The sequence below is a fragment of the Escherichia sp. Lx600-2 genome (assembly GCF_036662595.1).
Taxonomy (GTDB): domain Bacteria; phylum Pseudomonadota; class Gammaproteobacteria; order Enterobacterales; family Enterobacteriaceae; genus Escherichia; species Escherichia coli.
In genome coordinates this window covers 1-57671 of the sequence record NZ_JAYQWM010000018.1, presented here as the reverse complement: position 1 = coordinate 57671, position 57671 = coordinate 1, and the positions used below count along the sequence as shown (strand labels likewise).

Here is a 57671-nt window from a genome sequence, read left to right as displayed (position 1 = left end):
AGCGCCTGCCCGGAACACGCATTGATCTTTGGTCGCGAAGATAGCCCAGAAATTCAGGTGTGGTTGCAGGATAATAAATACTATCAATATCAGCTACCTGGTGCCGGGAAACCGCATCTGTATCGCCGGTTCGGTCAACATTTGATTAAAAAGGAAAATGTATGAACCCGTCGCAACATGCTGAACAGTTTCAGAGCCAGTTAGCGAACTATGTGCCACAGTTCACTCCCGAATTTTGGCCGGTGTGGTTGATCATTGCCGGAGTATTGCTGGTTGGGATGTGGTTGGTGCTGGGGCTGCACGCCTTGCTTCGTGCTCGTGGCGTGAAGAAATCAGCCACCGATCATGGTGAGAAGATTTATCTTTACAGCAAAGCGGTCAGATTATGGCACTGGTCGAATGCGTTACTCTTTGTATTGTTGCTGGCAAGTGGGCTGATAAATCACTTTGCGCTGGTGGGCGCAACTGCGGTTAAAAGTCTGGTTGCGGTGCATGAAGTTTGCGGATTTTTGTTACTGGCATGCTGGCACGGCTTTGTTCTGATCAATGCCGTTGGGGGTAATGGCCACCACTATCGCATTCGTCGTCAGGGTTGGCTGGAGCGGGCGGCAAAACAAACGCGATTTTATTTGTTTGGCATTATGCAGGGGGAAGAACATCCTTTCCCGGCAACAACCCAGTCTAAATTTAATCCCTTACAGCAGGTTGCCTATGTTGGTGTCATGTATGGATTGCTGCCGTTGTTACTATTGACGGGGCTGCTGTGTCTCTATCCGCAAGCCGTGGGAGATGTGTTTCCTGGCGTAAGATACTGGTTATTGCAGGCGCATTTTGCTCTGGCATTTATAAGCCTCTTTTTTATCTTCGGTCATCTTTATCTTTGCACCACGGGGCGTACGCCACACGAAACCTTTAAAAGCATGGTCGATGGCTATCACCGGCACTAACGAATGATCATTACACGAGCAGACCTGCGAGAATGGCGTATCGGAGCGGTGATGTATCGCTGGTTCCTGCGCCATTTCCCGCGCGGCGGTAGTTATGCTGATATTCATCATGCACTGATTGAGGAAGGATATACGGACTGGGCGGAGAGTCTTGTTGAGTATGCGTGGAAAAAATGGCTGGCGGATGAAAACTTCGCGCATCAGGAAGTTTCCTCTATGCAAAAACTGGCCACAGATCCCGGAGAGAGAGCATTTTGCAGTCAGTTTGCCCGCAGCGACGATCATGCTCGCATCGGCTGTTGTGAGGATAACGCCAGAATCGCAACCGCTGGGTATGCTGTACAAATTGCCAGTATGGGTTATAGCGTGCGGATTGGAAGTGTCGGCTTTAACAGTCACATTGGCAGCTCCGGTGAGCGCGCACGGGTTGCTGTAACCGGCAATTCTTCGCGGATAAGCAGCGCTGGAGATAGCAGTCGGATTGCGAATACCGGAATGCGAGTACGCGTTTGTACATTGGGTGAACGATGTCATGTCGCCAGTAATGGTGACCTGGTGCAAATCGCCAGCTTTGGCGCAAACGCCAAAATTGTCAACAGCGGCGACAATGTACACATCATTGCCAGCGGTGAAAATTCAACGGTAGTGAGCACGGGCGTGGTCGACTCAATTATTCTCGGGCCAGGAGGAAGCGCCGCACTGGCATATCATGACGGCGAAAGAGTTCGTTTCGCCGTCGCCATTGAAGGTGAAAACAATATTCGAGCCGGAGTCCGCTATCGTCTTAATGAACAGCATCAGTTTGTTGAGTGCTGATAGCTTTACCTTTAATCAAACGAAAGACGCCGACGAGCACGGGATGCAGGTTTTACGACCGCCCGAGCCATCGCCTCACCAATTTCTGCACATGCCGTAAGTCCCTGAACGAAAGGCTGGTCGTGCATTAACCAGGGCAACGCGCCGAACGCTACGCGCCCACGAATATCTTCGGGTTGCTGTAACGTATAATCTTCACCAACATCAGGGATTTCATCCCCTGTTTTCTGTAATTGTTCGCGTAGTCCAGGGAAAGGAATATCTTTCACTTTAAGCGGACGCTGCCCGCGGGCATCAATAAAAACGTCAAACGAGTAGCTGTTGTCTTCCGTTTTCAGGACGGTGCGCGACTCGTTAATTTCCATTTTGTAGTCTTCACCGAGAGCGAGAATATGAATGATTCCCGCTTCACGTAAGGCCAGCAGCCGACGAATAGACTCTGAAGGGATTGCGGCATAATTATCTATGAAAACCCGGGCAAGGCCTTTACTGAACCGTTTATGGTCGTGTTCATTCAGATGTGGAACAATTTCCTGTACTGCTTCATGCAGGCGCAGAATGACATAACGCCAGGGAACAGTATGTTTTTCTCGTTTATTGTGTTCGACTTCTTGGAGATTTTTTTCTGCCCAGTCAAATGGGTCGCGTTGTTTGCGCTCGGCAAACCAGGCTTGAGCAAAGGAATCGACATTCAGGCTCTCTAAGGCTATGCGTTGGCTCCAGTCTGGATCAGCAAACTTGATTTCCTCTACTATCAATCTAAATACCCGATCCAAAAGGCCATATTCGCCTTTTTGAATCTCAGCATTTAATGCCTGATCGGTGACGATGTGTAAGGGCTCGTAGGGAATAGGGCAATAGAAATCGGCTTCGGGTAAAATACCCGTGCGCGACATCAACGTGATATTTAGCTTTTCACTTGCGTTATCGCGGTGAAAAACGACGTGTTGTTTATCATCTTCAATGAACGAACCATGCTGAATAGCCACTGCCATTGCCGCATCCAGTCCGCTCAAGGATGTTCCCATAATACCCACGTTACACGCATCGACCTTTGCTTCCATCAGGCCTGACCACGGGCTGGGAAAATTCGTTCGGGTTGCTTCTTCTTCATCAGGCCAGACGTGACCCGTGGCAATCACCGCTAAATCAAACGTCTCGCTGGGTAAATCCTGATTTGTAGCGAGCATGACGCCAGCATTTGTAATTTGCAGATCGGTAACCTGGCATGATTCATAAACAGCCACTGCAAATTTTTGCTTTCGTGCCTGGTCTACTAATCGTAAAAATTGATCGCGGAAATATTCGCCCAGCAGAATTCGCGGTAAAAACTGACGATCGTGCAAGGTTTCTTTTTTAACGCCATAACGCTGGAGATGGCTGGCTTCTTGCTTTTGTAGCCATTCGAGATACGTACAATAAATCGGTGGTATTTCAATACTGGCAATATTTGCCAGCATCATTTTTGAGTTTTCCTCATCACTGTATGGCATCCCGACACCGGCCTCGCCAGCCTGCTCGAAGATAGAAATAGAAAGTGGAGTTTGTTGCTGTAGAAGCGAGAATAAGGTGTAGATCCCCGTAGGCCCGGCACCCACAATAGCAATTTTTTTCATTGTTACTTACCTGTACGCATTCTTTCGAATTTAGTGTTATCAGATAAGTTTGGTTGAGATTTTTAGAATTTGAGAAATTTCAGACAGGGATGAAAAGGGCGCTAACCGCCCTTGATTAAATTCTGTCAGGCGAGTTTTGCCTGATTGATTTGACTCAGTGGCTCATTGACATCGAAAACTTTGGCGACAACTTCCTCAACGCCGAGATTTTTCAGTCGGGCAGTGTGTTTTTCCAGATAGGCAAGGGCGCTTTTTTCATCAGTGAAAAGGTAGATCCCGCCGGCTTCGTGGTTCTTTTCACTTTCTGTCCATACCTTCCACAGAAAACCAGGTTCCTGATTAATCGACTCAGCAAGTGGTTTAAGCTGCTCAGCCATTGCGTCGCCAAATGGGCCATTAAAAGCAAAATGAAGTTGTAACAAAGTTGCCATAGCGATTCTCCTTCTGATAACGCATACGAAGACAGTGTAAATCTTTTAACGTATTGGATACAGAGAAGAAGCAGAGGGAAAAAGGAGAAGACCAGATTAAGAAAATCTGGTGCGTCCGAGTGGACTCGAACCACCGACCCCCACCATGTCAAGGTGGTGCTCTAACCAACTGAGCTACGGACGCAGGATGGTGCGTTCAATTGGACTCGAACCAACGACCCCCACCATGTCAAGGTGGTGCTCTAACCAACTGAGCTATGAACGCAACGTTGTAGGTGACAACGGGGACGAATATTAGCGGCAGAGTGGGAAGGTGGCAAGAGGCAAAACGTAATTTTCTGCGCTATTTCGACCGTTTGCAGAGCTTTTAAGCAAATTGGCTATATTTTGTTGATTTGCAAGGGCGATTTTTATTCAGGATCGCATTTACATCTGATACAACCCAATAATTCGTGTATCAGAGTTTAAACAGAGTTGTTTGCCACCATCTCAAATCTGTCGTGGATAAATCCTCCGTAGCCTTTACACTTAGGTAGCAATAAAGGCACACAGATGCAGCAAAGGAATAAATCATGGGATCTGATGCGAAAAACTTGATGAGCGACGGGAATGTGCAAATTGTTAAGACCGGCGAGGTCATTGGCGCGACGCAACTTACTGAAGGCGAGTTGATTGTTGAAGCTGGCGGAAGAGCCGAAAATACCGTGGTCACGGGGGCTGGCTGGTTGAAAGTGGCAACCGGTGGGATCGCCAAATGCACACAGTACGGTAACAATGGCACGCTATCGGTCAGCGACGGTGCCATTGCCACAGATATTGTTCAGTCCGAGGGAGGCGCAATTAGTCTCTCTACGCTCGCTACGGTTAATGGCCGCCATCCCGAAGGTGAATTCAGCGTTGATAAAGGTTATGCCTGCGGTTTGTTGCTGGAAAATGGCGGCAACCTGCGTGTACTGGAAGGCCATCGCGCGGAAAAAATTATTCTCGATCAAGAGGGCGGCCTGTTGGTCAATGGGACAACCTCAGCGGTCGTGGTAGATGAAGGTGGTGAATTGTTGGTGTATCCAGGTGGGGAAGCCAGCAATTGTGAGATTAATCAGGGCGGCGTTTTTATGCTGGCGGGGAAAGCCAATGATACGTTGCTTGCTGGTGGCACCATGAATAATCTCGGTGGTGAAGACTCTGACACTATTGTTGAGAATGGAGCCATCTATCGTCTGGGGACGGATGGTCTTCAGCTCTACAGTTCCGGTAAGACGCAAAACCTGTCCGTTAATGTGGGTGGTCGGGCTGAAGTGCATGCCGGTACGCTGGAAAATGCGGTAATACAAGGTGGAACAGTGATCCTGTTGTCACCCACCAGCGCGGACGAAAATTTTGTCGTAGAGGAAGATCGCGCACCGGTTGAACTGACCGGGAGTGTTGCATTACTGGACGGCGCTTCAATGATTATTGGCTATGGCGCAGATCTGCAACAATCAACGATTACTGTACAGCAGGGCGGTGTATTGATTCTCGACGGCAGTACGGTAAAAGGTGACAGTGTCACTTTCAGTATTGGTAACATCAATCTGAATGGCGGAAAACTGTGGCTGATCACTGGTGCGGCAACGCATGTGCAACTGAAAGTGAAACGCCTGCGCGGAGAGGGAGCGATTTGCCTGCAAACCAGTGCGAAAGAAATTTCACCTGACTTCATCAATGTGAAAGGGGAAGTTACCGGGGATATACGCGTTGAGATAACAGATGCCAGTCGGCAAACTCTGTGTAATGCACTGAAACTACAGCCAGACGAAGACGGGATTGGCGCAACGCTCCAGCCTGCGTAAAAATACAGGCGCAACCCGTGAAGGTTGCGCCTTGTCTTTATTAGCGGGACGCTCGTTGCAGAATGATGGCTGACGGCATACGTTGCAGGAACCGCATACGCAGCATCATCATAATGGCTGCCGACGTCAGGCCAATAATAAAGCCTATCCAGAAGCCTGCTGGCCCCATAGGTTCAACGACCAGATCGGTCAGTGCCAGAATATAGCCGCTTGGCAAGCCCAGCACCCAGTAAGCCGTAAAGGTAATATAGAAAATGGAACGCGTATCTTTATAACCACGCAAAATCCCACTGCCAATCACCTGGATTGAGTCAGAAATCTGATATACCGCCGCCAGCAACATCAAATGCGCAGCCAGCGTTACAACCTCGGGATTGTCGTTGTACAACAGGGCGATTTGCTCCCGCAGTGAAACCGTGAATATGGCCGTCAGGGTTGCCATACAGACACCCACCATAAGCCCGGTCCGCGCAGCGGTTTGCGCATCCAGCGTTGAGCCCTGACCCAGACGATAACCTACGCGGATAGTTACCGCTGCCGCCAGCGACATTGGAAGCACGAACATTAGTGAACTAAAGTTCAGGGCAATCTGGTGTCCTGCGACATCAACAATACCGAGCGGAGACACTAACAGAGCCACGACGGCAAACAGTGTCACTTCAAAGAATAGTGCCAGCGCAATCGGCAAACCGAGTTGAATCAGTCGTTTCATAACCGCAGGATCGGGTTTCGTGGTGCCTTTTTCGTTACGAATATCGCGCATGGAGCGGGCGCGTTTAATGTAAGAAACCATGGCAAGGAACATGACCCAATACACCGCCGCAGTAGCCACGCCACAACCAACGCCACCGAGCTCAGGCATACCGAAATGACCATAAATAAAGATATAGTTCACCGGGATGTTCACCAGCAGGCCGATAAAGCCCATTACCATACCCGGCTTGGTTTTTGCCAGACCTTCACACTGGTTACGGGCAACCTGGAAGAACAGATATCCCGGTGCGCCCCACAACAACGCACGCAGATAACCCACGGCTTTGTCCGCCAGAGCCGGATCGATGTTTTCCATGGAGCGGATAATGTAACCTGCATTCCACAGCACCAGCATAATGAGAACGGAAACAAAACCTGCCAGCCAGAAACCTTGTCGCACCTGATGCGCAATGCGCTCACGTCGACCGGAACCATTTAATTGCGCGATAACCGGCGTTAATGCCAGCAGCAGTCCGTGACCAAAGAGGATCGCCGGAAGCCAGATAGAAGTACCGATAGCGACCGCCGCCATGTCGGTGGCACTATAGCCGCCCGCCATCACGGTATCGACAAAACCCATCGCAGTTTGGGCGATTTGCGCGAGAATCACCGGGATTGCTAATGCTAATAACAGACGCGCTTCACTGATATACTTCTGCACGTGAACACCTTTTATTTGTAGTTATATGAGAGACTAAAAAGCCGCCTGAATGGGCAGCAAAAAGAAGAAGCAGGGGAAATTCAGTCTATTGTAGCGAGGATTTATTAATTCTCCAGTGAAAAAATAGTCATTCTTACCCCTTCACTGGTAAGGGCGTTTGCCACCTGCTATTGTGCTGAACAGAATGTCTTAACTGATTTCAGGAGTTGTAAGTATGTTTACGGGGATTGTACAGGGCACCGCAAAACTGGTGTCGATTGACGAGAAACCAAATTTTCGTACGCATGTGGTGGAGTTACCCGACCACATGCTGGACGGCCTGGAAACCGGTGCGTCCGTGGCGCATAACGGTTGCTGCCTGACCGTGACGGAAATTAACGGCAACCATGTCAGTTTTGACCTGATGAAAGAAACGTTACGCATTACCAATCTTGGCGATTTAAAAGTGGGGGATTGGGTAAACGTTGAGCGTGCGGCGAAATTCAGTGATGAAATTGGCGGACACTTAATGTCAGGTCATATTATGACCACCGCTGAAGTGGCGAAAATATTAACCTCGGAAAATAATCGCCAGATCTGGTTTAAAGTCCAGGATAGTCAGTTGATGAAATATATCCTGTACAAAGGATTTATTGGCATCGACGGTATTAGCCTGACCGTCGGCGAAGTCACGCCAACGCGTTTTTGCGTCCATTTAATTCCGGAAACACTGGAACGCACGACTCTTGGGAAGAAAAAACTTGGCGCACGCGTCAACATTGAAATCGATCCACAAACTCAGGCAGTGGTAGATACGGTAGAACGTGTGCTGGCGGCACGAGAAAATGCCATGAATCAACCAGGTACAGAAGCCTGATCTGAAATCGCCCCCGGAGCGGGGGCGATAGAATAGCCTTTAGCGAGCGACTCGAAGGCCGTTTTCAACACCGCGTGAGAACACCACCTGCCAGAGCTGAATATCACGGGCGCGGAAAGCACCTGCGCAGGCATTCAGATAATAGGTAAACATTCGTTTAAAGCGTTCACTGTAGTTATCCGCAATTTCTGGCCATGCGGCGAGGAATCGTTCATACCACGCCATCAACGTAGTATCGTAATCAGCACCGAAGTTATGCCAGTCTTCCATCACAAAGTGGGGTTCGCTGGATTGAGCAATCTGGCGTACAGAGGGCAGGCAACCGTTCGGAAAAATATATTTGTTAATCCAGGGATCAACATTCAGATCGGTTTTTTTCGAACCGATAGTATGGAGCAGGAATATACCTTCCGGTTTCAAATTACGATCCACCACCGCAAAATAGGTATCGTAATTTTTCGGTCCGACGTGCTCGAACATCCCCACAGAAACAATACGATCAAACTGGTCGTTCAGGTCACGATAATCTTGCAGCAAAATGGTGACATCCAGGCCTTCACAGCGTTCCTGAGCCATTTTTTGCTGTTCGGCAGAAATGGTGACGCCAACCACGCTTACGTCATAATTAGACGCCATGTAGTGCGCCAGTCCGCCCCAGCCGCAGCCAATATCCAGTACGCGCATCCCTGGTTTTAACTGCAATTTTTCACAAATCATTTTGAGCTTCGCCTGCTGGGCAGATTCCAGATTATCGGCATCTTTCCAGTAAGCGCAGGAATATTGCATGAAGGGATCAAGCATGCGGCTGAACAAGTCATTACCCAAATCATAATGCTCTTTGCCGACTATCCAGGCACGTTTTTTACTCTGCAGATTGAAGAGACGAGCGCCGGCAATACGCAGCGTGTCTTTGAAATGATGGGGGAGTTGGTTCTCGAGACCTGCGCGTAAGACTTTGCTAAAAAACATATCCAGTCGGTCACATTCCCACCAGCCATCCATATAACTTTCGCCTAACCCCAAAGAGCCTTCTTGCAGAACGCGTTTAAAAAAATCGGGGTTTTTCACACGAATATCCGCCGGGGCAGAACCGTTAATGGCTATACCGGCACGGCTAAGTAATTCGTTGGCGATACGGTACCAGTTGTCATCCGGTACACTGACTTCTTCTATACACGATGAACTCATAGTTTCTCCATCACTGGTCGGTGATCAGAACCTTAAAACAGCGTAGACGCTTTTTGGGCTTTGTGAGAAATCTCGCAGAAAAAACCGCGAGTCTATAATCCGACGTAGAACAGAGGGAAAGGAGGAACCCTTGCCGAAATGACCATCCATAGTGAGTCGGGAACGATCCTGTCCCCGTAAAAACATAATATTTATCGTAGCTTTAACAACTCGAAATTAGTATAGGCCGCTAATTTCAATCATACAACAAAATTTTGTTAGCAGCCTAAGTATAAGTATATCGATATAGATCAGTGTGATTCGCTATGAGCGACTTCGGCATTGCCATGATTCTGGCAGCCAACTTCTTCACAACGTTGCATCATGTAACCCAGCGCGACCAGCACTACTGTTGATAACATCACGCTGGTGGTGGTGAGCAATGGCGTGCTGATACTGATCAGCCAGGAAACTACCAGACTTGCGAGGAAGCACAGACCCAGTTGTAGAGTGTTCTGCAACGCTGCGGCGCGACCAGTTGCGTGTGGGAAGGGACGCAGCGCCTGGGCGACAACAATAGGGTAGATCGCGCCATTGGCAATCGCCATCACACAGAATGGGATCAGGATTTCGACCAGCGACACATGGCTAATGAAGCCCGCAGCCCAGGTCGCAATGACGCTGACAGCAAACAGCACCAGCAACCACGGTAATAACTGCTTGCCTTGCCATTTCTGCAGCGCGGCGCGACAGCCATAACCACCAATCAGAAACGCGATAGTTTGCGGGACATAACTTAAACCAATAACTGCCGGGCTGTAGCCCATTTCACTAAGGATGAACGGTGAACCGGTCAGCCATGCAAAAAAACTGGCTGAACAGGCCGCGTATATCAGCACGTTGCCGCGATAGGTTTTAGAACGTAGCAGGTCGGTAAAGGTCAGACCATCCTGACTATTGTTACGGGCCTTCGTCGTGGGTTTGAGCCAGAAAATAGGCAGAATCAGCACCACGGTAATGGCAAAAAGGGTGGCGAAAATCGCCTGCCAGGAAAAATGGACCAGCAGCCAGCTTCCTAACAGAGGAGCCAGGGCCGGAGATAGACCCACCAGCGGCATGATGGTCGCAAAAATTCGGTTAACTTTCTGTGAAGGATAATAATCCGTCACTAACGCTTGCCAGATAACCGCCGCGGCGCAGACACCCACAGCTTGTACAAAACGCAATACCAGCAGCATAGCGGCGTTTTCTACCCACAGCATCCCCAGACTACCTAACGCAAAAATTGTCAGGCCGATTAATAATACCGGTTTACGACCATAACGGTCGGAAAGCGGCCCCCACAGAAGCTGGGCTGCGGCAAAACCGGCAAGGAACAGACTAAGGCTGGCACTAACAGCAGACGCAGGCGTTTGCAGATCGGCCTGTATGGCGGCGAAAGCAGGCAGATACATATCGGTTGCCAGAAAACCGAGTACGCTCAAACCCGCCAGCCAGACTAAAAATCTTTTCCCAGGTTGCATGTATATTCTCTAAATCTCTCAATTAAACACCGCCGCAAAGTGTAGGGAGTGAAATTAGTGTTGTGAAACGGTAATATTTGATGACTGGTTTCAAAAATTTTGCAGGCAGACTATGTGGTCAGAATATTCACTCGAAGTTGTTGATGCGGTAGCGCGTAATGGTAGTTTTAGTGCCGCAGCCCAGGAGTTGCATCGCGTTCCTTCTGCGGTCAGCTATACCGTACGTCAGCTGGAAGAGTGGCTGGCGGTGCCGCTGTTTGAACGACGTCACCGTGATGTGGAACTGACCGCTGCCGGGGCGTGGTTTCTCAAAGAAGGTCGCTCTGTTGTCAAAAAAATGCAGATCACCCGCCAGCAATGTCAGCAGATAGCGAACGGCTGGCGTGGTCAGTTAGCTATTGCAGTGGATAATATTGTCAGGCCAGAACGTACACGGCAGATGATCGTTGATTTTTATCGCCATTTTGATGATGTCGAACTTCTTGTCTTTCAGGAAGTGTTCAACGGTGTCTGGGATGCGCTTTCCGACGGGCGCGTGGAACTGGCGATTGGCGCAACACGCGCGATTCCGGTAGGCGGTCGTTATGCCTTCCGGGATATGGGGATGCTAAGCTGGAGTTGCGTTGTTGCCAGCCATCACCCGCTGGCGTTGATGGATGGCCCGTTCAGCGATGATACGTTGCGCAACTGGCCGTCGTTGGTGCGCGAAGACACCTCGCGAACGCTACCTAAGCGTATTACCTGGTTGCTGGATAACCAAAAAAGACTTGTCGTGCCTGACTGGGAATCATCGGCAACCTGTATCTCGGCAGGATTATGCATAGGGATGGTGCCAACACATTTCGCCAAACCGTGGCTTAATGAGGGGAAGTGGGTAGCATTAGAACTGGAAAACCCCTTTCCGGATTCGGCATGTTGTCTGACATGGCAGCAAAATGATATGTCGCCTGCGTTAACCTGGTTGCTTGAGTATCTCGGCGATAGTGAGACGCTGAATAAGGAGTGGCTGCGGGAGCCGGAAGAGACTCCCGCAACGGGTGATTAACGACGATAGTCGCGGAACGGGCCGTCAGCCACGGAGCGGCGTTCAATCAAGCGCGGATGCACTTCAATGGACTGCGGTTCTTCACGTTTGTTGACGATACGATCCAACAGCATGTTGAACGCTGTTTCACCCAGCGAGTCTTTTGGCTGATGGATCGTGGTCAGCGCCGGCGTAAAATAGCGGGCGTTGCGCACGTTATCATAACCGATCAGCGAAACATCCTGCGGGACGCGCAGCCCCATTTCATCAGCAGCACAAAGTGCGCCCATTGCCATGATATCGCCACCACAGAAGACGGCAGTAGGGCGATGCGGCTGCGACAGGATTTGCTGCATGGCGCGATAACCGGATTCAGGTTCAAAATCACCCTGCACAATCCAGCTTTCCGGCACCTTGATCATCGCTTCTTCCATCGCCTTCATAAAACCGGCAAGGCGGCCTGCGCCGGTGTTACGTTCCAGCGGGCCGGGGATAACGCCGATTTCGCGATGGCCGCGTTCTATCAGATAACGCCCGGCCATGTAGCCGCCTTCGAACGCGTTATCAATGACCGCATCGGTGAAGTCAGCTTTTGCTTCACCCCAGTCCATCACCACCATTGGGATATGGCGATACTCTTCCAGCATCGCCAGCAACGGCTCTGGGTACTCAGAACACATTACCAGCAGACCATCGACGCGTTTTTGCGCCATCATCGACAGATAAGCCCGCTGTTTCTCAAGATTATTCCACGCATTGCCCAGAATCAGGGTGTAACCTTTCTGGAAGCAATTTTTTTCAACTGCTTCAATGATCTCGGCAAAATAGGCCGCTTCGCTGCTGGTCGCCAGCAAACCGATAGACTTGGTGTGGTTAACCTTCAGGCTACGCGCCACCGCGCTAGGGGAGTAGTGTAATTCTTTAATCGCTGCCCACACGGCGTTGCGCGTTTCTTCAGCGACGAAACGTGTTTTGTTGATCACGTGTGACACAGTTGTAGTGGAAACGTTTGCTCGTTTCGCTACATCTTTTATTGTTGCCATTCCATTTCACTCCAGACCCTAACTTCAGCTCCTGCAAAATCGCAAGGTAAACGTTTGCCTTTACACACCTTACGCACAACAAAAGTGTTGCGGTACGCCGGAAAAACGACACGGAGCGTCAGGAAGGGGTCAATGGCCAGTACGCAAATAGTGTAAGCGTGGAATTTTGGCCGATCTTGACGAAAAGGGGAAGTGGTAAAAACACTTATCATTATAAATGACGGGAGATTTTTTCATCACAGTGTGTAAAAATGCGTAATATCACTTTTTGTGTGGTAATAAAAAAGGAGAAAACTTGATGAGCACCGACCTTAAATTTTCACTGGTAACAACGATTATCGTCCTCGGTTTGATCGTAGCCGTGGGTTTGACTGCCGCGCTGCACTGATTTCCTCTCGAGGGAGCGCGTTCTCCCTCGCATCTCCTTCCTGTTTGTTAGCAAAATGGCAAAAGTGTTTTCTCTTTTTGTTATTTTCATTTTTTTGTGATTGCTGCATGCTTTCGCCACTTTAATGAATATCGCGTAATGACGCGAAGAGGTGGAGATAAGGCATGAAAATTAACTATCCGTTGCTGGCGCTGGCGATTGGCGCGTTTGGTATCGGGACAACGGAGTTCTCGCCAATGGGCTTGTTGCCCGTCATTGCGCGCGGTGTGGATGTCTCGATTCCCGCTGCCGGAATGTTAATCAGTGCCTATGCAGTTGGCGTAATGGTTGGCGCGCCGCTGATGACGCTTCTACTTTCTCATCGTGCCCGCCGCAGTGCGTTGATTTTCCTGATGGCAATTTTCACGCTCGGCAACGTACTTTCCGCCATCGCGCCGGATTATATGACCCTGATGCTTTCACGCATTTTGACCAGCCTGAATCATGGAGCATTTTTTGGTTTGGGTTCAGTCGTGGCTGCAAGCGTGGTGCCAAAACATAAACAGGCCAGCGCAGTTGCCACTATGTTTATGGGGTTAACCCTGGCAAATATCGGTGGCGTGCCGGCGGCGACCTGGTTGGGTGAAACCATCGGCTGGCGGATGTCATTTCTGGCAACGGCGGGGCTGGGAGTGATTTCAATGGTAAGTCTGTTCTTCTCATTACCTAAAGGTGGTGCAGGGGCACGACCTGAAGTGAAAAAAGAGCTGGCGGTATTAATGCGTCCGCAGGTGCTGTCTGCATTGCTGACGACGGTACTGGGAGCTGGTGCAATGTTTACTCTCTACACCTATATCTCTCCGGTACTGCAAAGTATTACCCACGCAACACCGGTGTTCGTCACGGCAATGCTGGTGCTGATTGGTGTCGGATTCTCTATCGGTAACTATCTCGGCGGCAAACTGGCAGATCGTTCAGTTAACGGCACGTTGAAAGGCTTTTTGTTGCTGCTGATGGTGATTATGCTGGCAATCCCGTTCCTGGCCCGCAATGAGTTCGGCGCAGCTATTAGCATGGTGGTGTGGGGCGCTGCAACCTTTGCGGTCGTACCGCCGTTACAGATGCGCGTGATGCGTGTCGCCAGTGAAGCGCCAGGTCTGTCTTCATCAGTCAATATTGGTGCCTTTAATCTTGGAAATGCGCTGGGAGCAGCCGCTGGTGGTGCGGTAATTTCCGCTGGGCTGGGATACAGCTTTGTGCCGGTGATGGGGGCGATTGTCGCGGGACTGGCATTATTGCTGGTGTTTATGTCAGCCAGAAAACAACCTGAAACAGTTTGCGTTGCTAACAGCTAATTAAACAAAAACGCAGAAGGATAACCTTCTGCGTTACAGTTGCTGACAACGTGCGATTTATCTTGCCGAATGCGCTGTTAACGCCTCATCCGCGTTGGCATGGTAAGCGAAGCGCATCAGGCAATGCTGCATTTGCCATCAGTTATTATGCAGCGAGATTTTTCGCTACGAATTCCCAGTTCACCAGCGCCCAGAAGTGCTCCAGATAGCCAGGACGTGCATTGCGATAATCGATGTAATATGCGTGTTCCCAGACATCAACGGTCAGCAGCGGAGTCGCATCGGTGGTCAGTGGAGTACCCGCGTTAGAGGTTGAAACGATAGCCAGTTTGCCATCGCTGTTTTTCACCAGCCAGGTCCAGCCAGAACCAAAGTTTTTGATCGCTGCATCAGTAAACTGAGCTTTGAAATCGGCAAAGCTGCCAAAAGATGCGGCGATAGCTTCAGCGACTTTTCCAGTCGGTTCGCCACCGGCGTTCGGTGCCAGGCAGTTCCAGTAGAAAGTATGGTTCCAGACCTGAGCTGCGTTGTTGAATACGCCACCTTCAGAGCTGCGAATAATCTCTTCCAGTGATTTACCTTCAAACGCGGTACCTTTAATCAGGTTGTTCAGGTTAGTGACATAAGTCTGATGATGCTTGCCGTAGTGATACTCGATAGTTTCCGCAGAAATGTGCGGTGCCAGAGCATCTTTAGCATATGGTAGTGCAGGTAATTCGAATGACATTGCTACTCTCCTTTATTATTAATTTGCATACGTACAATAGCCTTATTGTGCGTATGGATAGGGTAGCAAATTAAAAGGTGAGACAAAAGATGAACTTACCCTGTTGCCGTAACAACAGGGTAAAGTTTTAGCGAAGTGTTTTTGGGGTCATTACCCGGCGAGCGCCAACATAGTGGCGCTGCCAGTAGTCTTCACTGAGAGAAGTGATTTGAATTTCCTGACCCGTACGCGGTGACTGAATAAACTTGCCGTTGCCGACATATACGCCGACATGATCGGCTGTACCGCGTCCCTGAGTACGGAAAAAGACCAGGTCGCCGTTTTTCAGTTCACTACGTTCGATTGGCGCTGCATCACGCAGGTGATACATTTCATTCGCCGTACGCGGAATACGAATTTTCACCAAATCTTTATAAGCGTAATAAACCAGGCCGCTGCAATCAAAACCGGTACGCGGTGAGCTGCCACCCCAACGATATGGCTTACCAATTTGCTGCATCAGTTTATTCATTGCCACTTTTGTGGCTTTTTGCACCTTCGCTTTGTGTGCGTCGGCAAGGGTTCCTGACGCTGCATTTTTGACTTTCACACAATGCGATTTATAGCCCTTACGTTTGGTACACTTTTCGGTAAAGCTGGCTGAGGCCGTTTTATTGACGGTATGTTTGCTGCGAGTTTTGGCGTTTTTAGAAGCGGTAATGGAAGATTTTTTAACGGAAGAAGCGGTTTTGCTTTTGGTCGTACTTTTACTGGCGGCTTTTTTCGCTGTTTTCTGGCTGGCTTTCTGGGTCTTTTTGGTGGTTGCCGTGCTTTTCTTTTTATCTGCTTTTTTGGTGATATGAGTGGTAGCAGAACTCTCCCTGGCTTGCTTTGAAGCATGGGCCATAGGCGTTAAAGGCAGGGTGGTAAAAAGTAAAGCACAGAGCGTGATCGAAATACGGTTTATCCGCGCCACTGAGCGTCCCTCTGTTAAGGCAGGTCTATCATGCCTGCGTCTGATTTACAAAACTTGATGATTCTAATGCATAGAAGAAGAGAAAGTTAATAGCTTTTATTGTTAAAAAATACGTTTCGTTGGCGAGCGCAAAAAAATGCAGCAGTGAAAGCTAAAAATGGTCATAAATACGCCAGTTTGCCGTGCATCAGGGAAGAAACGAACATTTGAAATGCAACAAATAGAGCAAAGGGATAAAATAGCAAAAGCGTGATGAAAATGTTATTTTCCGATGCCGCACTGACCCGCTACAATGTCAGATTACTGCCGTAAAGAAGTTTGAGGAAGCAAGACAATGAGCACCACTATCGAAAAAATCCAACGCCAGATTGCTGAAAACCCGATCCTGCTGTACATGAAAGGTTCACCGAAACTGCCGAGCTGCGGTTTCTCTGCCCAGGCAGTCCAGGCGCTTGCCGCATGTGGCGAACGTTTTGCCTATGTTGATATTCTGCAGAATCCGGACATTCGTGCGGAACTGCCGAAATATGCTAACTGGCCGACCTTCCCGCAACTGTGGGTTGACGGCGAGCTGGTAGGCGGTTGTGATATCGTGATCGAAATGTATCAGCGTGGTGAACTGCAGCAGCTGATCAAAGAAACTGCCGCTAAATACAAGTCTGAAGAGCCGGACGCGGAATAATCCGTCCTGCAATACTGACGGATGCGAACGGGCATCCGTCAGTCCTTTCTCTATCCCCAATCCAGCCCTTGTGGCGAACTTGAAAATCCCGCCTCACGCAGCAGCGTAAACATCGGCGTTTGCCGGACCGGTAGATCATTCACTTCTGTTAGCGTAAAGCGCAGCCGTGGTTCGCGACGCAGTGCGGTAGTCAGCGCGTGGAAAACCTCTGGGGCGAGTAATTCCTCTTTTTCCTGCCAGACCAGCATTTTTTTGCCACCTTGCGCCAGATAGAGTAACAATTTGCCGCCAGAAACGACCACCAGCGCACCCGCCCGACGCGTTGGTACCAGCGTTGCCGGATGTGCAGGCCAGGGCAGAAGATTTCCCCACACATTAGCCGGATCGTTGGCGGAGAGCGCCACTGGTGTATAGTGGCGCGTTTGCGCGGCTTGTGTCGACAGGTCGCGCAAGCGGTCAATAGTCAGACGTTCAGCGAATTGCGCGCCACCCAGACCTTCTACAAAACGACCTCGCATAATTCGCCCGGAATCTTCCATACTTCGACAAAGCGTTTGCATCGATGGAAACCCGCCAGGGATATTTTCGGCTATCACCGCCTGACGACTGATGATGCCGTAGCGGTCGAGCATATTTTCCGCCAGCGCCAGCATCCTTTCGGTATCGTTTAGTGGCTCCACCTGCAATAACGACCAGCGTCCAGCCAGATTTGGTGTGTTGTAAGATACCCGCGGCGAGACGGGTTGTGCATAGACAGGACGCCCACGACGAGCCCGGTGACTGCGGCGAGTTGAGGTGCGTGCGTTGGAACTGCTGCGGGTGAGGGCGCGTAACGGTGCCCAAATATCGCTGGTGATGACGCCTTGCCAGACCAGCGCCCATAACGCCTCTTGCAGTGCCGAGGGATCAACCGATTCGCCGATTTTGTCGCGTATCCGTTGGCTGATTTGTTGTGCAAACCAGGCTCCTCCGTCAGCCAGAACAGCGACTATCGCTTGCTGCAGCGCCGAACGATTCGCCTGATCCGCTTCGGCGGGAGTGAACGATTCTGCGGCATATTCCTGTAGATGCAGTGCCACCAGGCCGTCATCTTCACCCAGCTTTTTTTGTCCCGACCAGATAACCACTCCGGTTGCCAGTAATTCATCGAGCATTTCTGGCGAATAGTCGCGTACGCGGGCAGGCAGGATCTGGCTTTCCCAGAGTGAGGCGGGTAAACCGACTCCGGCAAGCTGTTCGATCACCCGCATCACGCCATCCACGCCCTCATAAACGCCTGGCGATGTTGAGGCAAAGAGCGCCGGGCTACCATCGGTGGCGGGTAATACGCCCTGACGTTCCAGCAGCAATCGCGCATAGGTCGTGGCTGCAACGGGACGCGTCGCTTCTCTGGCGGCTTGCAGCGAGCGCAAACGCAGACGACGAAATACTTCATCGCTCACCCAGATGTCTTGTTGCAGATTCATCACCAGACCCTGTTCGCGCAGTTGCTGAAGCTGCTCTTCGACAATGGCAATACCGAGACTAAACTCATGAGCCAGTTGTTCAGCCGTGACCAGAGCATGAGCCCGGAGATAGCGCAGAAAGAGGTCGCGAAGCGGGTAACTGACTCTATGCAAATAAATCTCTGGCAGAGACTCTGGTAGTTGTACGCCGAGGGCATCGCGCAGCCTGGCGGCATCATCCATACAGGCAAGACGCTCCTGTCCGCTAATCATCGTCGGGAAGATGCGTTTTACTGTAAGAAGATTTTCCAGATACGACGCAATCTCTTCACTGCTGCCTGTATGCCGTTGCGCCAGGTCTTCGACGGTCATTGGCCCCAGTTCGCGCAGCAGGTCGAACAATCCTTCTTCACCTTTCGCTCTTCTGCCAGGAGCCAGTCGTTGCAACTCTTCTTCCACCTGGCGAATGACCTGCGGGTCGAGTAATTCCCCCGGATCGACCTGTCCGAGTAGATTGCGCAGTAACTCGCTGTCCAGCGACAGTACGGATGCCCGGCGCTCTGCCAGCGGGGCGTCGCTCTGGTACATAAATTCCGCGACATAGCCGAACAATAAACTTGTGGCGAAAGGCGAGGGCGTAGTAGTCGTTACATCGGATATTTGAATTTCGCCACCGTTCAGGCGACGCATCAAACGTTCCAGTGCGGGAAGATCATAAACATCTTGCAGACATTCGCGTAGGGTTTCGAGAATGACCGGAAAATCCGGATATCCCTGAGCGATTTCCAGCAACTGACTGGCGCGCAGCCGTTGTTGCCAGAGCGGGGTGCGATGGCCCGGCGTGCGGCCCGGCATTAATAATGCCCGCGCGGCGCATTCGCGAAAACGGGCGGCGAAAAGTGCCGAACTGCCTACCGCCTCGCGGACAATTTGCAGCAACTTTTCTGGTTCAAACAAAAAAATCGCGGCGTCGGGCAATTTACCATCAGTGTCAGGAATGCGCGCAACAATGCCGTCATCACTGGCGACCACAGATGCATCAGCGCCCCATAGCGCATGTATTCGCCCGGCAATCGCCAGCGCCCAGGGTTCATGCACCCGTCTTCCATAGGGAGAGTGCAAAATAATACGCCAGTCGCCAATTTCATCACGGCACCGTTCGAGGACCAGATGACGACTCCCCGGAACGATGCCCGTCGCGTTGCGCTGCTCGTCAATCAACCCCTGAATATTGGCGATCGTATTTTCTTCAGCCAGCCACGGGGGAATAGTCCCGGAAAAGAACGCTCCATCCGCCAGTAAATGAAGAAAATCGCCGATCATCTCGCCTAATTCAGCCGGACGTCCGTTACCTTCACCACGCCAGAAGGGGAGCCGGGCAGAACGACCCGGAGCAGGAGTCACAATCACCTGATCGCGGGTGATTTGCTGGATCCGCCATGAGGTTGCGCCGAGAGTGATAATATCGTTCACCCGTGACTCATATACCATCTCCTCATCCAGTTCACCCACCCGTCGCGAACCGGCCTGTTCTTCCCCTTCGGGTAATAACACGCTATACATGCCACGATCCGGAATGGTGCCGCCGCTGGTAACCGCCAACAGCTGAGCGCCAGGTCGGGCGGTCAATATCCCGGTCTCCCTGTTCCAGACCAGTTTGGGGCGAAAAGCAGAAAAATCGCCAGAGGGATAGCGCCCGGAAAGCATATCCAGCGTGGCGTCAAAAACACGTCTTGTCAGATCTTTCCACGGTGCGGCACGGCGTACGCGGGAGTACCATTCGTCTACCTGTAATGCATCCATCGCCGCGGCGGCAACGGTTTGCTGCGCAAGGACGTCGAGTGGATTATGCGGTGGTATCAGGTTTTCCAGCCTGCCTGCGAACATACACTCTACAATGACTGCGGAATCGACTAAGTCACGCCTGGTTCGGGGGAAAAAAAGCCCTTTGGAGATACCACCTACCTGGTGTCCGGCACGTCCAATGCGTTGTAACCCACTGGCAACAGAAAGCGGCGTTGCCACCTGAATCACCAGATCCACAGCGCCCATATCAATCCCCAGTTCGAGACTGGAAGTTGCGACCACGCAGCGTAATTCACCCGATTTCAGCGCCTGTTCGGTTATTGCTCGTTGTTCTTTAGAGACGGAGCCGTGGTGTGAGCGGGCAATAAAAATGTCGCTACTTTGTACACGGTTAGAGGTTGCGCCGGAGGTCGACTCGAAATGGGCCGCATCAACGGCGATAGACGGGGAACGCTGTAAGCGTGCGGAGTAAAGCTCATTTAATCGTGCCGTCAGTTTTTCCGCCAGCCCCCGCGAATTAGTAAAGACAATGGTCGAGCGATGGCGCAACACTTCATCAAGGATACCCGTTTCAATATATGGCCAGATGGAGCCTTCCCGGCCGGCATGGCTGTCTTCGCTAGTGCCGCTGGCGACCGATGAGACATCATCCATATTGGCGACCGGTACGACAATCCGTATCTGCGGATGGCGCATTGCGGGCGGGTTGACTACCGTAACCGGGCGATCGCCGCCAAGAAATGCTGCCACATCGCTGGCTGAGCGCACAGTGGCAGAAAGGCCAATTCGCTGTGCTGAGGTGTGGAGCAGCGCATCGAGCCGCTCCAGACTTAACGCCAGATGCGCACCACGTTTACTGCCCGCTACCGCGTGGACTTCATCAATAATTACCGTTTCGACGCCGCGTAGCGTTTCGCGCGCGCGGGAGGTCAGCATCAGATAGAGTGATTCGGGTGTGGTGATCAGAATATCCGGCGGATTACGGGTGAGTTTGCTGCGTTCCTGTGCAGGCGTATCGCCAGTACGGATCCCCACGCGAAGATTGACTTCCGTTTCGCCGCGCCGCCGCCGTTCATCGGCAATACCCTGTAACGGGATCTGCAAGTTGCGCTGAACGTCGGTGCCCAGGGCTTTTATCGGTGAAATATAGAGAATGCGTGAGGTTTTACGCTTATGCGCCTCGCGGGTATCTTCGCCGCCTTCGCGGAAGAGCCGATCGAGGGCGTAGAGAAATGCTGCCAGCGTTTTCCCGGAGCCGGTCGGTGCAATCACCAGCGCATGTTCGCCTCGCGCCGCCACATGCCAGGTTTGCGACTGGACAGCGGTCGGCTGTTTAAAGGCGCGAAGAAACCAGTCGCGGGTCGCCGGTGAAAACACGTCCGGCAGGGGCGATGAAGGGTTTGGATTATCTGCCATTAACGCTATTCCCCGTGAATATCATGCATGATGCGTGGAATAGCCTCACTATAGATGCCTGAATCATTGCATGTCATCAGGCATCGACTCGATTACACCTCTTCGGCGGCAGGTAGCGGCCAGCCTCCCAGACGTTTCCAGCGGTTGACGATTTCACAAAACAGCACCGCAGTGCGTTCGGTGTCGTACAGCGCGGAGTGCGCCTGGGTGCTGTCGAAGTCCATGCCAGCGGTCTGGCAAGCCTTTGACAATACGGTTTGTCCGAGTGCCAGCCCGGCCAGTGCAGCAGTGTCAAAAGTGGCGAAAGGGTGGAACGGGTTACGTTTCAGTGAGGCGCGTTCTGCGGCGGCCATCATAAAGCTGTGATCGAAATTGGCGTTGTGCGCCACCATAATGGCGCGGTTACAGCCGCTCGCTTTAATACCTTTACGTACAACTTTAAAAATTTCGTGCAGCGCCTCGTATTCGCTGACCGCGCCGCGATCGGGATCGTTCGGGTCAATGCCGTTGAAGGCAAGGGCTTCTGGTTGCAAATTTGCGCCGACAAATGGTTCGACGTGGAAATGTAATGTGGTGTCCGGCATCAGCCAGCCTTGTTCATCCATTTTCAGGGTGATGGCGGCAATCTCAAGCAGCGCATCGGTTTTGGCGTTAAATCCGGCTGTTTCAACATCGATCACAACAGGATAAAAACCACGAAAACGGTCGCACAGACCGGTAAGTTGAGCGTTATCGGACATCTGATTCTCTTAATACGGATAAATTGCAGCGCGCATTATGACAAATATTACTTGTCGATGCAGTAAAGATGCGGGCGCGAGGAGTTCACGCCCGGCAGGAGATTAGTTGCCCAGACCGCGACCGGCGTCTTTCTCTTCGATTAACTCAATTTTGTAACCGTCCGGATCTTCCACAAACGCGATAACCGTAGTACCGCCTTTTACCGGACCCGCTTCACGGGTCACGTTACCCCCGTTTTGACGGATTTTTTCGCACGCTTCAGCGGCATTATCTACGCTAAGCGCGATGTGACCATAAGCAGTGCCGAGTTCGTATTTATCCACGCCCCAGTTGTAGGTCAGTTCAATCACCGCTTCTTCGGTTTCCGGGCCGTAGCCAACAAACGCCAGTGAGTATTTGTATTCCGGGTTTTCGCTGGTACGCAGCAGTTTCATGCCCAGAACTTTGGTATAAAAATCGATGGAGCGTTGCAAATCGCCAACGCGCAGCATGGTATGAAGAAGACGCATCTTTTTATCCTCAAAATGGCTAACAGATTCAAAATGTTGTTTTAGTATAGCGGCGGCTTTACGCCGCTCGCAATGTTGGATTACAACGTCGGGTAATCGGTATAGCCTTCCGCGCCGCCACCGTAGAAACTTTCGGCACGTTGTGGGTTAAGCTCAGCTCTGCGCTGCAAGCGGGCGACCAGATCCGGGTTCGCAATCCAGTCACGACCAAATGCCACCGCATCAATTAACCCTTTGCCAATCAGCGTTTCGGCTTTTTCTACCGTGTATGCACCTGCGCCGATAATCGGACCGTGGAAACGGGCGCGTACTTTTTCGCGGAACGCATCAGTATACGGTTCACCCCCCGCCCAATCTGGTTCTGACATATGCAGATAAGCAATGCCGCGTTTACCCAGTTGTTCAATCAGATACAGTGCATCGGCTTCTTCATTCGGGCCGTTATCCGTGTTCTGGAAAGTACCGATTGGCGAAACGCGAATGCCAATGCGATCGGCACCCCATTCTTCAATCCCGGCATCGACCACTTCCAGTACCAAACGTGCGCGATTTTCCACGCTGCCGCCGTACTGATCGGTACGATGGTTTGAAGAAGGGGAAAGGAACTGATGCAGCAAATAACCGTGAGCAGAGTGGAGCTCTACCAGATCAAAACCGGCTTCACGCGCGTTAGCAATGGCCTGACGGAAATCATTGACGATACCTGGAATCTCTTCCAGTTCAAGCGCACGCGGCATGGATGTTTCAACACGGATCGCCTGACCATTTTCATCGCGCAGAGAAGTACGTGTTCCCGCGCTAAGTGCTGAAGGCGCTACCGGTGCCTGACCGCCAGGTTGCAGGCTGGCGTGAGAAATGCGTCCGGTGTGCCACAGCTGTACGGCCATATGCCCATTTTCAGCATGAACGCCAGCGGTAATTTTTTTCCATGCGGCAATTTGTTCCGGACTATGGATGCCAGGTGCACCAGCATACCCTTTTGCCTGGGCAGAAATTTGCGTGGCTTCGCTAATAATCAAACCGGCACTGGCACGTTGGCGATAGTATTCCGCCATCAACGGGGTAGGGATGTCACCCGGTTCAATACTGCGCAGACGCGTCAGCGGTGCCATAAAAATACGGTTTGCCGCAGTTATTGCGCCCACTTTCAGTGGGGAATACAGTTTTTCAGATGACATAAAGGCTCCCGGTCGTCTGGTGATAAAAAATGCCTGCTAAACGGCAGGCGTCGCAATAATGTTTTTTACATGTGCCAGCGCGTTTTCCAGCGGCTCGAAACTGCGCGAAATTTTGGCCTGCAGATTCGCACCCAGCCATAGTGCGTAAAGCACTTGTGCCTGTTGCAGCGGTTCGCCACAAAAGGTTAAACAGTGGTTCTCACGGCCATTTTCCAGAGCCTGCGAGAGCAGGGCGATCACGCCGCGAGCGCCTTTATCCATCGCGCTACGCATATCTTCTGAAAGATCGCACACTTCGGCAGAGAGTTTTACTGTCAGGCAACCACTGATGGTTCCATGTTGGCAAAACTGGTTCAGTGTTTGCTGGTAATAAGCCAGTATGCGGTCGCGGTAGTTACCTTCGCCGGATTGCAGCAACTCAGTCAGTCGCTGGTGATATGCGGCATAATGGCGCTCAAGCATGGCAACGCCAAACGCCTCTTTAGAGCGAAAGTAGTGATAGAAGGACCCTTTCGGCACTTCAGCGGTTTTTAGTAATTCGCTTAGCCCCATCCCGGTGAATCCACGTTGCAGGCAAAGTTGCTCGCCCGTCGCCAGGAGATGTTCGCGAGTATCATGTTCGGTGTGTTTGTTCATGTGTTGGAGTATAGTAGACCAGTCGGTCTAGTGCAAGCAAAGTTGCTACTTTGGACATTAACAGCTTCAATAATGGTAATAATCTTATCTGAGGAGGGCTAAGTGGCGGAGCAATTAGAGTTCTTTCCCGTCCAGAGCCCGTGCCGGGGAATTTGCCAGTCTGACGAACGCGGGTTTTGTCGCGGCTGTTTTCGAAGCCGGGATGAGCGTTTTAACTGGAATAAAATGAGCGATGGCGAAAAACAAGAGGTGCTGCGCCTTTGTCGGCAGCGATTAATGCGCAAATTACGTGCAAATAAGCCAGCGTCATCAGACGAACCGGAGCAACCATCACTCTTTTGAGCCTAATCTTGCGTATACTCCTCTCATATCTGATAAGAGGAAGCGAATATGGTTCAGCGTATTACTATTGCGCCGCAAGGCCCGGAGTTTTCCCGTTTTGTGATGGGCTACTGGCGATTGATGGACTGGAATATGTCCGCCCGCCAGCTGGTCAGTTTTATTGAAGAGCATCTGGATCTCGGCGTGACCACCGTGGACCATGCTGATATTTATGGTGGCTATCAGTGCGAAGCGGCGTTTGGCGAGGCGCTGAAACTGGCACCTCACCTGCGTGAGCGGATGGAAATCGTCAGTAAATGCGGTATCGCGACGACCGCGCGTGAAGAAAACGTCATTGGTCATTACATCACTGACCGCGATCACATCATTAAGAGCGCCGAACAGTCGCTAATTAATCTTGCGACCGATCATCTGGATCTGCTGTTAATCCACCGCCCGGACCCGTTAATGGATGCCGATGAAGTGGCGGACGCGTTCAAACATCTGCATCAGAGCGGCAAAGTGCGTCATTTTGGCGTATCGAACTTTACGCCTGCGCAATTTGCCCTGTTGCAATCACGTCTGCCGTTTACCCTTGCCACTAATCAGGTGGAAATATCCCCGGTACATCAGCCGTTACTGCTGGATGGCACGCTCGACCAACTGCAACAACTGCGTGTTCGTCCGATGGCGTGGTCCTGCCTTGGTGGTGGTCGTCTGTTTAATGATGATTATTTCCAGCCGCTGCGTGATGAACTGGCTGTGGTGGCGGAGGAGTTAAACGCGGGCTCGATTGAACAGGTGGTTTACGCCTGGGTATTACGTTTACCGTCGCAGCCGCTGCCAATTATCGGCTCAGGTAAAATTGAGCGCGTACGGGCAGCTGTCGAAGCAGAAACACTGAAAATGACCCGTCAACAATGGTTTCGTATCCGTAAAGCGGCACTGGGGTACGACGTACCGTAAGCACTTTTAGGAATAGCCGCCGTTCAAAAATGTGTCACTGGTTTACACTTATTCAGGAATGCACAATGAACGGAGGTCCTATGAAACGTTTTAGTCTGGCCATTCTGGCGCTGGTTGTTGCGACCGGCGCACAAGCTGCCAGTGAAAAAGTCGAGATGAACCTCGTCACGTCGCAAGGGGTTGGGCAGTCAATTGGTAGCGTCACCATTACTGAAACCGATAAAGGTCTGGAGTTTTCGCCCGATCTGAAAGCATTACCCCCCGGTGAACATGGCTTCCATATTCATGCCAAAGGAAGCTGCCAGCCAGCCACCAAAGATGGCAAAGCCAGCGCCGCGGAATCCGCAGGCGGGCATCTTGATCCACAAAATACCGGTAAACATGAAGGGCCAGAAGGTGCCGGGCATTTAGGCGATCTGCCTGCACTGGTCGTCAATAATGACGGCAAAGCTACCAATGCCGTCATCGCGCCTCGTCTGAAATCACTGGATGAAATCAAAGACAAAGCGCTGATGGTCCACGTTGGCGGCGATAATATGTCCGATCAACCTAAACCGCTGGGCGGTGGCGGTGAACGCTATGCCTGTGGTGTAATTAAGTAATTAAGAGGCCAGCGTACCTTGCGGTGGTGCTTGCTCAAGTTGCGAAAGCGAGCAGTACAGCCGCCAGACAATTGCCGCCAGCTCACGGGCGGCAGGTTGATGATGACGGGCAAGGCTGTCGCAAATCCGCTGTAATTCTTCAAGTGTGGCCGCCAGTGATTTTTGCTGAACGCCACGCTCACTCATCACTCCCCGCAACAGTGAAATACAGTTATCCCGTACTCGCGATAACGGATCGGAACGCGATTCCCAGTCGCGTAATTGCCAGACAACATGAGAACAGTTCAGCAGCACTACACCCCAGCGTAATAACCAACGGCGAGCCAGCGCATCCTGGCTGTTACTCAACTGACTGACGTGATGATAAGTGAGCGATTCAAATTCGCTTTCACTCAGTGTTGGATGGCGGCTTAGTTGATCGACAAAATCCCGGCGCAGCGCGCGAATATGGCGGCGGCTTTTGCGAGCATCCGATCCTGGACGCAGAATCGCGAACGCTAACCACGCCAACGCGACGCCAACGATTTTTGCCAGATTATCGTTAAGAAAATCAGCAAAATCATACACCGGGGGATTAGTGACAGCGATAAAAGAACCCATAAAAACAATCAGTTGCCCCCACAATGCGGCAAATTTGGGCATCTGCAATTTAAGAAGCTGCATTGTCGCCAGCAGTGGAAAGAGAAACAGTAAAAATTGCCACAGATCGCTAATCTGGACCATCAGACCAAATTTGACCACAAAGCTGAATAGCGAAAGTAACACCAGCGTGCGCATCAGCAGTGACAACGACTTAAACGGTGCTGCGACGGCGGAGTAGAGTACGCAGCTAATTGCTGCCAGCGTTAATGCATTGGCACCGGCATCCCATTGCGAAGCAATACTCCATGCGCCAATCATCATCAACGTACAAAATGTACGCAGCCCGCTCCACATAGCTTCGGCGTTATCGGTATGACGAGCCAGGCCGGATGTCCGTGGGAGTCTGGTATGATCATCTACACCGCTTTGCAGACGATGTAATTCCTGACTACTTTGCAGATAAAGGCGGCAAAAATAACGTAGTCGCTGCCAGAAGGCGACGTGCCGATAGTCGGCGACGTTGGTCGGGCGTAGCGGGGCGATAATACGTGCGACGGTGTAAACATCTGTTTGCGAACTGGCGAGCGCCGTCAGCAACTGTTCGAGAATTTCTCGTGTGGCACCTGGCGGTGAGGGCCAGTTGAGCAACATACGTCGCAGGCTGGAGATGACACTGGTCATACGTAATTGCTGGTGGAGCAGCGCATTAAGGCGCGCGTTTTGCTGGCGAAAACGATAGTGGCTCCAGAAAGCCTGGATACGCAGCAAATTCATGGTCAGTATCTGCCCAATCACCCCTTCATGTGCTGCACGAATGGCATCGGTTGTTTCAGGCTGCCAGAGTAAACTGGCATGTTCAAGTAGTCGGGCGTGCATGTTTTTCAATGCGGTTAAAAGGGCTGTAGCATCGGAACTGCTAGGCAGGATCATCATCATCATGCCGCCGCACAAAATACCGACAATCACCTCGCAAACGCGCGCCTGAGCGATATCCCACAGCTGGCTGGCCTCAGTAATATTAACCATCGGAAAGGCGATGATGGCAGCCGTGTAGCCCGCCAGTTGAAATGCATACGCGACATTATTCGTGAAGTGCGCACAGGCCCAGGTACAAAAGCCAAGCCACGCCGCCATGCTCAATAGAAAAAACCACGGCTCATTAAGTGTATGTCCGGCAAGAAGCAGTGCCGCAATGGCTCCGAGCAAACTGCCAGCGATGCGTCCGAGGCTTTTGCTGATAACACCGCCAACGGTGGGAAAGCTAACCACTGCAGCCGAGGTCATCGCCCAATAGGGTTCATCCAGATTTAAATAATAGGCAACCGTCAGCGCCAGACACATGGCAATGGTATTGCGTAACGCATAACGCCATTGCGCCAGCGTGGCCCTGAACCAGGGCAAATTGCGCAAGGACCATGACGATGCGTTCATTATTGACCTACGGCAATGCTACAGGTGGTGCCCGACACCAGCGTGACATCGCCTGGGACTTTATCCAGCGCAAAGCGGACGGGAACGCGTTGGGCGAGTCGAACCCAGGGGACGTTAGGTTTCACATCCGGAATAAGGCTTGAGTCACTTTCAACGCTCTGATCATAAATCGCCCGACCGATACTGGAAACGTGACCCTGTAACGTTTTGTTATCACTATAGAGGGTAATTTGTGCTGGTGCACCTTCGCGGATATGGCGCAACTTGGTTTCTTCAAAATAACCAATGACGTAAAACGAGTTGCTGTCGACAAGGGCAAACAGCGGTTTCCCGGTATCAGCGTAATCGCCGATGCGGGTAGTAAGGTTAGTCACCCATCCACTCACCGGGGCGCGAATTTCCGTTTGCGCCAGTTGCCATTGTGCCTGTTTCAGCGTCGCCTGTGCGGCATTAACACTGGCCTGCATCGCTTTAACATTGAGGTTAGCGGTATCGAGTTCTTCGGCAGAAATAAAATTTTGTGAGAGATGACGACGACGATTCGCTTCGTTATTGGCTTTTGCGAGGTCAGATTGCGCTTTCGCCAGCTGAGCCTGTGCGTTCAGCTCGGCGATCTGAAAGGGCGTTTTATCGATCGTGAGCATAAGATCCCCCGCATTAACCAGCTGGTTGTCTTTTATATTCAGCTCAACAATACGTCCCGACACCTGTGGGGTGATAGAAACCTGTTCTGCGCGTATTTTCCCGTCGCGTGTCCACGGAGATTGCATGTAATAATTCCACAGCCACCATCCGGCAAGAACCGCAACTACCGCTACAATGATTGTTGAGAAATACTTAATTGTTTTAATTGACATAGTTACCACGCAATCAGTATTGCCAGAGCAAGGCAAACGCAAATCGCAAACAGCGATAAATCCATTAACAAGGGATGCCAGATGTCACCGGCGTAGATCCAGCCACGAAGCAGGCGGTGTACGACAAGCCAGATGACGAATCCAAACGCGAAGGCTTTGAAAAACGGAGGAAAATAGACGGACGCACCGAACACCAGATCTTGTAAGGGCAATCCTGTTGCATTGAGCATAAACTTCACAAAGTAGATTCCTTTACGACCGAATATATTGCGTTAGATTAATAAATATTCTTTAAGTGCGAAAAATTTACGCGCAATTTCTGAAAAATATGTCTGACGGTAACCAAATGCAGCAATACATTTGTTTTAGCAATACAATTGCTGCACACTATTCTAAAAGCCGCATAATATCTTAGCAAGCTAATTATAAGGAGATGAAATTGGAATCGCCACTAGGTTCTGATCTGGCACGGTTGGTGCGCATATGGCGTGCTCTGATAGACCATCGCCTGAAACCGCTGGAGTTAACACAAACCCATTGGGTTACGTTACACAATATCCATCAGTTACCTCCAGACCAGTCGCAAATTCAACTGGCAAAAGCGATTGGCATCGAGCAGCCCTCACTGGTCCGTACTCTGGACCAACTGGAAGAAAAAGGGTTAATTTCGCGTCAAACTTGTGCCAGCGATCGTCGGGCTAAACGTATTAAACTGACGGAAAAGGCAGAGCCACTGATCAGCGAAATGGAAGCTGTTATTAACAAAACCCGCGCGGAAATCTTACATGGCATCTCCGCAGAGGAACTGGAACAACTGATTACGCTCATCGCAAAACTTGAGCATAATATCATTGAGTTACAGGCCAAAGGGTGAAATGAAGGGGGCGTGTGGTCAGTAACCTGACCACACGCAAACTTATTTAGCGCGGAGAAACGGTCACCTGACTGCCATTGCTGGCCAGTACGACACGTTGGCCCGGAGAGAAACGAGTGTTGCCTTGTTTCTGTACCACCATGATGGTATTACCATCGTCTTTACGAATTTCCAGCTCGACACCTTGCGTTTTGTTCATTGCACTCTGTACGCCCTGACCAGCTACGCCACCTGCAACAGCGCCTGCTGCAGTAGCCAGAGAACGCCCGGTTCCGCCACCAACAGTATTTCCCAGGAAACCACCAAGAACAGCACCGCCAATTGCACCGATAACGTTGGAATCATCACCGCCCTGAATCTGTACCGGACGTACGTTAACGATGGTTCCATAGCTGACATTCTGTACTTGTTTCGCTTCAGAAGCGGTATAAACATCCCCTGACAGGGTGTCGTTATTAACACAACCGACAAGAGACAGACCTACCATTGAAACAACCAATACGCGTTTAATCATTGAAAAATCTCCTGTTCACCATGAAACGCCACGCAAGCATCCCTCATGGTCAAAGTATATGGCATATGTGAATCCATGGTTATATGTTCTACCAAATATGAGCAAATCATAATGAAAGTAGGATCAACCAATTATAAACAAAACATTCATGATGATTATTGATTTGAAGATAATGTTTTACTACCAACGGTAAAAATCGGTCATTCCGCATGGTATTCACGAAAAGTTTATGTTTGAGTGGTGCGCAAACGTCAGATTGAAAAAGGATGAACTATGAAATCGGGCCGCTTTATTGGCGTTATGTCAGGCACCAGCCTTGATGGTGTTGATGTTGTGTTGGCGACAATTGATGAACACCGGGTCGCACAGCTGGCAAGTTTGAGCTGGCCGATCCCGGTGTCTCTGAAACAGGCTGTACTGGATATTTGCCAGGGCCAGCAGCTTACACTTTCGCAGTTTGGACAGCTTGATACTCAACTCGGGCGACTTTTTGCTGATGCGGTCAATGCCTTGCTTAAGGAACAAAACCTGCAGGCGAGAGATATAGTTGCGATCGGCTGTCACGGTCAAACCGTCTGGCATGAACCGACGGGCGTGGCACCACACACTTTACAGATTGGCGATAACAATCAAATTGTGGCACGCACCGGAATTACGGTTGTCGGTGATTTTCGCCGTCGCGATATTGCCTTGGGAGGACAAGGCGCACCGCTGGCACCTGCGTTCCATCATGCCTTGCTGGCTCACCCAACCGAGCGACGAATGGTGCTCAATATTGGCGGCATCGCCAATCTGTCACTGCTCATTCCTGGGCAGCCGGTTGGCGGCTACGATACCGGTCCTGGTAACATGCTGATGGATGCCTGGATCTGGCGTCAGGCCGGTAAACCTTACGATAAAGATGCCGAGTGGGCACGGGCGGGTAAAGTTATTCTCCCACTGCTGCAAAATATGCTCAGCGACCCATATTTCTCGCAACCTGCACCGAAAAGCACCGGACGCGAATACTTTAACTACGGCTGGCTGGAGCGCCATTTACGCCATTTTCCGGGTGTTGATCCCCGTGATGTGCAGGCCACACTGGCAGAACTCACCGCCGTGACCATTTCTGAACAAGTTTTGTTGAGCGGTGGCTGCGAACGATTGATGGTATGTGGTGGAGGTAGTCGTAATCCGCTACTCATGGCGCGTCTGGCGGCATTACTGCCAGGCACAGAAGTCACCACCACCGATGCCGTTGGCATTAGTGGCGATGACATGGAAGCATTGGCTTTCGCCTGGCTTGCCTGGCGGACGCTGGCGGGATTACCAGGAAATCTGCCTTCCGTCACTGGCGCAAGCCAGGAGACGGTACTGGGGGCTATTTTCCCCGCTAACCCGTGATATCAGAGTTAACTGAATTTTTCTTACCGCGTCTGCCGTTACACTTGGAACGTTAGGGAGGGCGTATTGCCCTCCAGACCAGGAAAGTCTTCGGGAAATGTCTATGAAAAAACTGTTACTGATCTGTTTGCCGGTGCTTCTCACCGGCTGTAGCGCGTTCAATCAACTGGTTGAGCGCATGCAAACCGATACGCTGGAATACCAGTGTGATGAAAAACCGTTGACGGTCAAACTGAATAATCCGCGCCAGGAAGTCAGTTTTGTTTACGATAATCAACTACTGCATCTCAAACAGGGCATTTCAGCCTCTGGTGCACGTTACACTGACGGAATCTATGTTTTCTGGTCGAAAGGCGAGGAAGCGACTGTCTATAAACGCGACCGCATCGTCTTGAATAACTGTCAGTTACAAAATTCACAGCGTTGAGATTTTTCCAGGGGCGGCGCACAATAGCGTCACCCACTGACAATCCGTAAAGAAAACCATGTCTGATAACGACGAATTGCAGCAAATCGCGCATCTGCGCCGTGAATACACCAAAGGCGGGTTACGCCGCCGCGATCTTCCCGCCGATCCATTAACCCTTTTTGAACGTTGGCTCTCTCAGGCTTGTGAAGCCAAACTGGCGGACCCTACCGCGATGGTGGTCGCTACCGTGGATGAACATGGTCAGCCTTATCAGCGCATCGTTTTACTCAAACATTACGACGAAAAAGGCATGGTGTTTTACACCAACCTCGGCAGCCGTAAAGCACATCAAATCGAAAATAATCCGCGCGTTAGCCTGCTGTTCCCGTGGCATACCCTTGAGCGCCAGGTGATGGTGATCGGTAAAGCGGAACGACTTTCGACTCTCGAAGTGATGAAATATTTTCATAGCCGCCCGCGTGATAGCCAGATTGGTGCATGGGTTTCGAAGCAGTCCAGTCGCATTTCTGCCCGCGGTATCCTTGAAAGTAAATTCCTGGAGCTGAAGCAGAAGTTTCAACAGGGCGAAGTGCCATTGCCGAGCTTTTGGGGCGGTTTTCGCGTCAGCCTTGAACAGATTGAGTTCTGGCAGGGTGGTGAGCATCGCCTGCATGACCGCTTTTTGTACCAGCGTGAAAATGATGCGTGGAAGATTGATCGTCTTGCACCCTGAAAAGATGCAAAAATCTTGCTTTAATCGCTGGTACTCCTGATTCTGGCACTTTATTCTATGTCTCTTTCGCATCTGGCGAAAAGTCGTGTACCGGCAAAGGTGCAGTCGTTATATACATGGAGATTTTGATGGCAAGCAGTAACTTGATTAAACAATTGCAAGAGCGGGGGCTGGTAGCCCAGGTGACGGACGAGGAAGCGTTAGCAGAGCGACTGGCGCAAGGCCCGATCGCGCTCTATTGCGGCTTCGATCCTACCGCTGACAGCTTGCATTTGGGGCATCTTGTTCCATTGTTATGCCTGAAACGCTTCCAGCAGGCGGGCCACAAGCCGGTTGCGCTGGTAGGCGGCGCGACGGGTCTGATTGGCGACCCGAGCTTCAAAGCTGCCGAGCGTAAGCTGAACACCGAAGAAACTGTTCAGGAGTGGGTGGACAAAATCCGCAAGCAGGTTGCCCCGTTCCTCGATTTCGACTGTGGAGAAAACTCTGCTATCGCGGCGAACAACTATGACTGGTTCGGCAATATGAATGTGCTGACCTTCCTGCGCGATATTGGCAAACACTTCTCCGTTAACCAGATGATCAACAAAGAAGCGGTTAAGCAGCGTCTCAACCGTGAAGATCAGGGGATTTCGTTCACTGAGTTTTCCTACAACCTGTTGCAGGGTTATGACTTCGCCTGTCTGAACAAACAGTACGGTGTGGTGCTGCAAATTGGTGGTTCTGACCAGTGGGGTAACATCACTTCTGGTATCGACCTGACCCGTCGTCTGCATCAGAATCAGGTGTTTGGCCTGACCGTTCCGCTGATCACCAAAGCAGACGGCACCAAATTTGGTAAAACTGAAGGCGGCGCAGTCTGGTTGGATCCGAAGAAAACCAGCCCGTACAAATTCTACCAGTTCTGGATCAACACTGCGGATGCCGACGTTTACCGCTTCCTGAAGTTCTTCACCTTTATGAGCATTGAAGAGATCAACGCCCTGGAAGAAGAAGATAAAAATAGCGGTAAAGCACCGCGCGCCCAGTATGTACTGGCGGAGCAGGTGACTCGTCTGGTTCACGGTGAAGAAGGTTTGCAGGCGGCAAAACGTATTACCGAATGCCTGTTCAGCGGTTCCTTGAGTGCGCTGACTGAAGCGGACTTCGAACAGCTGGCGCAGGACGGCGTACCGATGGTTGAGATGGAAAAGGGCGCAGACCTGATGCAGGCGCTGGTCGATTCTGAACTGCAACCTTCCCGTGGTCAGGCGCGTAAAACTATCGCCTCCAATGCCATCACCATTAACGGTGAAAAACAGTCCGATCCTGAATACTTCTTTAAAGAAGAAGATCGTCTGTTTGGTCGTTTTACCTTACTGCGTCGCGGCAAAAAGAATTACTGTCTGATTTGCTGGAAATAATGCATTAAGTGGAAAGGGGGAGTGAGAAATCACTCCCCCTGGTTTTTATACAGGGAACATGATGAAAAATATTCTCGCTATCCAGTCTCACGTTGTTTATGGTCATGCGGGTAACAGTGCGGCAGAGTTTCCGATGCGCCGCCTGGGCGCGAACGTCTGGCCGCTGAACACCGTTCAATTTTCTAATCACACCCAATACGGCAAATGGACTGGCTGCGTGATGCCGCCCAGCCATTTAACCGAAATTGTGCAAGGCATTGCCGCCATTGATAAATTACACACCTGTGATGCCGTATTAAGTGGCTATCTGGGATCGGCGGAGCAGGGTGAACATATCCTCGGTATCGTCCGTCAGGTGAAAGCAGCGAATCCGCAGGCGAAATATTTTTGCGATCCGGTAATGGGTCATCCGGAAAAAGGCTGTATCGTTGCACCGGGTGTCGCAGAGTTTCATGTGCGGCACGGTTTGCCTGCCAGCGATATCATTGCGCCGAATCTTGTTGAGCTGGAAATACTCTGTGAGCATCCGGTAAATAACGTCGAAGAAGCGGTTCTGGCAGCGCGCGAACTCATTGCGCAAGGGCCACAAATTGTATTGGTTAAACACCTGGCGCGAGCTGGCTACAGCCGTGACCGTTTTGAAATGTTGCTGGTCACCGCCGATGAAGCCTGGCATATCAGCCGTCCACTGGTGGATTTTGGTATGCGCCAGCCGGTAGGTGTTGGTGATGTGACGAGCGGTTTACTGCTGGTGAAACTGCTTCAGGGGGCAACGCTGCAGGAGGCCCTGGAACATGTGACCGCTGCAGTCTACGAAATCATGGTGACCACCAAAGCAATGCAGGAATATGAGCTGCAAGTGGTGGCTGCTCAGGATCGTATTGCCAAACCAGAACATTACTTCAGCGCAACAAAGCTCTGAAATATCTCATTTCGGCCCACAACGACCTGTGGGCCGATGGCTATTACTTTAAGCTTTCCGCTGACAGCGCGTCTTGTACTTCCGGACGTTCAGCCATACGTTGCATAAATGCCGCAATGTGCTCTAACCCTTCCAGATTCAGTTTCACCGCGTATGCCCAGCGCAGAACCGTAAACAGATAGGCATCAGCAATTGTAAATCTTTGCCCGCAGATCCAGTGCTCATCCTTCAGTGCCTCGTTCACATATTGCAGCTTCTTCTCCAGTTGCGCGCGAACTGTCGGTTTGTACTCTTCCGGTGTATCAGGGCGAAACAGAGGTGTGAAACCTTTATGCAGCTCGGTGGCGATGTAATTCAGCCATTCGATGGTTTTATAGCGGGAAATACTGTTTACCGGTGCCAGCAACTGGCGGTCGGGGACGCTGTCGGCAAGATACTGCATAATCGCTACACCTTCCGTCAGCAAAGTACCGTCATCCAGCAGCAATGCAGGTACCTGTCCCTTAGGGTTAACGGCAAAGTAATCGTCACCGTTTTCGAGACGTTTTTTCATTAAATCCACACTGACGAGCGTAAAATCCTTTCCGCTCTCACGCAGGGTGATATGGGAAGCGAGAGAGCAGGCGCCCGGTTTGTAGAACAATTTCATCGGTAACTCCTTTTGTCTGTGGTTTAAAGTATGGTAGTGCGTTGCTGAACAAAAAAAAAGCCGCTAACGAAAAGTTAGCGGCTTGTAAAAGAGTTTCCCTGAATTTTACGCTACAGCAGCTTTCGCCGCTTTGTCAGCAGCGTCATCCTGCGTCATGCGGTGCAGTTTCGGCGCGGTAAACAGCATCAGTACTGCAATAACGGCAGTAGCGACACCAATCTGCAAGAATACGCGACCATAGACTTCCAGTGACATCAGCGGATCGGTAACGTTATCCGGCACAGCCATCATACCCGCAACATAACCACCAATCAGGTTTGCACCGGCAGTGGTCAGGAACCAGCTACCCATAATGAAGCCCATCAGACGCTGCGGAACGAGTTGTGCAACCATTGCCAGACCCAGACCAGAGATCATCAGTTCCCCGATACTCTGCAGGCCATAGCTTGCGACCAGCCAGCTTACAGACACGATACCTGCGTCAGACGCGAATTTTGCACCCAGCGGCAGAATCAGGAACGCACCAGAACACATCACCATACCGATTGCAAACTTAGTTGGCATCGGCAGAGTATCGCCCATCTTGTTATAGATAGCGGCCAGAATCGGGCTACCAATGATGATCCAGAACGGGTTCAGTGCCTGATACTGCTCAGGTTCTACGGCCAGGCCCAGAATGGTGTGTTCAACGTTACGAATCGCAAAGAAGTTCAGTGACGTTGGCATCTGGCTGTACAGCACGAAGAAGATAATGGCTTCGAGCATCAGGATGAAGGCAACGATCATTTTACGACGCGCAGCACCTTTCATCGCGAAGGCTTCTTTACCGAAGATAACCACGATACCAAAGGCAACAACGCCCAGCGCCATACGCGCAACTTCCTGATTGTGCAGCAGCCAGGTGGCGATAGCGATCAGTGCCACAACACCAATAATGGTCAGCAGCAGGTTACGGTAGTTGATAGGCTCGAAGTCTGGTTTTGAACCGTACTGTTTAACCCAGCGTTGGCAGAAGGCGAAGTTAACGATAGTGATCAGCAGGCCTACAACGCTCAATGCAAACGCAACGCTCCAGCCGTATTTCGCGGCCAGCCACGGCGTAGCAATCATAGAGAAGAAAGAGCCGATGTTGACGGACATGTAGTACATGGTGAATGCACCGTCCAGACGCGGGTCGTTTTTCTCATAGCATGTAGAAAGCAGAGAAGACGGGTTAGCCTTAAACAGGCCGTTACCGACCGCAATAGCCGCCATACCCATATAAACGATACCGGCGTCGTGACCAGACCAGGCAACCAGAGCATAACCAATCGCCAGCACAATAGCGCCAAGCATAATTACGCGTTTAGTACCCAGTACCTTGTCACCTAACCAGCCGCCGATAGCGACCAGACCATAAACCAGGGCACTAAAGGAAGAGAAAAGGGTGATTGAATCCGCTTCAGACATACCCAGTTGTTTAACCAGGTAAACAGCCATAATTCCTTGTAGGCCGTAATAACCAAAACGTTCCCATAACTCAATCGAGAAAATGAGATAGAACGCCTTCGGTTGTTTGAAAGCGTTCAAACTGACGCTTTCAGTTGGTTTTTGGTTTGCAGTGGACACTTTTACCTCTTTTTTTACATCCCATATTAACGGGGGTGCTTTCTCGCGTTATGTCTAAAAAACATACGCGCAATTGTTATAGTGGGAGGGGAAACGGCAGGTAATGTTCACTATCTTGCACTTTCAGACAAGTCCTTTGTAATAATCTGTTACATATAACTGAGGCGGGGAATTCAACCATTCCGGGAAATGTTATCCAGCGTTAAATTTTTCAAAAAACGTAACGGCAGATTTTTTCACTGCATTGAGAGGGGGATGATGGCTTGACGGCGATATGTTCTGCTATTTAGCGTTTTTCCTAGTGAGATAGTCCAGTTTCTGAAAAATAGCCAGTGTAATGTTTTGTAGGTCAATATTTGTTGCGTATGTAAATTTAAATGATTTTAACCTGATTCTTGCAATGTTTTTACATTGCCACAGCATCGTGATCTTGATCACGAATGAATAGAAAATTTCGCTATTAAAAAAACAATTAACCTGCATTTTTGGTTATTCGCAAACGGATTACCTGATGATAACGCTAAGCAATGGCATCATTGACGTTAAAAAGATGTTTTAAAAGAGGATAAAGAAAGGTTATCAATGGGGTAATCGGTGTTACCCCTTTTCTTCAGATGTCAACTTTCTCTTTGTATTCACAAAGATCTTCAATAATACAAGAGCCACAGCGGGGCTTGCGGGCAATGCAGGTATAACGCCCGTGCAGGATCAACCAATGGTGGCAGTCGACTTTAAACTCTGCCGGAACCACTTTCAGTAGCTTTTCTTCTACCTGTTCGACGTTTTTCCCCGGCGCAAATTGAGTACGATTACAAACGCGGAAAATGTGCGTGTCGACAGCAATAGTCGGCCAGCCGAATGCAGTGTTTAATACGACGTTGGCTGTTTTACGACCTACGCCGGGCAGGGCTTCAAGCGCAGCACGATCTTCCGGAACCTCGCCATTATGCTGCTCCAGTAAGATACGGCAGGTTTTGATGATATTTTCTGCTTTGCTGTTATAAAGCCCAATCGTTTTGATATAGGTTTTCACCCCTTCAACGCCCAGTTCAAGCATCGCTGCAGGCGTATTCGCCACCGGGTAGAGTTTCGCCGTCGCCTTATTAACACTGACATCGGTCGCCTGAGCGGAAAGCAGTACGGCAATCAGCAATTCAAAAGGCGAACTGAAATTAAGCTCGGTGGTGGGATGAGGATTGTTCTCACGCAGGCGAGTGAGGATCTCCAGGCGTTTTGCTTTGTTCATCAGACATTCCCTGTTTCACCGTTTGGCAATGCACGTTCGGCAGCTGCTTCAGTACGGCGCTTTTTCATTCTTTCATCAATCAGGTATTTTCCTGCCAGCATCAGTCCCAGGCCAATAAATGCACCTGGTGGCAGCATCGCCAGCAGGAAAGGGGAGTCGGTGTGGAAAATCTCCACGCGTAATACTTTTGCCCAGCTACCTAACAGCGCATCTGCACCGTCAAACAATGTGCCATTGCCGATAATTTCGCGTAGTGAACCCAGCACGAACATGGCGCAGGTTGCGCCCATACCAATTGAAAAGCCGTCCAGTGCCGAAAGCGCCGGACCTTTTTTGGCGGCGAAGGCTTCAGCGCGGCCCACAACGATACAGTTAGTGACAATCAGCGGAATAAAAATCCCTAATGATTGATACAGGCCAAAGGCGTAGGCGTTGATCAGCATCTGTACAGCGCTGACCACCGAGGCGATGATCATCACGTAAATGGGAATGCGGATCTCGGCTGGCGTCCAGTGACGCAGCGTCGAAATGGTCAGGTTGGTCAGCGTCAGTACCAGCGTAGTCGCAAGTCCTAAACCCAGAGCGTTAGTGGCAGTGGACGTGACCGCCAACAGAGGACAAAGGCCGAGCAACTGGACCAGCGCAGAGTTGTTTTTCCACAACCCCTGAACAATAACGTCTTTAATTTCGCTCACGCTTTATTCTCCACAGGCAGGAAGTTGAGAAAGTTGTGCCGGTAACGTCTGAGCGTACAATCCGGCGCGTTTTACCGCATTAACCACCGCGCGGGGAGTAATCGTCGCGCCGGTGAACTGGTCGAAATCACCACCATCTTTCTTCACCGCCCAGTGCGCATCATCCGCACCACTGATTTTTTTACCCGCAAAATGGGTGATCCAGTCAGAAAGGCGCAGTTCGATTTTATCGCCAAGACCTGGCGTTTCGTGGTGCTCTGTCACGCGCGTGCCAAGTACCGTGCCGTTAAAATCGGCTCCCACCAGCAGCTGAATCGCACCGGAATAGCCATCTGGTGCGGTTGCTTCCAGAACGGCGGCTACCGGTTTGTCATCCTGTTTGGCGATGTAAACCCGATGCTCACCTTTACCTAACTCTGGCGCAGTTACCAGATAGCAACTCTGTGCCAGCGCATTGTTATAGCGTTCGGCTGGCAGCACCTGATCAAATAATGCCTTTTGTTGCAGACTGGCCTGTTCAGCAATCGTCGTTTTGGTCATCTGGTTGATGGCCGCAGTTAACCCTGTTGAACCCGCTGCAAATAGCGCTAACGTAATGCCGTGTTTTCGGATAGTTTTCAGCATGGTTTACCCTTTGCGATGGCCGTAGACGCGCGGACGGGTGTAGTAATCGATCAGAGGAACCGTGATGTTCGCCAGCAGGACGGCAAAAGCCACGCCGTCAGGATAGCCGCCGAAACTGCGGATCAACCAGACTAATAAGCCCGCAAGCGCGCCGAAAATAAGACGACCACGATTGGTCGTAGAAGCGGTAACCGGGTCAGTCAAAATAAAGAATGCGCCGAGCATGGTCGCTCCAGACAGCAGATGAATTTGCGGTGCTGCCAGTGTTTCTGGTGAGAACAACCAGCCCAACGTTGCGCATAACGTCAGCGTTACTAAGAAGCTGAGGGGAATATGCCAGCGAATCGCTTTCTGCCATAGCAACCACACGCCGCCAGCCAGCCAGGCGAGATTTACCCATTGCCAACCAGCGCCCGCCAGCATACCGCTGTAGATAGGATATTGCATAATCTGTTCAACCGAATGACCGGCACGGACAGAGGTTTTAAATGTATCCAGCGGTGTCGCCTGACTAATGCCATCAATACCTAAGCGTAGTGTGTTCATATCACCACCACTGGCGGTATGCCCGCTGAAAATAACCTGTATGGCGTCGATAAAACCAGGGATGTTGACCGCAATTTCATGTGGCGGTAACCAGCTGGTCATCTGCACCGGGAAGGAGATCAGTAAGACCACATAACCAATCATTGCCGGATTAAACGGGTTTTGTCCCAGACCGCCATATAACTGTTTAGCGATGATCACCGCAAACACCGTACCCAGCACGACCATCCACCATGGCGCGAGGGGGGGAATACTTACCGCCAGCAATAAGCCTGTCAGCAATGCTGAGTTATCTTTCAACGTTGCGGCTACCGACTGCTTGCGTAGTTTGAGTACGAGAGCTTCGGCTAACAGAGCACTGACCGACGCCAACAGGATCTGAACGAGAGTACCCCAACCAAAAAACCACAGTTGCGCTGCGATTCCTGGCACGGCTGCGAGCAACGCCAACAGCATAATGCGCGATGTCTGGCGCTGGTTATGGGTATAAGGGGAGCTAGCTATTCTGAATACCATTTAGTCCTCGTTTACAACCTTTTGCTGGGCGGCTTTTTTGGCCTGAACGCGGGCAATAGCCGCGGCAACTGCCGCTTTGCGCGGATCAACCTGTTCTTCTGGTTCTGCATTAGCCTGTTGCTGTTCCAGCTTGCGTGCTTTGGCGCGTGCAATAGCCGCTTCGACGGCAGCTTTGCGCGGATCAACCTGTTCTTCTGGCTCCGCATTAGCCTGTTGCTGTTCCAGTTTGCGCGCTTTGGCACGGGTAATAGCGGCTTCGACGGCGGCTTTGCGCGGTTCGACCGGTTCTTCTGGTTCCGCATTAGCCTGTTGCTGTTCCAGCTTGCGTGCTTTGGCACGGGCAATAGCGGCTTCGACGGCGGCTTTGCGCGGATCGACCTGTTCTTCTGGTTCCGCATTAGCATGTTGCTGTTCCAGCTTGCGCGCTTTGGCGCGGGCGATAGCGGCTTCGACGGCAGCTTTGCGCGGATCAACCGGTTCTTCTGGCTCCGCATTGGCCTGTTGCTGTTCCAGCTTGCGTGCTTTGGCGCGGGCAATAGCGGCTTCGACGGCAGCTTTGCGCGGATCGACCTGTTCTTCTGGTTCCGCATTAGCCTGTTGCTGTTCCAGCTTGCGCGCTTTGGCGCGGGCGATAGCTGCTTCAACGGCAGTTTTACGTGGATCAGCAACGGTTGCTGCGTCGTTAGTTTGCTGCAGTTCTGCCTGTTTCGCTCTGGCTTGCGCTTTACGGGCTTCCCGTGCTGCAATAATTGCACTGTTATCCGGGCGTTCGCCCGCTTTAATCACAATAGGCTGTGTAGCCTGGGCCTGTTTCTCTTTCACCCGCGCCAGAGCGGCAGCAATCGCATCTTTATCTTTGGCTGCAGGTTGAACGGCTGCGCTCTTATGTCGTTCAAGGCGAGCCGCTTTTTCGCGCTCCAGACGAGCCTGGCGCGCTTCGAAACGCGCTTTGGCTTCTGCGGCGCGCTTTTCTTCCTGACGAATAGCCGCAATTTCAGCTTTTTCCTGACGGAAATATTGCACCAGGGGAATATTGCTCGGGCAAACCCACGCGCAAGCCCCACATTCAATGCAGTCGGCAATGTTATGCGTGGTAGCTTTATCGTGTTGCTGACCTTTGCTGAACCAGTACAACTGTTGCGGCAAAAGATCCGCAGGGCAGGCGTCAGCACAGGCGCTACACCGGATGCAGCTTTGTTCTTCCTGTGGTTCGCCAAGCTCATTGGCAGAGGGAGCCAACAGACAGTTGGTAATCTTTACGACCGGGACATCCAGCCATGGCAAGGTAAAGCCCATTAGCGGGCCGCCCATAATCACCATTTGATCGACAGAGGGGCAGAATCCGGCGTCATTCAATAAATGACGCACTGGCGTCCCCAGCCGTGCCCAGACGTTGCCCGGGCGAGCGATTGCTTCGCCAGTCAGGGTTACGACACGCTCGGTAATCGGCTCGCCATCAATAACGGCACGTTTCACTGCATAAGCAGTGCCGACGTTTTGCATTAATACGCCGATATCGGATGAACGCCCGCCATGTGGAACCTGCTTCCCGGTCAGAATGTAGGTTAATTGTTTAGCACCGCCAGAAGGATATTTGGTTGGAATCACCCGCAGAGAAATATCGTGAGAGTCCGCCAGCACCGCGCGCAGCATGGAAATCGCCTGCGGTTTGTTATCTTCAATGCCGATAAGAATTTCGCGTGGCTGCAGAATATGCGCAAGAATGCGAATACCCTCTACGACCTGAGCCGCGCAATCCTGCATTAAACGGTCATCAGCGGTAATGTACGGCTCGCACTCAGCAGCGTTGATAATCAACGTCTCAATCTTATCTCCGCCGCCCTGCAATTTAACGCCTGTCGGGAATCCCGCACCACCCAGCCCGGCAACACCAAACTGATGAATGCGCTCGATTAACTCTTCGCGACGGCGAGAGCGATAATCGGCCCAGCCGTCGCGCGGGATCCAGCAGTCTTCACCATCGGCATCAATAATCACGCTTAATTCAGCTAAAGCTGAAGGATGAGCCGTAGAGTGGGGCGCAATAGCCGTAACGGTACCCGAGGTGGGCGCGTGAACAGGCAGCATTTTGCCGCGACCACGGGTAAGCGGCTGGCCGCGCAATACTTTATCGCCGACGCTAACGCACAACTCACCTTCAGCGCCAATATGCTGTTTCAGTGGAATAACAAAACGCTGCGCCAGTGGTACCTGGCGCAGGGGTGTACCGTTGGACTGGGTTTTCATCTCCGGTGGATGGATGCCGCCGTTGAAATCCCAGATTTTATTTTTTCTGAATGCAGAGAATAACTTAAGCATGGTGTTCCACGGGAATGATACGCACGGGAATGGTGTTCAGATCCCATTTCCAGGAGTCAGGTGTTTCTGCGACCGGTTGCAACGAGATGCAGTGCGTCGGGCACGGATCAACACATAAATTGCAGCCCGTACAGAGATCACTCATTACCGTATGCATGGCACGGGTAGCGCCAACGATGGCGTCTACCGGACACGCCTGAATACATTTAGTGCAGCCAATACAGTTATTTTCATCAATAACCGCCACCATCCGCGCAGGCGTTAGCTCTTGCGCTTCGCCATCCAGCGGCTGCGGCTCGACATTAAGCAACTCGGCAATTTTTAGCATCACAGCTTCGCCACCTGGGGCGCAACGGTTGATTTTTTCACCGTTACAGCTGATGGCTTCCGCGTAGGGGCGACAGCCGGGATAACCGCACTGACCACACTGGCTCTGCGGTAAGATTTCGTCAATTTTCTCAACGACCGGATCGTCTTCCACCGCAAAACGGCGGGAGGCATAACCCAGAATGGCGCCAAACGCCAGGCCCAGCAGGCTCACGGCGGCAACGGCAATCCAGATAGCATTCATTACAACTTCACCAAACCACTAAAGCCCATAAAGGCCAGAGACATAAGACCTGCGGTAATTAACGCAATGGCATTACCGCGAAAAGGTGCCGGGACATCAGCCACAGCAAGGCGTTCGCGGATGGCTGCGAAGAGAACCATCACCAGCGAAAAACCGACAGCGGCGGAAAAACCGTACAGCGCCGACTGCAAGAAATTGTGCCCGAGATTGATATTCAGCAACGCCACGCCGAGCACGGCACAGTTGGTGGTGATAAGCGGCAAAAAAATCCCCAGCAAACGGTAAAGCACCGGGCTGGTTTTGCGCACCACCATCTCGGTGAACTGCACGACCACAGCAATCACCAGAATAAATGCCAGGGTGCGCAGGTAAATCAGATTAAGTGGGATCAAAATCCACGTATCGATAAGCCAGGCGCAAATAGACGCCAGCGTCATCACAAACGTTGTTGCCAGCCCCATGCCCATCGCGGTTTCCAGCTTTTTGGAAACTCCCATAAACGGACAGAGACCGAGAAACTTGACCAGTACAAAGTTATTGACCAGTACAGTTCCAACAAACAGTAACAGGTAGTCAGTCATTTTTCGGCCTGAAATAAAAAAGCCGCCTATTATCCGTTAATCCAGAGCAGGCGACAACAGGTTAACTGTAAGGTTATTACGGATTCACAAACGTCGCTTTCACCCGCGACGAGCGTTTGAAATAGGGGACGATCAATGCGGTTGCCAACAAAGTAAACAGCAACTGGCGAACGGCTATGCCATCTTCCACGGGTGAAAAAGCGAACGCTTTTACTGCCAGCAATACGGAAATAAGCAGCCAGATAATATAGTGTTTAGGAACACAACGCCGACGTTTAAAGAAAGCGATGGTCAACCACAGTGTGTAATACCACATGGCGATAGCGGTAATAAAAGAAACGCCCCATAAGATTTGTGTCGTCAGTGCTTGTGCGCCGAGCGTTTGAAATGTTTGCGGAGAAGATAACGCAGCGGTATACAGCAACAACGCCAGCGTCGTACTTAACAGAGCGACTAAAAGCCAGGCCAACGGGCCAAGCAACCAGCCTCCAATACGTTGTGGCGTTGTGGTGGTCATAGGTTCTCCAGAATAGCGACGCAAACAGGCAAATCTAATTTTAGGGGCGTTATTATAAGGCTTTTATAACCGATCGCTACTTTCTTTATTGGACATAGTGCCAGACGGACTTCGGTACCTGGCCAAGGTCAAACAAACGCCCGCCAGAAACCAGCTCTGCGCGACGGTGATCGGCAGCACGATACATATTGATCAGTTCCTGATCGTCCGTCAGGGTGTAATTAAGATGGTCGTAGAGTTTTTCCAGACTTTCGAGTGAACTGATTTTGCGAAATTTTAATAAGTAGTCCTGAACAGTCATAAAAGGTCCATAAAATAATTAATACCAAAGGGGTAGGTATTATTAGTGATGATAAAATTTCACCAAAAGTGAACGCTTGTGTTATTACAATAATAAGAATGCGCTGATGGCAAATATTCAGGGATGAAAAACTGCTATGAAAAGAGTAACGCGCTTTACTATCCCTGACAATCACCAACAACACCGAACAAGATAATAAATTCCTGGTTTAATATCCGACAAGTGAAAACATGCACCCGGACGGGCAGCATGTCGCTCTACAAGCGCAGAGCTTACTTGTGTTGTACCGTAGTACTCTGTTCAGGTGGCTGATAGTTGTCAATGTGACTCGCCACGCCAAGAAGAATGACTGAAACGACAAGAACGATCCAACCTGTTAATTCAATAAGACGATTCATTACAACTCACATCTCTGTTGATTGATCCATTAACTTCAGGGGGTAAATGTTACTTAGCAATAATAGCTCCAGCAAGATTTTTACTGAGGTTTTTGCGATATTTAGCTTTTGTCGTTGGAAAAATCGCTATTTTTTTGACTTAAGTTAAACAACATCCCTTATTGCTGGCAGGTTATTAAACTGTTGAGCGAGGGTAAAGGATAGTGTCAAATAGCCATCATACTTCAATGAGAGGCAATGACATGAGCGACAACATCCGTGTTGGGTTGATTGGGTATGGTTATGCGAGCAAAACCTTCCATGCGCCCCTGATTGCGGGCACGCCCGGGCTGGAACTGGCGGTAATCTCCAGCAGTGATGAAACAAAAGTAAAAGCCGACTGGCCAACGGTTACGGTTGTCTCTGAGCCGAAGCATCTGTTTAACGATCCCAACATAGACCTGATTGTCATTCCTACACCCAACGATACCCATTTCCTGTTAGCCAAAGCGGCGCTTGAGGCGGGTAAACATGTGGTCGTTGATAAACCCTTTACCGTGACACTGTCACAAGCGCGAGAGCTGGATGCGCTGGCAAAAAGCCTGGGGCGTGTGCTGTCTGTATTCCATAACCGTCGTTGGGATAGCGATTTCTTGACGCTAAAAGGTTTGCTCGCGGAAGGCGTGCTGGGTGAAGTTGCTTACTTTGAGTCTCATTTTGACCGCTTCCGTCCGCAGGTGCGCGATCGTTGGCGTGAACAGGGCGGCCCAGGCAGCGGTATCTGGTACGATTTAGCACCACATCTTCTTGATCAGGCCATTACGCTATTTGGTTTACCGGTCAGCATGACGGTAGATTTGGCACAGTTACGGCCCGGAGCGCAGTCGACCGATTATTTCCACGCCATCTTGTCCTATCCACAGCGGCGAGTCATTTTACACGGTACCATGCTGGCAGCCGCTGAGTCAGCACGGTATATCGTGCATGGATCCCGAGGCAGTTATGTGAAATATGGCCTCGATCCACAGGAAGAACGTCTGAAAAGTGGCGAGCGTCTGCCGCAGGAAGACTGGGGCTACGATATGCGTGATGGCGTACTTACCCGCGTGGTAGGTGAGGAACGTGTCGAAGAAACGCTGTTGACGGTGCCTGGGAATTATCCGGCTTACTATGCGGCGATTCGTGATGCGTTAAATGGCGATGGTGAAAATCCGGTTCCGGCAAGCCAGGCAATCCAGGTAATGGAGTTGATTGAGCTGGGCATTGAATCCGCCAAACATCGCGCGACTTTGTGCCTTGCATGAAAAATGGATGGTGCAATTTGCACCATCCATTTTTGTTACTTCGCTGCGGCTTTTTCTCGCAGTGCGCGTTTTTCCTCAGCGCTGAGGAAAGCCATTTCCAGACCATTAATCTGTGCCTGGCGGATTTGCTCGCGGGATAACCCAGCAGCTGGCGCGGCAACGTTATATTCGTGAATGATATCCACTCCCTGTACGCCGGGATCGTCAGTGTTAATGCTGGCACGAATGCCATGCTCAAGGAACGTTTTCAGCGGATGTGCAGCCAGCTCAGCCACGGTGCTGGTCTGAATATTGGAGGTCAGACAGGATTCAATACCAATTTGTTGCTCGGCGAGAAAATCCATCAGCGCCCGATCTTCAATGGCTTTTACGCCATGTCCAATACGCTCCGCACCCAGTTCACGAATCGCCTGCCAGATGCTTTCCGGCCCGGCAGCTTCGCCTGCATGGACGGTAATATGCCAGCCCGCATCACGCGCGCGGTTGAAGTGAGAAAGAAACAGACTTCCCGGGAAACCAAGTTCATCACCGGCTAAATCAAGTGCGGTAATCTGGTCACGGTGGGCTAAAAAGGCCTCCAGCTCTTGCTGACAGGCGGCTTCGCCGAAGGTTCGGCTCATAATGCCGATAAGCTTCGCCTGCACACCAAAGGTGCGGCAACCTTCACGTACGCCATCGATCACCGCTTCAACAACACCTGCAACAGGCAGCTGATGTGCCATTGCCATGTAGCCTGGAGAAAAACGCAGCTCGACATAGTGCAGGCCGTGACGGGCTGCATCTTCAATGTTTTCAAATGCCACGCGGCGACAAGCATCAAGAGAGGCGAGAACTTTAACGCCCCAGTCAAGTTTGGTCAGAAAGCTCACCAGATCGGGTTCGTTGGCAATGACCTGAACGTGGGGAATCAGTGTTTCCAGGGATTGTGCAGGAAGCGAGATATTATACTGGCGGCCAAGTTCAAGAATGGTCTGGGGACGAATGTTGCCATCAAGGTGGCGATGGATATCAGTTAATGGCAGGGTGGTATCAATCATGGTCGCACTCTTTTTCTGGATATAAAAGTGCGCACCATTATAAAAACAAAGCAGGGTAAAAATCCACGATTGCGCAACGATTTTTTACGTTGCGCAATTGGGGTTAACGAACAGCGCGGATGGCGTTAATTAATCCAGCCACACCTTTTTCCAGTTTCGAACGTGGGCAGCCGGCATTGAGACGGACAAAACCACGACCTTCTTCACCGTAGGTATACCCCGGCATGATCGCGACCTTTTCTTGCTCGATAAGCGCTTTTTGCAACGCGTTGTCGTCAATATTCAATGGACGTAGATCAAGCCAGGCCAGATAAGTGGATTGCGGGATCTGCCAGTTGAGTTCAGGAAACGCGGCGTTCATTTTATCTGCGATATACGTCAGATTATCTTTCAGATAGATGCGTAAGGCATCCAGCCACGGCGCGCCTTGCTGATAGGCGGCGATATGGGCAGTTAACGCCAGTACCGAAGGGGAAGAAAGCCCATCACGGCCTTTCAGTGCCGATAAATAGGCATCGCGGCTACTGCTATTTTCTATAATCCCGTAAGCACCGGTCAGGGCGGGAATATTGAAACTTTTCGATCCCGACGTTAGCAACGCCCAGTCTCCGCGAGCCACATTACTCCAGGGAATATGCGGCTGCTCGCCCCAAACCATATCCATATGGATTTCATCGGAAATAACCCGCACACCATGACGCTCGCACAGGTCAGCCATGATCTCCAGCTCATCGCACGTCCACACTTTCCCGGTAGGATTCTGTGGGCTACACAGGAGCATAATTTTACATTCTGGTTTCGCCAACACGGCTTCCAGCTTGCCCATATCGCAAAACCAGCCGTCAGCCTGCTTCTCTAAAGCAACGGGCATTACTGTGCGCTGATTACCATCAATGGCCTTGTAAAATGCGTCATAGGCGGGTGTGTGGATCACCACGCCTTCACCTGTTTCAGACCACTGACGAATCAGTTCTGAGACCATATAGATAACAGAAGGGCCATACACCACCGACTGAGGATCGATGGCGGTGTAATGCTGGGTGGAAAACCAGTGGGCAATAGCCGCGAGAAACTCATCGTTCTTCCAGCGGCTGTAGCCAAACACGCCGTGCATCAGGCGCTGATTCAGCGCCTCGATAATGCAGGGGGCAGTGGCAAAATCCATGTCTGAAATCGTGAACGGTAACAGGTCAGCAGTGCCGAAACGGTCAGCGACATAATCCCACTGCGTACACCATGTGCCATGACGATCCACGACCTTTGAAAAATCGAACATATCTTATCCTTATGCCTGGACAGTATGCATCAGACCGGCCATTTCATCTTTTACTGACTGAACTTGTGGCCCGATAACAACCTGCAGGTTATGTTGATTAAGTTGTACTACGCCAATTGCCCGATTGTCCTTCAGTGCCTGCACATTAACAAGCGACATATCTTTAACAGACAAACGCAGACGGGTAATGCAGTTATCGAGGCTGACAATATTGTCGGCACCGCCTAAGGCTTCGAGGATTGCAGGAACGTTGTAACCTGATTTACCCGGCGCACCGGCAACGGCTTTTTCGATTGAACTGGCAACTTCGCTATCGCGTCCCGGGGTTTTCAGATTGAAGCGGGTGATAGCGAAACGGAAGATGACGTAGTAAACGACAAACCAGATTGCCGCCACCACTGGCACCATGTACCACTTGGTTGACAGACCATGCAAAATACCGAACACCACGAAGTCGATGATATTGCCGTCGGTATTACCGATGGTGACGCCGAGCACAGACATGACGGTGAAGCCGAGGCCGGTTAACAGCGCGTGGATGACATACAGAACTGGCGCTACGAACAGGAACAGGAATTCCAGCGGTTCGGTCGTGCCGCCAACGACACAGGCGATCAGGCCAGAAATCAGCAGCCCTTTAATTTTATGGCGATTTTCCGGGCGCGCGCAGTGATACATCGCTAACGCTGCACCTGGCAGACCGCCGAGAAACGCAGGCATTTTGCCTTGCGAAAGGAAACGCGTGGCGCTTTCAGAAAAATCGTGAGTGGTCGGGCAACTCAATTGCGCCTGGAAGATGGTTAATGCGCCGCTGACGGTTTGACCGCAGACTTCCTGCGTGCCACCTGCGTCGGTAAAGCGAATTAATGCCACCAGAATGTGATGCAGACCAAACGGCAACAGCAGACGTTCACCGGTACCAAACAGCATCGGTCCGAAATCACCCGCGCTATTGATCATATGGCCTAAGCCGCTAATACCCATGGCGAAAATCGGCCAGACTAATGGAATCACCAGGCCGACAAGGCCCATCACCAGCGAGGAGATAATTGGTACGAAGCGCGTACCGCCGAAGAATGCCAGCGCATCCGGCAGGCGGATATTATGGAATCGCTCATGCAGCATCCAGACGATAATACCGGCGATTACCGCACCGAGGATCCCGGTGTCGATCGACTGGATCCCAAGAATGCTCTGGATGTTATTGGCTTTCAGAACGGCGGCATCCGTGGTTGGCAGAATGCCTTTATTGGTCAACCAGAAGTTTACCGCGAGGTTCATTACCGCATAACCGACGAAGCCAGCGAATGCCGCTACGCCTTTGTTTTCTCGTGCCAGACCCAGCGGGATGGCGATACAGAACATGACTGGCAGGAAACTAAAAGCAAACGAGCCAATCTTACTCATCCAGATAAAGATAGCCTGCAACACGGGGTTGCCCAGGACCGGGATTAGGGTGATGACATCGTGGCTACTAAGGGAACTACCAATGCCGAGCATAATGCCGCAGAACGACAATAATGCCACGGGTAACATGAAGGTTTTGCCTAACTGCTGGAAGAACTCCCACAGCGTGACTTTCGGTGCTGTTTTCGCCGTCATAAAACGACTCCTCGTAGAGAACAATCTGGATTCAGTAAATTGCGCGAGAAGATAAAACGTTTTATCAAATTTTAGTGAGGCATAAATCACATTACGCAACGATAATAGCGGGTATAAGATAAATAAAAGGTAAAACGTTTTATCTGTCACATAATCAGGGAGTAGGTCATCTGCATGGCTACCGCCAAAAAAATAACCATTCATGATGTTGCGCTGGCTGCGGGCGTGTCGGTAAGTACCGTTTCGCTGGTGCTTAGTGGCAAAGGGCGAATCTCTACCGCCACAGGAGAACGCGTTAACGCCGCCATTGAAGAGCTGGGATTTGTGCGCAATCGCCAGGCGTCGGCGCTGCGCGGCGGGCAAAGCGGCGTCATTGGTTTGATCGTCCGTGATTTATCTGCGCCGTTTTACGCCGAATTGACGGCCGGATTGACGGAAGCTCTGGAAGCGCAGGGACGGATGGTTTTTTTGCTTCACGGCGGTAAAGACGGCGAGCAGCTGGCACAGCGGTTTTCACTGTTACTGAATCAGGGTGTCGATGGTGTGGTAATTGCCGGGGCTGCAGGAAGCAGCGATGACCTGCGACGGATGGCAGAAGAAAAAGCTATCCCGGTGATTTTCGCTTCCCGTGCCAGTTATCTTGATGATGTTGATACGGTTCGCCCGGACAACATGCAGGCTGCACAGTTGTTGACGGAGCATCTCATTCGCAATGGGCATCAGCGGATCGCCTGGCTGGGAGGGCAAAGTTCCTCATTAACCCGTGCAGAACGGGTGGGGGGCTATTGTGCAACTCTACTAAAATTTGGCCTGCCGTTTCACAGCGATTGGGTGTTGGAGTGCACTTCCAGCCAGAAGCAAGCCGCGGAAGCTATCACGGCGCTTTTACGTCATAACCCGACCATCAGTGCCGTGGTTTGCTATAACGAAACTATTGCGATGGGGGCATGGTTTGGTTTGCTGAAAGCAGGGCGGCAAAGCGGGGAAAGCGGAGTCGATCGTTACTTTGAGCAACAGGTTTCGCTGGCGGCATTTACCGATGCGACACCAACCACACTTGATGATATACCCGTTATCTGGGCCAGCACGCCAGCGAGGGAACTTGGTACCACACTTGCGGATCGCATGATGCAAAAAATCACCCATGAAGAGACGCATTCACGCAATCTTATTATTCCCGCCCGGCTCATTGCGGCGAAATAATCCTCTCTTTATCTGCTATACCTGGTAGTGTCCTTTCCTCAAGGTTAATGATAAAAAATGTGGCACACAGGCGGTGCCTTTTATTTTTACTGAAGTTCACAGGAGGTTTATGTGTTTAATTCTGACAACCTGAGACTCGACGGAAAATGCGCCATCATCACAGGTGCGGGTGCAGGTATTGGTAAAGAAATCGCCATTACATTCGCGACAGCTGGCGCATCTGTGGTGGTCAGTGATATTAACGCCGACGCAGCTAACCATGTTGTAGACGAAATTCAACAACTGGGTGGTCAGGCATTTGCCTGCCGTTGTGATATTACTTCCGAACAGGAACTCTCTGCACTGGCAGACTTTGCTATCAGTAAGCTGGGTAAAGTTGATATTCTGGTTAACAACGCCGGTGGCGGTGGACCTAAACCGTTTGATATGCCAATGGCGGATTTTCGCCGTGCTTATGAACTGAATGTGTTTTCTTTTTTCCATCTGTCACAACTTGTTGCGCCAGAAATGGAAAAAAATGGCGGTGGCGTTATTCTGACCATCACTTCTATGGCGGCAGAAAATAAAAATATAAACATGACTTCCTATGCATCATCTAAAGCTGCGGCCAGTCATCTGGTCAGAAATATGGCGTTTGACCTGGGTGAAAAAAATATTCGGGTAAATGGCATTGCGCCGGGGGCAATATTAACCGATGCCCTGAAATCCGTTATTACACCAGAAATTGAACAAAAAATGTTACAGCACACGCCGATCAGACGTCTGGGCCAACCGCAAGATATTGCTAACGCAGCGCTGTTCCTTTGCTCGCCTGCAGCCAGCTGGGTAAGCGGACAAATTCTCACCGTCTCCGGTGGTGGGGTACAAGAGCTCAATTAATACACTAACGAACCGGTAAACAGCCGTATGTGTTGTTTACCGGGATAGCGTGTGCAATTCATCAACGTCTCTGCTAAACAACTGGCAGCCAAATCACGGCTATTGGTTAACCAATAGCTGGATGAAAAGCATACGAATAGAGTGTGCCTTCGCACTATTCAACAGCAATGATAGGCGCTCACCTGACAACGCGGTAAACTAGTTATTCACGCTAACTATAATGGTTTAATGATGGATAACATGCAGACTGAAGCACAACCGACACGGACCCGGATCCTCAATGCTGCCAGAGAGATTTTTTCAGAAAATGGATTTCACAGTGCCTCGATGAAAGCCATCTGTAAATCTTGCGCCATTAGTCCCGGGACGCTCTATCACCATTTCATCTCCAAAGAAGCCTTGATTCAGGCGATTATCTTACAGGACCAGGAGAGGGCGCTGGCTCGTTTCCGGGAACCGATTGAAGGGATTCATTTTGTTGACTATATGGTCGAGTCTATTGTCTCTCTCACCCATGAAGCCTTTGGGCAACGGGCGCTGGTGGTCGAAATTATGGCGGAAGGGATGCGTAACCCACAGGTCGCCGCCATGCTTAAAAATAAGCATATGACGATCACTGAATTTGTTGCTCAGCGGATGCGTGATGCCCAGCAAAAAGGCGAGATAAGCCCAGACATCAACACGGCAATGACTTCACGTTTACTGCTGGATCTGACCTACGGTGTACTGGCCGATATCGAAGCGGAAGACCTGGCGCGTGAAGTGTCGTTTGCTCAGGGATTACGCGCGATGATTGGCGGTATCTTAACCGCATCCTGATTCTCTCTCTCTTTCCGCGGGCTGGTGACAACTGAGCCCGCGTTTCATACTTTAATTTCCCTGTACAAAATACAATCTCGCCGGAGCGGGGAATTCCTCCCTAAAATATTCACCGTAGCCATATGTCATGAGAGTTTATCGTTCCCAATACGATCGAACGAACGTTCGATTGCTTGTTTTATGGCTTCTGTCAACGCTGTTTTAAAGATTAATGCGATCTATATCACGCTGTGGGTATTGCAGTTTTTGGTTTTTTGATCGCGGTGTCAGTTCTTTTTATTTCCATTTCTCTTCCATGGGTTTCTCACAGATAACTGTGTGCAACACAGAATTGGTTAACTAATCAGATTAAAGGTTGACCAGTATTTTTATCTTAATGAGGAGTCCATTATGTTACGTCCTGTAGAAACCCCAACCCGTGAAATCAAAAAACTCGACGGCCTGTGGGCATTCAGTCTGGATCGCGAAAACTGCGGAATTGATCAGCGTTGGTGGGAAAGCGCGTTACAAGAAAGCCGGGCAATTGCTGTGCCAGGCAGTTTTAACGATCAGTTCGCCGATGCAGATATTCGTAATTATGTGGGCAACGTCTGGTATCAGCGCGAAGTCTTTATACCGAAAGGTTGGGCAGGCCAGCGTATCGTGCTGCGTTTCGATGCGGTCACTCATTACGGCAAAGTGTGGGTCAATAATCAGGAAGTGATGGAGCATCAGGGCGGCTATACGCCATTTGAAGCCGATGTCACGCCGTATGTTATTGCCGGGAAAAGTGTACGTATCACCGTTTGTGTGAACAACGAACTGAACTGGCAGACTATCCCGCCGGGAATGGTGATTACCGACGAAAACGGCAAGAAAAAGCAGTCTTACTTCCATGATTTCTTTAACTATGCCGGGATCCATCGCAGCGTAATGCTCTACACCACGCCGAACACCTGGGTGGACGATATCACCGTGGTGACGCATGTCGCGCAAGCCTGTAACCACGCGTCTGTTGACTGGCAGGTGGCGGCCAATGGTGATGTCAGCGTTGAACTGCGTGATGCGGATCAACAGGTGGTTGCAACTGGACAAGGCACCAGCGGGACTTTGCAAGTGGTGAATCCGCACCTCTGGCAACCGGGTGAAGGTTATCTCTATGAACTGTACGTCACAGCCAAAAGCCAGACAGAGTGTGATATCTACCCGCTGCGCGTCGGCATCCGGTCAGTGGCAGTGAAGGGCGAACAGTTCCTGATCAACCACAAACCGTTCTACTTTACTGGCTTTGGCCGTCATGAAGATGCGGATTTGCGCGGCAAAGGATTCGATAACGTGCTGATGGTGCACGATCACGCATTAATGGACTGGATTGGGGCCAACTCCTACCGTACCTCGCATTACCCTTACGCTGAAGAGATGCTCGACTGGGCAGATGAACATGGCATCGTGGTGATTGATGAAACTGCAGCTGTCGGCTTTAACCTCTCTTTAGGCATTGGTTTCGAAGCGGGCAACAAGCCGAAAGAACTGTACAGCGAAGAGGCAGTCAACGGGGAAACTCAGCAGGCGCACTTACAGGCGATTAAAGAGCTGATAGCGCGTGACAAAAACCACCCAAGCGTGGTGATGTGGAGTATTGCCAACGAACCGGATACCCGTCCGCAAGGTGCACGGGAATATTTCGCGCCACTGGCGGAAGCAACGCGTAAACTCGATCCGACGCGTCCGATCACCTGCGTCAATGTAATGTTCTGCGACGCTCACACCGATACCATCAGCGATCTCTTTGATGTGCTGTGCCTGAACCGTTATTACGGATGGTATGTCCAAAGCGGCGATTTGGAAACGGCAGAGAAGGTACTGGAAAAAGAACTTCTGGCCTGGCAGGAGAAACTGCATCAGCCGATTATCATCACCGAATACGGCGTGGATACGTTAGCCGGGCTGCACTCAATGTACACCGACATGTGGAGTGAAGAGTATCAGTGTGCATGGCTGGATATGTATCACCGCGTCTTTGATCGCGTCAGCGCCGTCGTCGGTGAACAGGTATGGAATTTCGCCGATTTTGCGACCTCGCAAGGCATATTGCGCGTTGGCGGTAACAAGAAGGGCATCTTCACCCGCGACCGCAAACCGAAGTCGGCGGCTTTTCTGCTGCAAAAACGCTGGACTGGCATGAACTTCGGTGAAAAACCGCAGCAGGGAGGCAAACAATGAATCAACAACTCTCCTGGCGCACCATCGTTGGCTACAGCCTCGGTGACGTCGCCAATAACTTCGCCTTCGCTATGGGGGCGCTCTTCCTGCTAAGTTACTACACCGACGTCGCTGGCGTCGGTGCCGCTGCGGCGGGCACCATGCTGTTACTGGTGCGGGTATTCGATGCCTTCGCCGACATCTTTGCCGGACGAGTGGTGGACAGTGTGAATACCCGCTGGGGAAAATTCCGCCCGTTTTTACTCTTCGGTACTGCGCCGTTAATGATCTTCAGCGTGCTGGTATTCTGGGTGCCGACCGACTGGAGCCATAGCAGCAAAGTAGTGTATGCATATTTGACCTACATGGGCCTCGGGCTTTGCTACAGCCTGGTGAATATTCCTTATGGTTCACTTGCTACCGCGATGACCCAACAACCACAATCCCGCGCCCGTCTGGGCGCGGCTCGCGGGATTGCCGCTTTATTAACCTTTGTCTGCCTGGCATTTCTGATAGGACCGAGCATTAAGAACTCCAGCCCGGAAGAGATGGTGTCGGTATACCATTTCTGGACGATTGTGCTGGCGATTGCCGGAATGGTGCTTTACTTCATCTGCTTCAAATCGACGCGTGAGAATGTGGTACGTATCGTGGCGCAGCCGTCATTGAAGATCAGTCTGCAAACCCTGAAACGGAATCGCCCGCTGTTTATGTTGTGCATCGGTGCGCTGTGTGTGCTGATTTCGACCTTCGCGGTCAGCGCCTCGTCGTTGTTCTACGTGCGCTATGTGTTAAATGATACCGGGCTGTTCACTGTGCTGGTACTGGTGCAAAACCTGGTTTGTACTGTGGCATCGGCACCGTTGGTGCCGGGGATGGTCGCGAGGATCGGTAAAAAGAATACCTTCCTGATTGGCGCTTTGCTGGGAACCTGCGGTTATCTGCTGTTCTTCTGGGTTTCCGTCTGGTCGCTGCCGGTGGCACTGGTTGCGTTAGCCATTGCCTCAATTGGTCAGGGCGTTACCATGACCGTGATGTGGGCGCTGGAAGCTGATACCGTAGAATACGGTGAATACCTGACCGGCGTGCGAATTGAAGGGCTCACCTATTCACTATTCTCATTTACCCGTAAATGCGGTCAGGCAATCGGTGGTTCAATTCCTGCCTTTATTTTGGGATTAAGCGGATATATCGCCAATCAGGTGCAAACGCCGGAAGTAATTATGGGCATCCGCACATCAATTGCCTTAGTACCTTGCGGATTGGTGATGCTGCCAACTTACTGATTTAGTGTATGATGGTGTTTTTGAGGTGCTCCAGTGGCTTCTGTTTCTATCAGC

At 51.0% G+C, this 57671-nt stretch carries 56 protein-coding genes and 2 tRNA genes (1 of these 58 running past the window's edge); 24 read left to right on the top strand and 34 right to left on the bottom strand.

Features of this window, described 5'->3' with window-relative positions; translation table 11 throughout:
- The 3 genes in view from OQV04_RS09305 to ydhT are tightly spaced (at most 3 nt apart) and all read left to right on the top strand, a layout consistent with a single transcriptional unit that may run on beyond the window.
- Positions 1–165: the final stretch of a 4Fe-4S dicluster domain-containing protein gene (locus OQV04_RS09305; protein WP_001676577.1), read on the top strand. Its footprint begins 504 nt before the window's first position; the window shows 165 of its 669 coding nt (coding positions 505–669); its start codon lies off the left edge, out of view; it ends in the stop codon at positions 163–165.
- A complete protein-coding gene (phsC, locus tag OQV04_RS09300) occupies positions 162–947 on the top strand; it encodes a thiosulfate reductase cytochrome B subunit (protein WP_101969416.1) in 786 nt (261 codons plus the stop codon). Before OQV04_RS09305 ends, phsC begins: the two co-directional genes overlap by 4 nt.
- Before the next feature lie 3 nt (positions 948–950).
- The gene (gene ydhT, locus OQV04_RS09295; RefSeq protein ID WP_032280952.1) at positions 951–1763 is read left to right on the top strand and encodes a protein YdhT; all 813 of its coding nucleotides are present in this window, start codon (positions 951–953) and stop codon (positions 1761–1763) included.
- A gap of 11 nt (positions 1764–1774) precedes the next feature.
- On the opposite strand, the gene OQV04_RS09290 is transcribed toward ydhT, so the two are convergent.
- From OQV04_RS09290 to OQV04_RS09275, 4 genes are all read right to left on the bottom strand, one after another.
- Complete coding sequence (locus OQV04_RS09290; RefSeq protein WP_032280951.1) at positions 1775–3379, bottom strand: FAD-NAD(P)-binding protein; 1605 nt, start codon at positions 3377–3379, stop codon at positions 1775–1777.
- A gap of 125 nt (positions 3380–3504) precedes the next feature.
- Positions 3505–3810, bottom strand: a complete 306-nt coding sequence (locus OQV04_RS09285) for a monooxygenase (RefSeq protein WP_000212657.1) — start codon at positions 3808–3810, stop codon at positions 3505–3507.
- A gap of 107 nt (positions 3811–3917) precedes the next feature.
- Positions 3918–3994: transfer RNA gene (locus OQV04_RS09280), tRNA-Val, on the bottom strand.
- A gap of 4 nt (positions 3995–3998) precedes the next feature.
- Positions 3999–4075 (bottom strand) — tRNA-Val (locus OQV04_RS09275).
- Between the two features lie 307 nt (positions 4076–4382).
- On the opposite strand from OQV04_RS09275, the gene OQV04_RS09270 reads away from it, so the two are divergent.
- Positions 4383–5639 carry an AIDA repeat-containing protein gene (locus tag OQV04_RS09270; RefSeq protein WP_032280949.1) on the top strand — a complete coding sequence of 419 codons (1257 nt, stop codon included), beginning with the start codon at positions 4383–4385 and terminating at the stop codon, positions 5637–5639.
- A gap of 40 nt (positions 5640–5679) precedes the next feature.
- Here OQV04_RS09270 and mdtK read toward each other — a convergent pair whose 3' ends face one another.
- Positions 5680–7053 (bottom strand): multidrug efflux MATE transporter MdtK, encoded by a 1374-nt coding sequence (gene mdtK, locus OQV04_RS09265; protein WP_032280948.1) that lies wholly within the window; start codon positions 7051–7053, stop codon positions 5680–5682.
- Positions 7054–7267: 214 nt separating this feature from the next.
- Between mdtK and ribE the strand changes: the two genes are divergently transcribed.
- Positions 7268–7909, top strand: a complete 642-nt coding sequence (ribE, locus tag OQV04_RS09260) for a riboflavin synthase (RefSeq protein WP_000493947.1) — start codon at positions 7268–7270, stop codon at positions 7907–7909.
- A gap of 39 nt (positions 7910–7948) precedes the next feature.
- Here ribE and cfa read toward each other — a convergent pair whose 3' ends face one another.
- Both cfa and punC read right to left on the bottom strand, forming a co-directional pair.
- Entirely contained in the window at positions 7949–9097 is a 1149-nt protein-coding gene (gene cfa / locus OQV04_RS09255; RefSeq protein ID WP_000098896.1) for a cyclopropane fatty acyl phospholipid synthase, read from the bottom strand.
- A 290-nt stretch (positions 9098–9387) separates the two neighbouring features.
- Complete coding sequence (gene punC, locus OQV04_RS09250) at positions 9388–10599, bottom strand: purine nucleoside transporter PunC (protein ID WP_001182346.1); 1212 nt, start codon at positions 10597–10599, stop codon at positions 9388–9390.
- 112 nt (positions 10600–10711) lie between these two features.
- Between punC and punR the strand changes: the two genes are divergently transcribed.
- A complete protein-coding gene (gene punR / locus OQV04_RS09245; RefSeq protein ID WP_000269493.1) occupies positions 10712–11644 on the top strand; it encodes a DNA-binding transcriptional activator PunR in 933 nt (310 codons plus the stop codon).
- On the opposite strand, the gene purR is transcribed toward punR, so the two are convergent.
- Positions 11641–12666 carry an HTH-type transcriptional repressor PurR gene (gene purR / locus OQV04_RS09240; protein WP_000190982.1) on the bottom strand — a complete coding sequence of 342 codons (1026 nt, stop codon included), beginning with the start codon at positions 12664–12666 and terminating at the stop codon, positions 11641–11643. The genes punR and purR overlap by 4 nt on opposite strands.
- Positions 12667–12964: 298 nt before the next feature.
- Between purR and cydH the strand changes: the two genes are divergently transcribed.
- Both cydH and OQV04_RS09230 read left to right on the top strand, forming a co-directional pair.
- Positions 12965–13054: a cytochrome bd-I accessory subunit CydH gene (gene cydH / locus OQV04_RS09235; protein WP_000102278.1), complete on the top strand. Its 90-nt coding sequence runs from the start codon at positions 12965–12967 to the stop codon at positions 13052–13054.
- Positions 13055–13218: 164 nt separating this feature from the next.
- Positions 13219–14388, top strand: coding sequence for an MFS transporter (locus OQV04_RS09230; RefSeq protein ID WP_000701040.1), 1170 nt, complete (start codon positions 13219–13221; stop codon positions 14386–14388).
- Positions 14389–14533: 145 nt separating this feature from the next.
- On the opposite strand, the gene sodB is transcribed toward OQV04_RS09230, so the two are convergent.
- Together sodB and mepH are read right to left on the bottom strand one after the other, a co-directional pair.
- Positions 14534–15115 (bottom strand): superoxide dismutase [Fe], encoded by a 582-nt coding sequence (gene sodB, locus OQV04_RS09225; RefSeq protein WP_000007283.1) that lies wholly within the window; start codon positions 15113–15115, stop codon positions 14534–14536.
- 127 nt (positions 15116–15242) lie between these two features.
- Positions 15243–16070: a peptidoglycan DD-endopeptidase MepH gene (gene mepH, locus OQV04_RS09220; RefSeq protein WP_000101186.1), complete on the bottom strand. Its 828-nt coding sequence runs from the start codon at positions 16068–16070 to the stop codon at positions 15243–15245.
- Positions 16071–16404: 334 nt separating this feature from the next.
- On the opposite strand from mepH, the gene grxD reads away from it, so the two are divergent.
- The gene (grxD, locus tag OQV04_RS09215) at positions 16405–16752 is read left to right on the top strand and encodes a monothiol glutaredoxin 4 (RefSeq protein WP_000108172.1); all 348 of its coding nucleotides are present in this window, start codon (positions 16405–16407) and stop codon (positions 16750–16752) included.
- A 50-nt stretch (positions 16753–16802) separates the two neighbouring features.
- Here the strand turns inward: grxD and OQV04_RS09210 are convergent, their stop codons facing one another.
- The 5 genes from OQV04_RS09210 to nemR form a co-directional block, all read right to left on the bottom strand.
- Positions 16803–21419, bottom strand: coding sequence for an ATP-dependent helicase (locus OQV04_RS09210; RefSeq protein WP_101969413.1), 4617 nt, complete (start codon positions 21417–21419; stop codon positions 16803–16805).
- A gap of 92 nt (positions 21420–21511) precedes the next feature.
- On the bottom strand, positions 21512–22159 hold the full coding sequence (rnt, locus tag OQV04_RS09205; protein ID WP_001282281.1) for a ribonuclease T: 648 nt from the start codon (positions 22157–22159) through the stop codon (positions 21512–21514).
- A gap of 102 nt (positions 22160–22261) precedes the next feature.
- A complete protein-coding gene (gloA, locus tag OQV04_RS09200; RefSeq protein ID WP_001237796.1) occupies positions 22262–22669 on the bottom strand; it encodes a lactoylglutathione lyase in 408 nt (135 codons plus the stop codon).
- A gap of 80 nt (positions 22670–22749) precedes the next feature.
- Positions 22750–23847 carry an N-ethylmaleimide reductase gene (nemA, locus tag OQV04_RS09195; protein ID WP_000093591.1) on the bottom strand — a complete coding sequence of 366 codons (1098 nt, stop codon included), beginning with the start codon at positions 23845–23847 and terminating at the stop codon, positions 22750–22752.
- A gap of 36 nt (positions 23848–23883) precedes the next feature.
- Positions 23884–24483 carry a DNA-binding transcriptional regulator NemR gene (nemR, locus tag OQV04_RS09190; RefSeq protein WP_001032936.1) on the bottom strand — a complete coding sequence of 200 codons (600 nt, stop codon included), beginning with the start codon at positions 24481–24483 and terminating at the stop codon, positions 23884–23886.
- 102 nt (positions 24484–24585) lie between these two features.
- Between nemR and OQV04_RS09185 the strand changes: the two genes are divergently transcribed.
- From OQV04_RS09185 to sodC, 3 genes are all read left to right on the top strand, one after another.
- Positions 24586–24825 (top strand): DUF1289 domain-containing protein, encoded by a 240-nt coding sequence (locus tag OQV04_RS09185; protein ID WP_000840481.1) that lies wholly within the window; start codon positions 24586–24588, stop codon positions 24823–24825.
- 48 nt (positions 24826–24873) lie between these two features.
- On the top strand, positions 24874–25770 hold the full coding sequence (locus tag OQV04_RS09180; RefSeq protein WP_000250656.1) for an aldo/keto reductase: 897 nt from the start codon (positions 24874–24876) through the stop codon (positions 25768–25770).
- A gap of 80 nt (positions 25771–25850) precedes the next feature.
- On the top strand, positions 25851–26372 hold the full coding sequence (gene sodC, locus OQV04_RS09175; RefSeq protein WP_032280968.1) for a superoxide dismutase [Cu-Zn] SodC: 522 nt from the start codon (positions 25851–25853) through the stop codon (positions 26370–26372).
- On the opposite strand, the gene OQV04_RS09170 is transcribed toward sodC, so the two are convergent.
- The 3 genes from OQV04_RS09170 to OQV04_RS09160 are packed head-to-tail and all read right to left on the bottom strand — an operon-like array spanning position 26373 to position 29481.
- The gene (locus OQV04_RS09170) at positions 26373–28385 is read right to left on the bottom strand and encodes an FUSC family protein (protein WP_000994312.1); all 2013 of its coding nucleotides are present in this window, start codon (positions 28383–28385) and stop codon (positions 26373–26375) included. It lies immediately after the preceding gene.
- A complete protein-coding gene (locus tag OQV04_RS09165) occupies positions 28385–29242 on the bottom strand; it encodes an efflux RND transporter periplasmic adaptor subunit (RefSeq protein ID WP_096959592.1) in 858 nt (285 codons plus the stop codon). The genes OQV04_RS09170 and OQV04_RS09165 overlap by 1 nt, the downstream gene beginning before the upstream one ends.
- A 2-nt stretch (positions 29243–29244) precedes the next feature.
- Positions 29245–29481, bottom strand: a complete 237-nt coding sequence (locus OQV04_RS09160; RefSeq protein ID WP_000670998.1) for a DUF1656 domain-containing protein — start codon at positions 29479–29481, stop codon at positions 29245–29247.
- A 200-nt stretch (positions 29482–29681) separates the two neighbouring features.
- Here OQV04_RS09160 and slyA point away from each other — a divergent pair, with 200 nt between their 5' ends.
- Positions 29682–30116, top strand: coding sequence for a transcriptional regulator SlyA (gene slyA, locus OQV04_RS09155; RefSeq protein ID WP_001296943.1), 435 nt, complete (start codon positions 29682–29684; stop codon positions 30114–30116).
- 46 nt (positions 30117–30162) lie between these two features.
- Here slyA and slyB read toward each other — a convergent pair whose 3' ends face one another.
- Entirely contained in the window at positions 30163–30630 is a 468-nt protein-coding gene (gene slyB, locus OQV04_RS09150; protein ID WP_000597196.1) for an outer membrane lipoprotein SlyB, read from the bottom strand.
- Between the two features lie 273 nt (positions 30631–30903).
- On the opposite strand from slyB, the gene anmK reads away from it, so the two are divergent.
- From anmK to pdxY, 5 genes are all read left to right on the top strand, one after another.
- Positions 30904–32013, top strand: a complete 1110-nt coding sequence (gene anmK / locus OQV04_RS09145) for an anhydro-N-acetylmuramic acid kinase (RefSeq protein ID WP_099145148.1) — start codon at positions 30904–30906, stop codon at positions 32011–32013.
- Between the two features lie 97 nt (positions 32014–32110).
- Positions 32111–32440 carry a C-type lysozyme inhibitor gene (gene mliC, locus OQV04_RS09140; RefSeq protein ID WP_000061975.1) on the top strand — a complete coding sequence of 110 codons (330 nt, stop codon included), beginning with the start codon at positions 32111–32113 and terminating at the stop codon, positions 32438–32440.
- Positions 32441–32498: 58 nt separating this feature from the next.
- Positions 32499–33155: a pyridoxamine 5'-phosphate oxidase gene (gene pdxH / locus OQV04_RS09135; RefSeq protein ID WP_001282319.1), complete on the top strand. Its 657-nt coding sequence runs from the start codon at positions 32499–32501 to the stop codon at positions 33153–33155.
- Positions 33156–33283: 128 nt separating this feature from the next.
- The gene (gene tyrS / locus OQV04_RS09130; RefSeq protein ID WP_032280942.1) at positions 33284–34558 is read left to right on the top strand and encodes a tyrosine--tRNA ligase; all 1275 of its coding nucleotides are present in this window, start codon (positions 33284–33286) and stop codon (positions 34556–34558) included.
- A 61-nt stretch (positions 34559–34619) separates the two neighbouring features.
- Positions 34620–35480, top strand: coding sequence for a pyridoxal kinase PdxY (gene pdxY, locus OQV04_RS09125; protein ID WP_001302086.1), 861 nt, complete (start codon positions 34620–34622; stop codon positions 35478–35480).
- A 43-nt stretch (positions 35481–35523) separates the two neighbouring features.
- On the opposite strand, the gene gstA is transcribed toward pdxY, so the two are convergent.
- From gstA to blr, 12 genes are all read right to left on the bottom strand, one after another.
- Positions 35524–36129: a glutathione transferase GstA gene (gene gstA, locus OQV04_RS09120; RefSeq protein WP_000765750.1), complete on the bottom strand. Its 606-nt coding sequence runs from the start codon at positions 36127–36129 to the stop codon at positions 35524–35526.
- Between the two features lie 105 nt (positions 36130–36234).
- A complete protein-coding gene (dtpA, locus tag OQV04_RS09115) occupies positions 36235–37737 on the bottom strand; it encodes a dipeptide/tripeptide permease DtpA (RefSeq protein ID WP_000100937.1) in 1503 nt (500 codons plus the stop codon).
- A 610-nt stretch (positions 37738–38347) separates the two neighbouring features.
- Positions 38348–38983, bottom strand: coding sequence for an endonuclease III (gene nth / locus OQV04_RS09110; protein ID WP_001030339.1), 636 nt, complete (start codon positions 38981–38983; stop codon positions 38348–38350).
- Complete coding sequence (gene rsxE, locus OQV04_RS09105) at positions 38983–39678, bottom strand: electron transport complex subunit RsxE (RefSeq protein ID WP_001289657.1); 696 nt, start codon at positions 39676–39678, stop codon at positions 38983–38985. Before rsxE ends, nth begins: the two co-directional genes overlap by 1 nt.
- Positions 39679–39681: 3 nt before the next feature.
- Positions 39682–40302, bottom strand: coding sequence for an electron transport complex subunit RsxG (rsxG, locus tag OQV04_RS09100; RefSeq protein WP_000920784.1), 621 nt, complete (start codon positions 40300–40302; stop codon positions 39682–39684).
- A gap of 3 nt (positions 40303–40305) precedes the next feature.
- Entirely contained in the window at positions 40306–41364 is a 1059-nt protein-coding gene (rsxD, locus tag OQV04_RS09095; protein WP_032280938.1) for an electron transport complex subunit RsxD, read from the bottom strand.
- The gene (gene rsxC, locus OQV04_RS09090; protein WP_274446657.1) at positions 41365–43683 is read right to left on the bottom strand and encodes an electron transport complex subunit RsxC; all 2319 of its coding nucleotides are present in this window, start codon (positions 43681–43683) and stop codon (positions 41365–41367) included. It abuts the gene before it with no gap.
- Positions 43676–44254, bottom strand: a complete 579-nt coding sequence (gene rsxB, locus OQV04_RS09085) for an electron transport complex subunit RsxB (RefSeq protein ID WP_000991809.1) — start codon at positions 44252–44254, stop codon at positions 43676–43678. Before rsxB ends, rsxC begins: the two co-directional genes overlap by 8 nt.
- The gene (gene rsxA, locus OQV04_RS09080) at positions 44254–44835 is read right to left on the bottom strand and encodes an electron transport complex subunit RsxA (RefSeq protein ID WP_000133193.1); all 582 of its coding nucleotides are present in this window, start codon (positions 44833–44835) and stop codon (positions 44254–44256) included. The genes rsxB and rsxA overlap by 1 nt, the downstream gene beginning before the upstream one ends.
- Positions 44836–44911: 76 nt before the next feature.
- On the bottom strand, positions 44912–45352 hold the full coding sequence (locus tag OQV04_RS09075) for a DUF2569 domain-containing protein (RefSeq protein ID WP_001302052.1): 441 nt from the start codon (positions 45350–45352) through the stop codon (positions 44912–44914).
- Positions 45353–45437: 85 nt separating this feature from the next.
- A complete protein-coding gene (ydgT, locus tag OQV04_RS09070; RefSeq protein WP_000217950.1) occupies positions 45438–45653 on the bottom strand; it encodes a transcription modulator YdgT in 216 nt (71 codons plus the stop codon).
- 272 nt (positions 45654–45925) lie between these two features.
- Positions 45926–46051, bottom strand: coding sequence for a division septum protein Blr (blr, locus tag OQV04_RS09065; protein ID WP_001296096.1), 126 nt, complete (start codon positions 46049–46051; stop codon positions 45926–45928).
- 242 nt (positions 46052–46293) lie between these two features.
- Between blr and OQV04_RS09060 the strand changes: the two genes are divergently transcribed.
- The gene (locus tag OQV04_RS09060; RefSeq protein WP_032280936.1) at positions 46294–47334 is read left to right on the top strand and encodes an oxidoreductase; all 1041 of its coding nucleotides are present in this window, start codon (positions 46294–46296) and stop codon (positions 47332–47334) included.
- Between the two features lie 35 nt (positions 47335–47369).
- On the opposite strand, the gene add is transcribed toward OQV04_RS09060, so the two are convergent.
- From add to malX, 3 genes are all read right to left on the bottom strand, one after another.
- On the bottom strand, positions 47370–48371 hold the full coding sequence (add, locus tag OQV04_RS09055) for an adenosine deaminase (RefSeq protein ID WP_032280935.1): 1002 nt from the start codon (positions 48369–48371) through the stop codon (positions 47370–47372).
- Positions 48372–48474: 103 nt separating this feature from the next.
- Positions 48475–49647 carry a bifunctional maltose regulon transcriptional repressor/cystathionine beta-lyase MalY gene (malY, locus tag OQV04_RS09050; RefSeq protein WP_032280934.1) on the bottom strand — a complete coding sequence of 391 codons (1173 nt, stop codon included), beginning with the start codon at positions 49645–49647 and terminating at the stop codon, positions 48475–48477.
- 9 nt (positions 49648–49656) lie between these two features.
- Positions 49657–51249 (bottom strand): PTS maltose transporter subunit IICB, encoded by a 1593-nt coding sequence (gene malX, locus OQV04_RS09045; RefSeq protein WP_032280933.1) that lies wholly within the window; start codon positions 51247–51249, stop codon positions 49657–49659.
- 174 nt (positions 51250–51423) lie between these two features.
- Between malX and malI the strand changes: the two genes are divergently transcribed.
- The 5 genes from malI (at position 51424) to uidB (ending at position 57617) form a co-directional block, all read left to right on the top strand.
- Positions 51424–52452, top strand: a complete 1029-nt coding sequence (gene malI, locus OQV04_RS09040; RefSeq protein ID WP_032280932.1) for a mal regulon transcriptional regulator MalI — start codon at positions 51424–51426, stop codon at positions 52450–52452.
- A gap of 111 nt (positions 52453–52563) precedes the next feature.
- Positions 52564–53331, top strand: coding sequence for a 7-alpha-hydroxysteroid dehydrogenase (gene hdhA / locus OQV04_RS09035; RefSeq protein ID WP_000483353.1), 768 nt, complete (start codon positions 52564–52566; stop codon positions 53329–53331).
- A gap of 228 nt (positions 53332–53559) precedes the next feature.
- Complete coding sequence (uidR, locus tag OQV04_RS09030) at positions 53560–54150, top strand: DNA-binding transcriptional regulator UidR (RefSeq protein ID WP_000969094.1); 591 nt, start codon at positions 53560–53562, stop codon at positions 54148–54150.
- 390 nt (positions 54151–54540) lie between these two features.
- Complete coding sequence (uidA, locus tag OQV04_RS09025; RefSeq protein ID WP_032280930.1) at positions 54541–56352, top strand: beta-glucuronidase; 1812 nt, start codon at positions 54541–54543, stop codon at positions 56350–56352.
- On the top strand, positions 56349–57617 hold the full coding sequence (gene uidB, locus OQV04_RS09020) for a glucuronide transporter (protein WP_274446656.1): 1269 nt from the start codon (positions 56349–56351) through the stop codon (positions 57615–57617). The genes uidA and uidB overlap by 4 nt, the downstream gene beginning before the upstream one ends.
- Positions 57618–57671 lie beyond the last annotated feature (54 nt).

Excerpts from the sequence above, each read along its gene's own strand:
- OQV04_RS09075 (WP_001302052.1), bottom strand. The coding sequence starts at position 45,352 with ATGACCACCACAACGCCACAACGTATTGGAGGCTGGTTGCTTGGCCCG.
- OQV04_RS09210 (WP_101969413.1), bottom strand. The coding sequence starts at position 21,419 with ATGGCAGATAATCCAAACCCTTCATCGCCCCTGCCGGACGTGTTTTCA.
- purR (WP_000190982.1), bottom strand. The coding sequence starts at position 12,666 with ATGGCAACAATAAAAGATGTAGCGAAACGAGCAAACGTTTCCACTACA.
- pdxH (WP_001282319.1), top strand. The coding sequence starts at position 32,499 with ATGTCTGATAACGACGAATTGCAGCAAATCGCGCATCTGCGCCGTGAA.
- nth (WP_001030339.1), bottom strand. The coding sequence starts at position 38,983 with ATGAACAAAGCAAAACGCCTGGAGATCCTCACTCGCCTGCGTGAGAAC.
- blr (WP_001296096.1), bottom strand. The coding sequence starts at position 46,051 with ATGAATCGTCTTATTGAATTAACAGGTTGGATCGTTCTTGTCGTTTCA.
- sodC (WP_032280968.1), top strand. The coding sequence starts at position 25,851 with ATGAAACGTTTTAGTCTGGCCATTCTGGCGCTGGTTGTTGCGACCGGC.
- rnt (WP_001282281.1), bottom strand. The coding sequence starts at position 22,159 with ATGTCCGATAACGCTCAACTTACCGGTCTGTGCGACCGTTTTCGTGGT.
- gstA (WP_000765750.1), bottom strand. The coding sequence starts at position 36,129 with ATGAAATTGTTCTACAAACCGGGCGCCTGCTCTCTCGCTTCCCATATC.
- sodB (WP_000007283.1), bottom strand. The coding sequence starts at position 15,115 with ATGTCATTCGAATTACCTGCACTACCATATGCTAAAGATGCTCTGGCA.
- uidA (WP_032280930.1), top strand. The coding sequence starts at position 54,541 with ATGTTACGTCCTGTAGAAACCCCAACCCGTGAAATCAAAAAACTCGAC.
- phsC (WP_101969416.1), top strand. The coding sequence starts at position 162 with ATGAACCCGTCGCAACATGCTGAACAGTTTCAGAGCCAGTTAGCGAAC.
- punR (WP_000269493.1), top strand. The coding sequence starts at position 10,712 with ATGTGGTCAGAATATTCACTCGAAGTTGTTGATGCGGTAGCGCGTAAT.
- rsxC (WP_274446657.1), bottom strand. The coding sequence starts at position 43,683 with ATGCTTAAGTTATTCTCTGCATTCAGAAAAAATAAAATCTGGGATTTC.
- rsxG (WP_000920784.1), bottom strand. The coding sequence starts at position 40,302 with ATGCTGAAAACTATCCGAAAACACGGCATTACGTTAGCGCTATTTGCA.
- OQV04_RS09180 (WP_000250656.1), top strand. The coding sequence starts at position 24,874 with ATGGTTCAGCGTATTACTATTGCGCCGCAAGGCCCGGAGTTTTCCCGT.
- uidR (WP_000969094.1), top strand. The coding sequence starts at position 53,560 with ATGATGGATAACATGCAGACTGAAGCACAACCGACACGGACCCGGATC.
- malX (WP_032280933.1), bottom strand. The coding sequence starts at position 51,249 with ATGACGGCGAAAACAGCACCGAAAGTCACGCTGTGGGAGTTCTTCCAG.
- OQV04_RS09270 (WP_032280949.1), top strand. The coding sequence starts at position 4,383 with ATGGGATCTGATGCGAAAAACTTGATGAGCGACGGGAATGTGCAAATT.
- cfa (WP_000098896.1), bottom strand. The coding sequence starts at position 9,097 with ATGAGTTCATCGTGTATAGAAGAAGTCAGTGTACCGGATGACAACTGG.
- OQV04_RS09170 (WP_000994312.1), bottom strand. The coding sequence starts at position 28,385 with ATGAACGCATCGTCATGGTCCTTGCGCAATTTGCCCTGGTTCAGGGCC.
- nemR (WP_001032936.1), bottom strand. The coding sequence starts at position 24,483 with ATGAACAAACACACCGAACATGATACTCGCGAACATCTCCTGGCGACG.
- malY (WP_032280934.1), bottom strand. The coding sequence starts at position 49,647 with ATGTTCGATTTTTCAAAGGTCGTGGATCGTCATGGCACATGGTGTACG.
- nemA (WP_000093591.1), bottom strand. The coding sequence starts at position 23,847 with ATGTCATCTGAAAAACTGTATTCCCCACTGAAAGTGGGCGCAATAACT.
- grxD (WP_000108172.1), top strand. The coding sequence starts at position 16,405 with ATGAGCACCACTATCGAAAAAATCCAACGCCAGATTGCTGAAAACCCG.
- OQV04_RS09230 (WP_000701040.1), top strand. The coding sequence starts at position 13,219 with ATGAAAATTAACTATCCGTTGCTGGCGCTGGCGATTGGCGCGTTTGGT.
- rsxA (WP_000133193.1), bottom strand. The coding sequence starts at position 44,835 with ATGACTGACTACCTGTTACTGTTTGTTGGAACTGTACTGGTCAATAAC.
- OQV04_RS09165 (WP_096959592.1), bottom strand. The coding sequence starts at position 29,242 with ATGTCAATTAAAACAATTAAGTATTTCTCAACAATCATTGTAGCGGTA.
- tyrS (WP_032280942.1), top strand. The coding sequence starts at position 33,284 with ATGGCAAGCAGTAACTTGATTAAACAATTGCAAGAGCGGGGGCTGGTA.
- pdxY (WP_001302086.1), top strand. The coding sequence starts at position 34,620 with ATGAAAAATATTCTCGCTATCCAGTCTCACGTTGTTTATGGTCATGCG.
- punC (WP_001182346.1), bottom strand. The coding sequence starts at position 10,599 with ATGCAACCTGGGAAAAGATTTTTAGTCTGGCTGGCGGGTTTGAGCGTA.
- gloA (WP_001237796.1), bottom strand. The coding sequence starts at position 22,669 with ATGCGTCTTCTTCATACCATGCTGCGCGTTGGCGATTTGCAACGCTCC.
- rsxD (WP_032280938.1), bottom strand. The coding sequence starts at position 41,364 with ATGGTATTCAGAATAGCTAGCTCCCCTTATACCCATAACCAGCGCCAG.
- OQV04_RS09290 (WP_032280951.1), bottom strand. The coding sequence starts at position 3,379 with ATGAAAAAAATTGCTATTGTGGGTGCCGGGCCTACGGGGATCTACACC.
- anmK (WP_099145148.1), top strand. The coding sequence starts at position 30,904 with ATGAAATCGGGCCGCTTTATTGGCGTTATGTCAGGCACCAGCCTTGAT.
- add (WP_032280935.1), bottom strand. The coding sequence starts at position 48,371 with ATGATTGATACCACCCTGCCATTAACTGATATCCATCGCCACCTTGAT.
- slyB (WP_000597196.1), bottom strand. The coding sequence starts at position 30,630 with ATGATTAAACGCGTATTGGTTGTTTCAATGGTAGGTCTGTCTCTTGTC.
- OQV04_RS09285 (WP_000212657.1), bottom strand. The coding sequence starts at position 3,810 with ATGGCAACTTTGTTACAACTTCATTTTGCTTTTAATGGCCCATTTGGC.
- uidB (WP_274446656.1), top strand. The coding sequence starts at position 56,349 with ATGAATCAACAACTCTCCTGGCGCACCATCGTTGGCTACAGCCTCGGT.
- cydH (WP_000102278.1), top strand. The coding sequence starts at position 12,965 with ATGAGCACCGACCTTAAATTTTCACTGGTAACAACGATTATCGTCCTC.
- mliC (WP_000061975.1), top strand. The coding sequence starts at position 32,111 with ATGTCTATGAAAAAACTGTTACTGATCTGTTTGCCGGTGCTTCTCACC.
- malI (WP_032280932.1), top strand. The coding sequence starts at position 51,424 with ATGGCTACCGCCAAAAAAATAACCATTCATGATGTTGCGCTGGCTGCG.
- ribE (WP_000493947.1), top strand. The coding sequence starts at position 7,268 with ATGTTTACGGGGATTGTACAGGGCACCGCAAAACTGGTGTCGATTGAC.
- rsxB (WP_000991809.1), bottom strand. The coding sequence starts at position 44,254 with ATGAATGCTATCTGGATTGCCGTTGCCGCCGTGAGCCTGCTGGGCCTG.
- OQV04_RS09060 (WP_032280936.1), top strand. The coding sequence starts at position 46,294 with ATGAGCGACAACATCCGTGTTGGGTTGATTGGGTATGGTTATGCGAGC.
- ydhT (WP_032280952.1), top strand. The coding sequence starts at position 951 with ATGATCATTACACGAGCAGACCTGCGAGAATGGCGTATCGGAGCGGTG.
- ydgT (WP_000217950.1), bottom strand. The coding sequence starts at position 45,653 with ATGACTGTTCAGGACTACTTATTAAAATTTCGCAAAATCAGTTCACTC.